General features: G+C 46.2%; 38 protein-coding genes and 1 pseudogene. 22 read left to right on the top strand and 17 right to left on the bottom strand.

The features are described from left to right. Positions 1-208: 208 nt before the first annotated feature. The 6 genes from JGK39_RS21040 to JGK39_RS21015 all read left to right on the top strand — a co-directional run bounded on the left by JGK39_RS21040 (position 209) and on the right by JGK39_RS21015 (position 4754). Positions 209-430 (top strand): DUF3285 domain-containing protein, encoded by a 222-nt coding sequence (locus tag JGK39_RS21040; RefSeq protein ID WP_293261520.1) that lies wholly within the window; start codon positions 209-211, stop codon positions 428-430. A gap of 210 nt (positions 431-640) precedes the next feature. Continuing rightward, positions 641-1165 carry an rRNA maturation RNase YbeY gene (gene ybeY / locus JGK39_RS21035; protein ID WP_293261517.1) on the top strand — a complete coding sequence of 175 codons (525 nt, stop codon included), beginning with the start codon at positions 641-643 and terminating at the stop codon, positions 1163-1165. Positions 1166-1326: 161 nt separating this feature from the next. After that, positions 1327-1836, top strand: a complete 510-nt coding sequence (locus JGK39_RS21030; protein ID WP_293261514.1) for a diacylglycerol kinase family protein — start codon at positions 1327-1329, stop codon at positions 1834-1836. Positions 1837-2017: 181 nt separating this feature from the next. Continuing rightward, positions 2018-2605, top strand: coding sequence for an aminodeoxychorismate/anthranilate synthase component II (locus JGK39_RS21025; protein WP_293261511.1), 588 nt, complete (start codon positions 2018-2020; stop codon positions 2603-2605). 552 nt (positions 2606-3157) lie between these two features. Continuing rightward, the gene (locus JGK39_RS21020) at positions 3158-3940 is read left to right on the top strand and encodes an MBL fold metallo-hydrolase (RefSeq protein ID WP_293261508.1); all 783 of its coding nucleotides are present in this window, start codon (positions 3158-3160) and stop codon (positions 3938-3940) included. Between the two features lie 169 nt (positions 3941-4109). Continuing rightward, complete coding sequence (locus JGK39_RS21015) at positions 4110-4754, top strand: fasciclin domain-containing protein (protein ID WP_293261505.1); 645 nt, start codon at positions 4110-4112, stop codon at positions 4752-4754. A 736-nt stretch (positions 4755-5490) separates the two neighbouring features. Here JGK39_RS21015 and JGK39_RS21010 read toward each other — a convergent pair. The 3 genes from JGK39_RS21010 to JGK39_RS21000 form a co-directional block, all read right to left on the bottom strand. Further along, positions 5491-8166, bottom strand: coding sequence for a CHASE4 domain-containing protein (locus JGK39_RS21010; RefSeq protein WP_293261502.1), 2676 nt, complete (start codon positions 8164-8166; stop codon positions 5491-5493). Positions 8167-8514: 348 nt separating this feature from the next. After that, positions 8515-9066 (bottom strand): hypothetical protein, encoded by a 552-nt coding sequence (locus JGK39_RS21005; RefSeq protein ID WP_293261499.1) that lies wholly within the window; start codon positions 9064-9066, stop codon positions 8515-8517. Positions 9067-9566: 500 nt separating this feature from the next. Continuing rightward, the gene (locus JGK39_RS21000; protein WP_293260774.1) at positions 9567-10571 is read right to left on the bottom strand and encodes an RNA polymerase sigma factor, RpoD/SigA family; all 1005 of its coding nucleotides are present in this window, start codon (positions 10569-10571) and stop codon (positions 9567-9569) included. A gap of 668 nt (positions 10572-11239) precedes the next feature. Between JGK39_RS21000 and JGK39_RS20995 the strand changes: the two genes are divergently transcribed. Then, positions 11240-11452, top strand: coding sequence for a hypothetical protein (locus JGK39_RS20995; protein ID WP_293260772.1), 213 nt, complete (start codon positions 11240-11242; stop codon positions 11450-11452). Between the two features lie 60 nt (positions 11453-11512). Here the strand turns inward: JGK39_RS20995 and JGK39_RS20990 are convergent, their stop codons facing one another. The 3 genes from JGK39_RS20990 to ribBA form a co-directional block, all read right to left on the bottom strand. Further along, positions 11513-13249 (bottom strand): ATP-binding protein, encoded by a 1737-nt coding sequence (locus JGK39_RS20990; RefSeq protein ID WP_293260769.1) that lies wholly within the window; start codon positions 13247-13249, stop codon positions 11513-11515. 269 nt (positions 13250-13518) lie between these two features. Next, entirely contained in the window at positions 13519-14952 is a 1434-nt protein-coding gene (locus JGK39_RS20985) for a pentapeptide repeat-containing protein (RefSeq protein WP_293260767.1), read from the bottom strand. 33 nt (positions 14953-14985) lie between these two features. After that, positions 14986-16788 carry a bifunctional 3,4-dihydroxy-2-butanone-4-phosphate synthase/GTP cyclohydrolase II gene (gene ribBA / locus JGK39_RS20980; protein ID WP_293260765.1) on the bottom strand — a complete coding sequence of 601 codons (1803 nt, stop codon included), beginning with the start codon at positions 16786-16788 and terminating at the stop codon, positions 14986-14988. A 425-nt stretch (positions 16789-17213) separates the two neighbouring features. On the opposite strand from ribBA, the gene JGK39_RS20975 reads away from it, so the two are divergent. The 4 genes from JGK39_RS20975 to JGK39_RS20960 all read left to right on the top strand — a co-directional run bounded on the left by JGK39_RS20975 (position 17214) and on the right by JGK39_RS20960 (position 20586). Further along, the gene (locus JGK39_RS20975) at positions 17214-17474 is read left to right on the top strand and encodes a type II toxin-antitoxin system ParD family antitoxin (RefSeq protein WP_293260762.1); all 261 of its coding nucleotides are present in this window, start codon (positions 17214-17216) and stop codon (positions 17472-17474) included. 332 nt (positions 17475-17806) lie between these two features. Beyond that, positions 17807-19171: a DUF4339 domain-containing protein gene (locus JGK39_RS20970; protein ID WP_293260759.1), complete on the top strand. Its 1365-nt coding sequence runs from the start codon at positions 17807-17809 to the stop codon at positions 19169-19171. Between the two features lie 160 nt (positions 19172-19331). Then, on the top strand, positions 19332-19553 hold the full coding sequence (locus tag JGK39_RS20965) for a hypothetical protein (RefSeq protein WP_293260756.1): 222 nt from the start codon (positions 19332-19334) through the stop codon (positions 19551-19553). Then, positions 19501-20586, top strand: coding sequence for a transposase (locus tag JGK39_RS20960; RefSeq protein ID WP_366048926.1), 1086 nt, complete (start codon positions 19501-19503; stop codon positions 20584-20586). The genes JGK39_RS20965 and JGK39_RS20960 overlap by 53 nt, the downstream gene beginning before the upstream one ends. 261 nt (positions 20587-20847) lie before the next feature. Here the strand turns inward: JGK39_RS20960 and JGK39_RS20955 are convergent. Then, positions 20848-21150: pseudogene (locus tag JGK39_RS20955) on the bottom strand (lipase); the annotation flags it as partial. A gap of 145 nt (positions 21151-21295) precedes the next feature. Here JGK39_RS20955 and JGK39_RS20950 point away from each other — a divergent pair. Further along, on the top strand, positions 21296-21775 hold the full coding sequence (locus JGK39_RS20950; protein ID WP_293260753.1) for an NUDIX domain-containing protein: 480 nt from the start codon (positions 21296-21298) through the stop codon (positions 21773-21775). A gap of 560 nt (positions 21776-22335) precedes the next feature. Next, on the top strand, positions 22336-23997 hold the full coding sequence (locus tag JGK39_RS20945; RefSeq protein WP_293256707.1) for a hypothetical protein: 1662 nt from the start codon (positions 22336-22338) through the stop codon (positions 23995-23997). Positions 23998-24307: 310 nt separating this feature from the next. On the opposite strand, the gene JGK39_RS20940 is transcribed toward JGK39_RS20945, so the two are convergent. The 3 genes from JGK39_RS20940 to JGK39_RS20930 form a co-directional block, all read right to left on the bottom strand. Then, a complete protein-coding gene (locus JGK39_RS20940; protein WP_293256704.1) occupies positions 24308-25045 on the bottom strand; it encodes a class I SAM-dependent methyltransferase in 738 nt (245 codons plus the stop codon). Positions 25046-25052: 7 nt separating this feature from the next. Further along, positions 25053-25250, bottom strand: coding sequence for a hypothetical protein (locus tag JGK39_RS20935; RefSeq protein ID WP_293256701.1), 198 nt, complete (start codon positions 25248-25250; stop codon positions 25053-25055). Positions 25251-25550: 300 nt separating this feature from the next. Then, a complete protein-coding gene (locus JGK39_RS20930; protein WP_293256698.1) occupies positions 25551-25775 on the bottom strand; it encodes a hypothetical protein in 225 nt (74 codons plus the stop codon). 221 nt (positions 25776-25996) lie between these two features. Between JGK39_RS20930 and JGK39_RS20925 the strand changes: the two genes are divergently transcribed. Together JGK39_RS20925 and JGK39_RS20920 are read left to right on the top strand one after the other, a co-directional pair. After that, positions 25997-28540 (top strand): mannose-1-phosphate guanyltransferase, encoded by a 2544-nt coding sequence (locus JGK39_RS20925; RefSeq protein ID WP_293256695.1) that lies wholly within the window; start codon positions 25997-25999, stop codon positions 28538-28540. Between the two features lie 254 nt (positions 28541-28794). After that, positions 28795-29346 carry a single-stranded DNA-binding protein gene (locus JGK39_RS20920; RefSeq protein ID WP_293256692.1) on the top strand — a complete coding sequence of 184 codons (552 nt, stop codon included), beginning with the start codon at positions 28795-28797 and terminating at the stop codon, positions 29344-29346. A 113-nt stretch (positions 29347-29459) separates the two neighbouring features. Here the strand turns inward: JGK39_RS20920 and lipB are convergent, their stop codons facing one another. Then, positions 29460-30215, bottom strand: coding sequence for a lipoyl(octanoyl) transferase LipB (gene lipB, locus JGK39_RS20915; RefSeq protein WP_293256689.1), 756 nt, complete (start codon positions 30213-30215; stop codon positions 29460-29462). A gap of 151 nt (positions 30216-30366) precedes the next feature. Between lipB and raiA the strand changes: the two genes are divergently transcribed. Beyond that, positions 30367-31020: a ribosome-associated translation inhibitor RaiA gene (raiA, locus tag JGK39_RS20910; protein ID WP_293183475.1), complete on the top strand. Its 654-nt coding sequence runs from the start codon at positions 30367-30369 to the stop codon at positions 31018-31020. 104 nt (positions 31021-31124) lie between these two features. On the opposite strand, the gene JGK39_RS20905 is transcribed toward raiA, so the two are convergent. The 4 genes from JGK39_RS20905 to JGK39_RS20890 all read right to left on the bottom strand — a co-directional run bounded on the left by JGK39_RS20905 (position 31125) and on the right by JGK39_RS20890 (position 38670). Then, a complete protein-coding gene (locus JGK39_RS20905) occupies positions 31125-31583 on the bottom strand; it encodes a peroxiredoxin (RefSeq protein ID WP_293216157.1) in 459 nt (152 codons plus the stop codon). Positions 31584-31689: 106 nt separating this feature from the next. Beyond that, positions 31690-35346, bottom strand: coding sequence for a helicase-related protein (locus JGK39_RS20900; protein WP_293256686.1), 3657 nt, complete (start codon positions 35344-35346; stop codon positions 31690-31692). Further along, on the bottom strand, positions 35343-38387 hold the full coding sequence (locus tag JGK39_RS20895) for a hypothetical protein (RefSeq protein WP_293256683.1): 3045 nt from the start codon (positions 38385-38387) through the stop codon (positions 35343-35345). The genes JGK39_RS20900 and JGK39_RS20895 overlap by 4 nt, the downstream gene beginning before the upstream one ends. 13 nt (positions 38388-38400) lie before the next feature. Further along, the gene (locus JGK39_RS20890) at positions 38401-38670 is read right to left on the bottom strand and encodes a YciI family protein (RefSeq protein WP_293256680.1); all 270 of its coding nucleotides are present in this window, start codon (positions 38668-38670) and stop codon (positions 38401-38403) included. Positions 38671-38834: 164 nt separating this feature from the next. Here JGK39_RS20890 and JGK39_RS20885 point away from each other — a divergent pair, with 164 nt between their 5' ends. Then, positions 38835-39404, top strand: a complete 570-nt coding sequence (locus tag JGK39_RS20885; RefSeq protein ID WP_293256677.1) for a Uma2 family endonuclease — start codon at positions 38835-38837, stop codon at positions 39402-39404. A 113-nt stretch (positions 39405-39517) separates the two neighbouring features. On the opposite strand, the gene pheT is transcribed toward JGK39_RS20885, so the two are convergent. Beyond that, complete coding sequence (gene pheT / locus JGK39_RS20880) at positions 39518-41962, bottom strand: phenylalanine--tRNA ligase subunit beta (protein WP_293256674.1); 2445 nt, start codon at positions 41960-41962, stop codon at positions 39518-39520. 537 nt (positions 41963-42499) lie between these two features. On the opposite strand from pheT, the gene JGK39_RS20875 reads away from it, so the two are divergent. From JGK39_RS20875 to JGK39_RS20860, 4 genes are all read left to right on the top strand, one after another. After that, positions 42500-44131, top strand: a complete 1632-nt coding sequence (locus JGK39_RS20875; protein ID WP_293256671.1) for a serine/threonine-protein kinase — start codon at positions 42500-42502, stop codon at positions 44129-44131. Between the two features lie 154 nt (positions 44132-44285). Continuing rightward, entirely contained in the window at positions 44286-47357 is a 3072-nt protein-coding gene (locus JGK39_RS20870; protein ID WP_293256668.1) for an MASE1 domain-containing protein, read from the top strand. A gap of 527 nt (positions 47358-47884) precedes the next feature. Then, positions 47885-49669, top strand: a complete 1785-nt coding sequence (locus JGK39_RS20865) for a PAS domain-containing sensor histidine kinase (RefSeq protein ID WP_293256664.1) — start codon at positions 47885-47887, stop codon at positions 49667-49669. Between the two features lie 218 nt (positions 49670-49887). Further along, positions 49888-50376 carry a hypothetical protein gene (locus tag JGK39_RS20860; protein ID WP_293256661.1) on the top strand — a complete coding sequence of 163 codons (489 nt, stop codon included), beginning with the start codon at positions 49888-49890 and terminating at the stop codon, positions 50374-50376. 189 nt (positions 50377-50565) lie between these two features. Here JGK39_RS20860 and JGK39_RS20855 read toward each other — a convergent pair whose 3' ends face one another. Next, positions 50566-51054 carry a WbuC family cupin fold metalloprotein gene (locus JGK39_RS20855; RefSeq protein ID WP_293256658.1) on the bottom strand — a complete coding sequence of 163 codons (489 nt, stop codon included), beginning with the start codon at positions 51052-51054 and terminating at the stop codon, positions 50566-50568. A gap of 94 nt (positions 51055-51148) precedes the next feature. On the opposite strand from JGK39_RS20855, the gene JGK39_RS20850 reads away from it, so the two are divergent. Next, complete coding sequence (locus JGK39_RS20850; protein ID WP_293256655.1) at positions 51149-52357, top strand: tetratricopeptide repeat protein; 1209 nt, start codon at positions 51149-51151, stop codon at positions 52355-52357. The last annotated feature ends 125 nt before the right edge of the window (positions 52358-52482 follow it).

The raw sequence follows: 52482 nt of genomic DNA, 5'->3' as shown, positions 1-52482 counted from the left end.
ACCCGGTTTCTGAGTTGGCTGTGGGGGCTAAGAAACCGGGTTTTTCGGGGTTTTTGCGATGTGTAGCGAGTATTTTCGCAAAAAACCCGGTTTCTGAGTATCGGTGAGTAAGTTCTCAAAAAATCCTACACAAAACGTTACATCTTTGCTAACATCGTGGCGAGTCTGTGTTCAGCAGCCCCTCTGTTAACCTTCTAAACTAACCGTTATGAGTCAACCTCCCTCCACAACTCCCGCCTCGGAAGAGTCCGCCGCCGAAACCCCGATCGCCCCGACAAACAATGCACCTCCACCGAGTTATGTCAAGCTGGCCATGCGAAATATGGTTCGCAAGCGGGCGACTTCTCTGTTTCATTTTGCTTTGACGGCGGCTGGACTTTTGGGCGTACTCGTCGGTTTGGCTTTTCTCGATCGCTATTTCAACTCTTAGAATACCGGGCGAATAGAATTCGCGTCGATACAGGCAAAACCCGGATGGTGCGCGGGTTAAATACCGGGGGTTTGATGCGATCGCAGTCTTGACCCGTTGCAATCTTCAACAGATTATTGTAATCTGCCTGCTAAAAGCACACACTCGATTAGCCCGCCCAATTTCAAATTGTAAAAAATTCAATACTTCCCTTGACAAAAGAACCCAAAAATGATAATTGAGGTGAACGTCGAAGACTGTTACGGGCTCCCCGACGCTGACAACCTCCGGGAAAATCAACCCAGCGGGGAGATTGCCGCCGAAACCTGGGAAAATTGGTTTAGCGTTTGGCTGGAAAACCAGGAAGCAGATGTGCCAGAGGCCCCCGGCTACGAAGTCAGCCTGCGTTTAACCGCCGATGCTGATATCCAAGCCCTCAACGCCCAGTACCGCCAACAAGATCGATCGACCGATGTCCTAGCTTTCGCAGCTTTAGAGGTAGACTGTCCTCAGCTAGAGGAAATCCAGTCATCGGAACCTTTATACTTGGGTGATATCGTAATTTCGATCGATACAGCGCAGCGACAAGCCCAGCAGCAAGGACATCCCCTAAAGACTGAACTAGCTTGGCTCGCATCCCACGGTTTTCTACATCTTTTGGGCTGGGATCACCCGGATGACGAGAGTTTGACTCAAATGCTCGATCGACAAGAAACACTGCTGCGCGCGATCGGACTTGAGATCCAAACACCATAACTGACCTTGATGGTGACTTAACCAATCATGTCAAGCCAAACATAACTTTCTGAAATCATACCAAAACTTTAGTAAAAACTTAGGAAAGTTAACTAGACTTAATGAAGGAAATTTTCAAAGTCTAGCTTTCGTTAATCTCTGTAACTTAAAGTTGGTTGTTTATGACACTAGATCAACCGTCAATTTCATCAAACATCCCACCGTTTGCGATCGTGCCTCCCGATTCTGCCATGCCTACAGTCCACGAGCCTAAAAAAGCCTTGAAATACAAGCGAGAGCTTTCCTGGAAAATCGCATCTAGTTTAGCTACAAGTTTTAGATACGCTTGGGGTGGGCTAACCTACGCTTTTGAAACTCAGCGCAATTTTCGCATTCACACTGTTATAGGAACTTTGGCGATCGGACTAGGACTATTTTTGCACCTCAAACCTGTAGAAATATCAGTGATCGGCGTCACAATTGGTATAGTTTTAGCAATGGAATTGTTGAATACGGCCATCGAATCAGTGGTAGACTTGACCGTCGGGCAATCTTACCACGAACTTGCCAAAATTGCCAAAGACTGCGCTGCCGGAGCCGTTTTGGTATCCGCAATGGCTGCGGCGATAGTCGCTGCTGCACTACTGCTTCCTCCGTTGTGGGTAGTTGTTCAAATTGCGATCGTCCGTTAGTAAACTTATTGGGCAAGCTAAATTTTAGGTTTTAGATGACCAATTTGAGATTTTTAGTTTTATTCCTACATATTGCAGCTATTTTAATCTCGGGCATCTATCTAAAATCTTCAAACTCTTGCATTCAGGCAGCGAGTCAATCTAAAATCTAAAATCTCAAACCTAAAATCCAACTTAACCCGTGATTATAGTCATCGATAACTACGACAGTTTTACATACAATTTGGTACAGTATCTAGGAGAACTAGGTGCTGAGTTGCCCGTAGCAAAAGAAGTCCAAGTCTACCGCAACGACCAAATTTCCTTAGCAGACCTTCGCCGGTTGCAGCCCGCAGCAGTAGTAATTTCTCCAGGCCCAGGGCGGCCGGAAGATGCAGGCATTTCTCTGAAATTGATCGAAGAATTGGGGCCGACTCTACCAATTTTAGGCGTGTGTCTCGGACATCAAAGTATCGGTCAAGTATTCGGCGGCAAAATAGTTTCCGCACCGGTATTGATGCACGGCAAAACTTCTCAGGTAGAACACGCAGGAGTCGGAGTTTTTGTAGGTGTAGAATCGCCGATGCTGGCGACTCGCTATCACAGTTTGGTAATTGAAAAAGAGAGTTGTCCAGAAGTTTTGGAAGTTACCGCTTGGGTGGAAGATGGCACGATTATGGGCGTGCGGCATCGGGAATATCCGCATATTGAAGGCGTACAGTTTCACCCGGAAAGTATTTTGACTGCTTCGGGGAAACAGTTATTGCGGAATTTTTTGGAACGGCTTTAAGTTGAAGGAAGAAGGAAATTCGGCAACGGATTCGCTCGACGGATGTAACGGATGTAACGGATGGAAGTCGAGAAATGGAAGTCGGAAGAAGACAAATGGAAGTCGAGAAATGGAAGTCGGAAAAAGACATATAGCGGATCGATCTCTCATATTCGCAGACGTTGTTGAACCCCAACCCAATACGTTTAGTGGTTGTATTAAGCTGTCAGTAATACCTCATCTTTTTGAGAAAGGCTATACACACTCAACTTGAACGCGAGCCGTATTTTACGTTTAATCAAGTGGATTTGCTTAGTTGAGTTTCTCTGGATTTGTAGAGTACGCAGTACGCACCTTACCTTAAAACTCGATCGCACATTTCGCACTTTTGGAAATTTTATGGTATGATACCATGTCCGGTCTATAGACCGCAATAATTAAGGTTCGTAGTGCGGACTTCAGTCCGCTCTCAGGCTGCGGACTGAAGTCCGCACTACGAACCTTTTTGTTATCGTAATCGACCGGACATGATATAACAACAGACGACCAACACCCGATAACCGCAACCACAAGATGAAACGGCGACAATTAATACGTTACGCACAGACGGGTTTGCTAGCAGCTTTAGCGACTGGTTTACCATCTGGATGGGAAAGCTATCAAGCTCAAACTGCTGATTCTTTGGCCGTTCAGTGGTTGGGCCACACTTGCTTCTTGTTCGCCGGTGGCGGTGCGAGGGTGCTGGTGAATCCTTTTCGCCCCCTGGGCTGTACGGCAGGCTACCGTTCTCCTAAAGTGCCCACAGATTTGATTCTGATTAGCAGCAGATTGCTCGATGAAGGGGCGGTAGACGGATTTTCGGGCAATCCCGGCCTTTTGTACGAGCCTGGGGCTTATAGGTCTAACGGGCTCAGGATTCAAGGCATTCGCACACAAAAAGACCGTGAGGGAGGAAGGCGATTTGGGGTGAATGTGGCTTGGTTGTGGCAGCAAGCCGGTGTTAAGATTTTACACTTGGGTGGAGTCGCTGGCCCGATCGGCATTGAAGAACAAATCTTAATCGGGCGGCCGGATATTTTGCTAATTCCCGTCGGCGGAGGACCGAAAGCTTACACTCCGGCGGAAGCGAAGCAAACTGTGCAACTTCTCAAACCGAAAATGGTGATTCCCACACACTTCAAAACCCAAGCCGCCGATGCTGCTGCGTGCGATTTGGTGCCGCTAGATGAATTCTTGGCCCTAATGGATGGTACATCGATACGCCGATCGAATAACGACACGATTGCGATTAAATCTGCTGACTTACCGCAAACCGGTTCGGTGATTGAGGTTTTGAGTTACAGATTTAGCGGTTAAATTTCTTTTCCCCTGAGCTTGCGCTATAGTAAGGGAGTTTTGGTCGATAGACAATCCCAGCTCATTTTATCTCTACCGACTGCCTTTGGCAAACTTACCTTTTGCGGAAATTTCGCTAACATAAGAATTCACGTTCACTGTTTTATTGTCATAAGGAAAAGCAAGCGCAATGAAAAATCAAAATTTACCTAACTGGATGAAACAACTCACAGGTTTCGCAGGAGTAATCGGCGCTAGCGCGTTAATTGGTTTCCCCGCTTGGGCTCACATCAACTCCAACACAACTGTTAGCAATGCAACTCCAACTCAACAAGTTGCAGAAAATGTGAAAATCGCTGCTTCACCAGCACCAACAGCCTCACCGAAATCAACCACTTCACCAGCACCAACAGCCGCTACTAAGGATATTGTCGCTATTGCATCTGGCGACGCTCAATTTAAGACATTGACTAAAGCCTTGACAGCCGCAGGTTTAGTTACAACTCTCCAAGGAAAAGGCCCTTTCACTGTTTTTGCACCGACAGACGCGGCATTTGCTGCCGTGCCAAAAGCAACTTTGGATGATTTGCTCAAACCAGCCAACAAAGCCAAACTTGTTAAGGTTTTAACTTACCACGTTGTTCCTGGTGCTGTTTTATCTAGCAGCCTCAAATCCGGCGATGTTAAAAGCGTTGAAGGCGCCTCGCTGAAAGTGGCAGTTGCCGCAGGCAAAGTTACTGTTAGCGGCGCTAATGTTGTGAAAGCTGATATCAAAGCTAGCAACGGCGTTATTCACGTAATTGACAAAGTTTTGATCCCCGCTGATGCGAAGTAGCACGAGCATTTTGGGTCTCTAATGATGCCAAATGCTGTTAAATGAACGCGAAGTCAGGACACGGCGCCGTGCCTTTCGGAGTGTCAACAACCCGGTCAAATTTATACCAATTTTAAAAAAGAATGCAACAGTATTCTTGTTCCCCCCCTTTGTAAGGGGGGGGCTAGGGGGGGTCGAAGAGTGTTGCACGATTTTAGAAAAATGGTATTAGCACCGGTCTTCTGTCTGATGATTAAGGCCTGATCCCCCCTAGCCCCCCCTTAAAAAAGGGGGAACCGGAAGTGATCGAAGTCCCCCTTCTTAAGGGGGATCTGCCCTCGGCGGTAAACGAGAGATTACAAAGGGTTCTAGGGTTGGCGTTGCTTAATCAGGGTATGAAAAAACTAAGTTGAAAATCCCCAAGCTTTGTCGATACTGGTTTCTATGATTGGCATATTTAGCCTTTCATACCGTCAATCAGCAACGCCCTAGGGTTAAGTTGACACCTATGGGCAGTGCCGTTGCCCTACTGGCAATTAACGGCTTGTATTCCCCATAAAATCGTGACATAAAATTCATTTGAGAGCGCTAACAATCGCCTATTGGGCTATAAGTAAATCCACTTAATTAAACGTAAAATACGGCTCGCGCTCAAGTTTAGTGTGTATGTCTTCTTCCTTCTTCCTTCTTCCTTCTTCCTTCTTCCTTCTTCCTTCTTCCTTCTTCCTTCTTCCTTCTTCCTTCTTCCTTCTACTTATTACAATTGTGCCGGCAACATGAGAGTAAAAGTTGACCCCTTGCCCAACTCGCTATTCACAGTAATTTCTCCCCCCAGCATCTGAGAATATTTCTGCGCTATTGCCAAACCCAAACCCGTACCTCCGTACTTGCGGGTAGTCGAAGCATCAGCTTGCGTAAAAGGTTGAAATAATTTTTCTAGCTGTTGGGGAGTCATCCCAATCCCCGTATCAGTACAATTAAAAATTAACTCTTCAACATCCCAACTATTCTCGTCATTTTGATTTTTTTTAACGCTGAGTGTAACAATCCCTTGCTGAGTAAACTTCGCTGCATTGCTGAGCAAATTAAATAAAATTTGAGTTAACTTAGTTTTATCGGAATGCAATTGGCCAATATTAGGATCGCATTCAACATTCAGGCGATTGTTGTTTCTAAAAAATAACGGCTCAACAGTTCTTACTACATCTTTAATTGCCTCGAATACGTCAAAAGTTTCTAATTCAAGTTCCGCGTGACCGGCTTCAATCTTCGACAAATCCAGAATATCATTAATCAATCCGAGCAAATGGTTGCCGGCACTGTGAATTCTTTCCAAATCCGACACAAAGTCTTCTTCGCCAATATCTAAAGCATCTTCTTGCAGAATTTCGCTGTAACCGATAATCGCATTCAGAGGAGTTCGCAGTTCGTGGCTCATGTTGGCCAAAAACTGACTTTTAGCCAAATTAGCTGCTTCGGCGGCTTCCTTTGCATTGTAAAGTTCTGCCTCGGCTTGCAAGCGGTCGGTTACGTCGTGAGCCATCACTAATTCAGCATTTCTGCTATCAAATATCAGGGCATAAGAAGTAATTTCAACATCAATAATTGTGCCGTTTTTTGTCTGGTGCTGCCACACACAGGCCAAATCAATACTGGCATCTACTTCGGATATATTTTCTAGCAATCTCGGCATTTTTTGGGGCGGATGAATATCCGCAACGGTCATGTTGAGAAATTCGTCGCGAGTGTAGCCGTAGTGCTCGATAGCAGCCTGATTGACGGCTATAAATTCCAGAGTTTCTAAATCGTAAACCCACATCGGATGGGGGTTATTTTTAAACAAAAGTCTGTAGCGTTCTTCCGAGGCTCGGAGTTCGGCTTCGGCTTGCTTGCGCTCGGTAATGTCGCGGACAACTGTGCAAATAATCTCGCGGCCTCCGTAGGAAATCAGGCTGGCGCTTACTTCCACGTCCACGCAGGAACCATCTCGGCGCAGGTAGAGAACTTCGCCAATTCTTAATTGTTTCTCCCTTAGCAGGAACTGGATATTTCTCTCAACTAGGTCTTTGGAATAGGCGACGATATCGTAAACAGTCAGTTGCGAAATCGCATCAAGACTGTAATCGAGCAAGTTTGTAAAGGCTGTATTGGCTTCTAAAATGCGTTTGGTTTGAGCGTCCCACAGGAAAATGCAGTCTGTAGCTTGCTCGACTACGGCTTGGTAACGGGCTTTTTCTTCGAGTTGTTCGCTGTCGGCGATCGCCAGCGCCGACAGCATTCCGTTGATAGTATGAGCAAGGTCTGCCAACTCGTCTGCGCCCCTTACCGGCAGACGCACTGAGAGGTCTTGGCTGCTGCTGACGCGGTTCACTGCTTTCGCCAAACTGCTCAACCGAGACAGCACCAAACGCTCAATCAGCAGCAGAGTGCAGCCGATAAACCCGATTCCCGCTAACCCGACAGACACCAGCAGATACATTAAGCTGGTTTGACCTTGGTGGTATATTTCTCTGGGCATATCCACCCGCAGCAGCAGCGCCGGTCGATCGTAAATATCCCGGATCAAAGCATAACCCGCCATCAAATCTTCGCTGACAGGACGCACGAAAATCGGTTTTTTTGCCGACAGTTTGTGCCGCGCTTTCAGAAAATCAGCGGGTAAATGAGGCTCATTAATACTGTGTACAATCAGCGGCAAGCGAGTAATTTTAGACAGCTTCGCAATGCCCGCAGCATCGAAATTGCGCCCGAATACCAGCGTACCTCGGATCGGGCCGGTGTTTTTTGTAGTGACAATTGGCCGGGAAGTAATCAGTATCGGCCCCGAAGGCAGAAGCAGGATACCAGCAAGGCTACTGTTGGCGTTGGGGTGCTGCAACAGCGGGTCGCCCAGAGAAATATGCTCTTTTAATGCGGATGGAACAGGCGTTAGTTTCATTTTTTCGCTGTCTAAACCCGTACCGTAAACTATTTTGCCAGAAGTATTGACAAATATGGCTAGATTAACTCTCAAATTATTCAGCCCTTCTGGAACTAAATTGGAGGCAATGAATTCTGAGTTGCGGTTTTGGATAAAAGCGTAGGTGTCATCCCAGGCAGACCAGTCGGCAAAGCGCGAGTTGAAGTCATCTGCGGTTTGCCCGAACACGCTGAGCACTCCCTTCACAACCTGTGTGGCTTCTTGTTCCTCTGCTTTGACAAGGCTGCCCAAAAGGATGCTGGAGGAGGTGGCATACAGAATGCCAGTCAGTCCAGCGATGGTAATGCCAACTATTGATAGTGTTTTGCGACGCAGTTTCATCTTGCCGTGTATGTGATGTCCGTCCAAAATTCTCAACTCAGGAGCAATTTTACTGCTGTTTCCTGAATCCTGGCTGCTAGGGCCGCGCCAGTCTGCCGGGAGGGAGTTTTGTAGGGCGTCCCGCAGCCTCACATTTTCTCGGATATTTCCAGTTTTTTGTGTGACGCACTCTACTGCTGCCTTGTTAAAAAGTATACAGGTAACATCCGGTGACTTCAGGCATGGGAAGGAGAGTTAGTTTTTTGTTAAACAAGATTTTCGCCCAAGGGGAAAATTATTTCATAAATTAGGTTGGGTTGAGGCACTCCTACCGAACAAATAGGTTTTTGTTTCGCTTTACTATACCCAAGAAACCAAGAAAATCAGTAGGTATTGGTTGTACGATTTTCACAAATCAATGCAACTCTAGGGAAACTCCAAACTCTTATGCAGTAAGTCATTCCCAATTCTTTAATCTGCAATCGAAAATCGAAAATGGTATTAGTTTCCCCATACCTGCTGTTTGTGAGCTTCCTTGCAAATACCCAAAATGCGCCGATCGTTGTCGCTGACGGCCGAAATAGGGTGATACTGTTGCAGGTTTACGGAATAGGGAGAGCGACTGCCGTCGTAAGTGTCCACTACTGTTAAATTTAACTGAGTTCGCTCCGCAGTGCCGTAAAAACAGTAAAAAGCAGACCGAGGCAGGTAAAAAGCGCCGACTACTTTACTCTGCCGCATTTCAAATACAAAATATTCTTTTTTAATTCGATCGGGCTGGCTCGACTGGCCGTAGAGGTAAATACCGTCTGCTAAACCTGTGCTAGCGGTATCTGGCGCAGCATTTGGGGGGGATTGGGAGGTGAAAATGCCGGATTTGATGTCCGATTGCTGTGCCTCGCCTAGGGGAAGTTTGATGCGGAAGTTACCGGGCGAGAGAGCAAGGGCGATCGCCTCTAAACTGCTTGCGAATACGATTAAATAAGTTAAAACCACTTGCTTGCCCCAAAATTTCAAATAGCTGCAGCGCAGCGCCTCTTGTACCAGTTTCAAAAAGCTCGTACAGAAACCGGGTATTTGGGCGGGCGCTAAATATTAACTTGAGGAGCGATCGCCCGCCCGGTTCCTAAATTCAAATCTCAGATTAGTTTTGATAAATTGCGATCGCTCCAGAAAGTGCGATCGACATCTTAAATATAGCGCTTTTCAAATCTCGTGAGGTACTTGTCAGCCTACCAATTACCCATTAATATTTGTACCTCACTGATATCATGTCCAGTTGATTACCATCACAAAAAAGGTTCGTAGTGCGGACTTCAGTCCGCTTTCTGGCTGCGGACTGAAGTCCGCACTACTAACACAAAAACGGTTAGTAGTGCGGACTTCAGTCCGCTTTCTGGCTGCGGACTGAAGTCCGCACTACGAACCTTAGTTATTGCGGTCAATCGACCGGACATGATATCACTTGAAAATTGCTATAAAAGTATCCTTCCCAAAGGCGCCTGCACAAAAAAAGAGTTGAGACTTAGGGAAAATCTCAACTCTTTTACTGACTAACTAGCCAAGTATTCTCGGACTTGAGACTGGCGCCGCCGCAGGTGGGCGAGGGCTTGATGTTCTAGCTGTCGCACCCGTTCGCGGCTGAGATTCAGCCTTTCTCCGACTTTGGCCAGAGACATTTCGGTGCCGTCTTCCAAACCGAAGCGCAGAACAATCACATCTCGTTGCTGGGGGGTAAGTTCCGATATTAAAGTATCGAGGTCTTGCCGCAGCAATTCCGAAGTAATGTAGTTGTCTGGAGATGCTGTTTCATCTTCTAAGAGTTCTTGCAGTTCGGTATCTTGGTTATCTCCTACGCGCAAGTCCAAAGAAACTGGATGTCTTGCCATCAGCAGGTATTCCCGAATTTGGGAAGGGTGCAGTTCCAAGGCGGCGGCAATTTCCGCAGGCGAGGGAGAACGGCCCAACTGCTGGGTGAGTTCCCGCTGCACTTTTTTGATTTTATTGAGTTTTTCGGTGATGTGAATTGGCAATCGAATGGTGCGGGCGTGTTGGGCGATCGCGCGAGTGATTGCTTGGCGGATCCACCAGTAGGCATAGGTAGAAAATTTGTATCCCCGCATCGGGTCAAATTTTTCGACTCCCCGTTCTAAACCGAGGGTGCCTTCTTGAATTAAATCCAAGAATTCCATATTGCGTTTCTGGTATTTTTTGGCGATCGCGACTACTAGGCGCAAATTCGCTTCAATCATCTTTTGCTTGGCGCGCCGCCCTAACTGCAAGATCCGGTTCAGTTCGGCTTCGGTCAACTCCATTTCGGCAGCCCACTCTTCATTCGTCAGATCTCGCTGCCATTCTTTAGCAAGCGCTTGTTTTGCTTCGATTAATTTCATCATTTGCTGTACCTGTTTCCCGAAAACAATCTCTTCTTCTCGGGTTAGCAGGGGTACTCGACCGATCTCGTGCAGATAGGTACGAACCGTATCCGTTGAGGAGTATGGCCGGCTGCCCATGCGATCGGCTTTCACTGTTTTGGTTTTGGGGGTTGTAGTGGACATGGGTGAGTATTGCACTCCTTGTAACAACAGATAAAAAGTTGGTGATACCCTGTCCCACTTGTAAAAGTGGGATAAAGACTGCGACAGGGGGGATGTTACCCCTCCTGTTTATCGGTGACGATCGGTAGAAGCTTGTTGTATTGGATTACTTTTATGCTTGATTTTCCAGTAATCCCCGTCGATTTTCCGTAGCTCGCTAGCTTTAACGGCTAGTTTAAGGCGAAGTGAAGCAAGAGTTTACTTTTCTCAATACTATTTCCAATTTTGAGGATCGTAAAGGGTAAAAACCTCTGTCTTAAGGTAAAGATTCTACATTTTTCCTTAAGATTTTCAATTCCCTGCTAGTTTTAACTGCAACTCAGCTTCACAATACTCATGCAAACACGCTCATGCAAACAGACTCATGCAATTCGAGGGCTTTGTTTTGCTCTCTCTTCTATCATCGCTTGAATTTTTCTCGCTGCCTAGATGCTGCGATGCGAGATAACCGAACTCGATCGCCGTATTCGCTGCAAATTACTGTTTAAAATATTTCTTGACATTTTTATTCAAATATGCTAATCAACTTCTGCTGTCAGTGAGTAAAGATATATTAAGAGCGGGATATTGGGCTATTTGAGTTAAATTTTGCCGATCGACTGAACAATATTTCACCTTATCCAAATTTTATGGAGTTAGGGATGAGGGGTGAGGGGTGTGAGGGCAAAAGCCCTTGCTTCATTCAGTTGACAGTTGTCAAGAAGGAAGAAGGAAGAAGGAAGAAGGAAGAAGGAAGAGTTGACGTGCATGACAATCTTCAATCTTCAATCCGCCAATCTTCAATCCGCCAATCCGCCAATCTAAAATCTAAAATCGCCGGGCCGCAGATGCAAGGAAGATAAACACGGATAAACGCAGATTATTTTCTGATTGGAAAGCGCAGGAAAGCAATCTTGTCTCATCTAAAATCCCAAATCCATTTTAGCAGATTCTGCCTCTGCAAATACCTCTGCGTCGGGCATTTCTTGCCAATCAATATCCCCAATTTCCCTGTAAAATTGCTCGTCATAGGGACGAGTCTGCACAACTACCGGCATCGGTACGGCGTGCCCCAAAACTAATGCTTGCTGTTTCGAGTCGAGTTTGGCCAAAACCGATCGCAAACTCTGCCCTCCCGAAACACCCGTAAAGATAGCATCGATGTCTTTATCGTCGTTTAGCAAAGCTGTAATCCGCGTGCCGACTTGCGACATCACCTCGCCGTCGATACCGGAGGGACGCTGGTCTACAATCAGCAGGGTTACGAAGTATTTTCGCATTTCGCGGGCGATGGTGCCGAAAATAGTCGATCGCACGATCGCCGGATCGAGAAAGCGGTGGGCTTCCTCAATGGTAATCACTAACGGTTGCGGCTTTTCGCACGGATTTTTACTCTGCAAAAACTTGTCAGCTTTCTTCACGTAAGCTCCGTGAATGCGGCGAGTAATCACATTTGCAGCCAACATATAGGACAGCAAATCCGAGTGCGAACCGAACTCAATTACTACATTTTTACCCGCATCCAAACACTGCAAAACCTCAGTTACATAATTTTTAGGACAGCGTTTGCGAATGTATTTTAGATCGTTCAAACGCTCTAATTTGCGCTGCAAAGCCATAATCGAAGACTTATTTCCCCGCTTTTCTTCGCAAAAATTTTGAATATCTTCGTTAGTCATGTCCAGCAACTTATTGATCCAACCCTTGCCCAACTCATTGCGTAAAATAATTGCATTTTCGATACTAGCTTCCGACAAATTCAACTCGCGCTGCACCAGCGAGATATCTTCCACTTCAATTTCCTCGAAACTCAAAAACAACTCTTGAGCGTCGCGAACTCCCCGGCGTTTTGTCGATTCTGGATCGAGAGTATAAATCTGCATTTTATCGGGAAACAACTGCCGCAAACCTTTAACAGTGCTAAATTGTTTTCCTTCCGAAACAGCTTCCCACCCGTACTCCGAGTGCATATCAAAAATTAGATTGACAGCAGCTTGCTTGCGAATAATTCCCGACAGCAGCAAGCGCGTCAGAAAAGATTTTCCGGTTCCCGACTTACCAAAAACTCCGTTGCTGCGTTCCACAAATCTGTCTAAATCCAAGCACACGGCAACGTCCATGTCAATCGGTTTGCCGATCGCAAAATTGCGGCGGTACGGGTCATCTTCCCAGCCAAAAACCGCCCTAAAATCGGTTTCTTTGGCATCAAACACCTGGGAAAAGTGGCTGGGAATCGTTTTCACCGGCAGCAATTCCATATCGGCGCCACTTTGCGGCTCAAATGAACCCAAATTTCCCAAGGCCAGCTTTTTATCGGGGACTCCGTTACCTGTGGGATTGAAGATGGCTTGAGATTTTTCTTTTTCCGCAGTCAGCATCAACATGGGCGCAAGCTCGATCGTACCGTAGGTGCTGCTACCGGCGAGGACTGCGAGGAGAAAATCGTCGTTGGGGTTGGGAGGGTTGGATAAAATCCGAGTGCTGGATGTTCCGAGGGACACGTCGGTGAGCATACAGAAAAAGTGCGATCGTACCCCCCGCACTACTAAAAATTTCCCCACCCTCATATCTTCCACCGAAACATCGGCGTGCAGCCGCACTTCTAATCCCTTGCTGAGGGAACCTTGAATAACAGAGCCTAACGGTTTGTCATTAATCATTAGTCATTAGTCATTGGTTATTAGTCAGTAGTCATTAGTCAGTAGTCATTGGTCATTAGTCATTGGTTATTAGTTATTAGTCAGTAGTCATTGGTTATTGGTCATTAGCTGATGTTATTAGTCCGCAGTCTTTATTCTACAGTTGTTAGTTGTTACCTGATGTTATTAGTCCGCAGTCTTGCTCCTACTTCGTTGTTAGCTGCTAACGGCTAATAACTGCTGACTAATGACTAATGACTGATGACTGATGACTAATGACTGATGACTAATTACCATTCCGATTCTAATGGCAGTTCAAAGAAACTCGGATTCAGCTCTACATCGGTCAAATCCGTTTCGCTCAAATAAGCATCGGTCAAAGATACCCCTTTCAAACTTGCGCCCTTCAGGTTAGCACCTTTCAGGTTAGCACCTCTGAGATTAACTCGGAATAAATGAGCATCGCTCAAGTCTACCTCAGTTAAATCGGCTCCCTCCAAATTTACTCTCATCAAATCTGCTTTTCTGAGATCGGCTTCGTTTAACTTCGCGCCGCTGAGGTCAGCTTTTGTCAAGTCTACACCTCTCAAGTCGGCGCCGCTCAAGTTAGCGAACAGCAAAGTAGCTCCGGTGAAATCTGTTTCCCTCAAATCTGCATCGCTCAAATTAGCGCCGCTGAGGTCGGCCCTTGTTAAGTCTACACCCCGGAGGTCAGAAGAACTCAAGTTTACTTGGTGCAAAATTGCGCCGCTTAGATCGGCTCCTCTCAAGTCTGTTCCCTCCAAGTTTGCACCTTTGAGGTAAGCTTTTTTTAAGCTAGCTTTACTGAGGTCTACATTTTTGAGATTGACCGAACTCAAGTTAGAAGCGCTCAAATTAGCTCCGCTTAAATCTGACCCGTTTAAGTCGGCTCCGGTTAAGTTTACCCCTTGCAGCGATACATTGGGAGCAATTAAATAAGCTCCGCCCAGACGGGGGTCAATACCTTCTGAAAACAATGTTTGGTTGCTGTAAACAGCTTTTTCTAAAATGACGCCGCTGAGACTGGCTTCCCTCAAGTCCGCTGCGCTGAGGTTGGCTCCTGCTAAGTTTGCCCGATCGAGTTTCGCTCCAAATAAAATAGCTTTATATAAGTTTGTCCGCCGCAAATCGGCTCCTTTTAAATCGGCTCCGGTCAAATCTACCATAGCCAGATTTAATCCCGGGAGCGAGGCATTGGGAGCTAACAAAATTGCTCCCATTGCAGCGGGGTCAATCTCTTCGGGAAAGATAGTCCGGTTGTTGTAGACTGTCTTCTCTAAAATAGCGCCAGTCATCTGAGAACCGCGCAAATCTGCTCCGCTGAGATTGGCTCTGGTTAAGTTGGCTTGTTGGAGATTTGCTCCAACTAAATTGGCCTTGATCAAACTTGCTTGTTTGAGGTTGGCTCCCGTGAGTTCCGCTCCTACCAAAGTAGCTTCTCGGAGGAAAGCACCTGTCAAATCGGTTCTGGTGAGGTTAGCTAAATTCAGAAACGACTCAGCTAAATCCGCACCGCTGAGATTGGCGCGGGTGAGATCTGCTTCGATCAGATCTGCATACCTGAGAATTGCGTCGCTGAGATTGGTTTCTCGGAGGTCTGTTCCCCTGAGGTTGGCTCCCCGGAGTTCCGCACCGCCGAGGTTGGTGCCTTTAAGCGGTTGTCCCCTGAGGTCGAGCCGGTGCAAAAAGTCACCAACGTTCATTTCCATGTCGATTTGCCCTTTCTATTCTTGACCCTAGCTTGACATTCCGAGGGCAGAATCGGGAATAGGGGAAAAACTATAGATTTTTTGAGGTTGAAGCTTTGTACACGCGGACGCGACTTGTCCCAGGGGGAAGCTTTCGCGATCGAGCTGGACTTGCAGGATTTTGAGCGGATCTGCGCCGGAGGAAACCATGAATTCTAATGTTTGCAAGTCGGGATCTGTGCTGATCGAGTCGAGAATTTGGACGATCGCCCTGACGTAAGGATGATTTTGGTCCGAGTACCAGTCGGGGGCGGCGAGTCCGGCTTGATCGAAGCCAAGGTGAAAGATCGTGGAGCCTTCTCCGAACAGGGCTATACCCACCGGTCGGGCTTCTTCTTTCAGCAATAAATCGTGTTTTGCCGCCAAATGCCGCAGTTTTTCGAGGTGTTCGTACCGATTTTGAATGGCAGAATCTTCCTCTTTTCCTTCTTCCCCCGAACCTCTTCCTTCTTCCCCCGAACCTCTTCCTTCTTCCTTCTTCCTTCTTCCTTCTTCCTTCTTCCTTCTTCCTTCTTCCTTCGTTTCGTTCCACTGAATCGCCACTGTGACTAAATAAGTTTGCAGCAGCATATGACCGAGTTTTTCGGCTTTGGTTGCCAGATAGATCGAGTTGTAATCTGTGGCTTCAATGAGTAAGGGGACGCGATCGGCTACTTCAATGCCGTAACCTTTCAAACCGGCAATTTTGCGCGGGTTGTTGGTAATCAACCGAATTTTTTTCACTCCCAAATCGTTAAGCATTTGTGCTCCAACGCCGTAGTTCCGCAAGTCGGCGGGAAATCCCAGCCGCTCGTTAGCTTCTACGGTATCGTATCCGATGTCTTGCAGCGAGTAAGCTTTTAGTTTATTCACCAATCCAATGCCCCGACCTTCTTGGCGCAAGTAAACTATGACGCCGCAACCGGCATTTTCGATCATTTTCAGTGCCGCTTGCAGTTGCATCCGACAGTCGCAGCGCAAGGAGCCCAAAGCATCTCCGGTCAGACATTCCGAATGCACCCGCACCATCACGGGTTTGTCTTTAAATTCTGCCGGGTCGCCCTTGACAATGGCAACGTGTTCTGAGTTGTCTTGAGTGTCGCGGTAGGCGTAAATCATAAACTCGCCGAATTCAGTGGGCAATTTGGCGACTGTTTCGCGGCGGACAAATCGATCGTGCTTCAGTCGGTAGCTAATTAAGTCAGCAATGCTGATGATTTTGAGGTTGTGGGTTTTGGCGTATTCGATTAATTCCGGCAACCTCGCCATGGAACCGTCGGGGTTTTGAATTTCGCAGATGACGCCGCTGGGATAGAGGCCGGCGAGTCTGGCGAGGTCAACGGAGGCCTCGGTGTGACCGGCGCGTTTGAGGACGCCACCGTCGATCGCCCGCAGCGGGAAAATGTGACCGGGACGGCGCAAGTCTTGAGGTTTGGTATCCGGGTGGATGGCTACTTGGATGGTGCGGGCCCTGTCTTCGGCGGAGATGCCGGTACTGACGCCGTTGACTGCATCGATGCTGACGGTAAAGGCAGTTTGGTTCTTGTCGGTGTTTTTGCTGACCATCAGGGGCAGTTCGAGGCGATCGAGCCTTTCGCCGCTTAAGGCCAGACAAATCAAACCCCGGGCGTTCACTGCCATAAAATTGATGTTGTCAGGGGTGGCGAATTGGGCGGCACAAATCACGTCGCCTTCGTTTTCGCGGTTCTCGTCATCGACTACTACCAGCATCCGACCTGCTTTCAGGTCTGCGAGGGCGCTGTCAATTGAGTCAAATTGAAAGGATTGAGTTGAGGTGTTGTTATTTGGCACTGAGGAGTTCAAGCGATAAACTGTATTGTTATCGAAATAGAATGTATTTTTGATTGTAACCTTTTGTTTCCGGCTGGGTGATTCTCCGAGCCAGATGAGTTTAACACCTTTTTTGAGCTTGTTTACTATAAATCTTGCTTTTTGTCAATCAAAAAATGACCGGAGTATTTAATGAGTTCGATCGAGATTGCGAGGCTTTTAGGGAAAGAGAAGGAAAATTATGTTGACTCTAAATCCGAATTTTTCAGATAAAAATACGATCGCGTTATGGCGCGGTTGAGTTGTTGATTTAGCAATTGTGGCGATGACGAAAGCAGCGACAAGCGATCGGATTGGCAATTCTCACCTATGATTTTCGGGCGATCGAGAGTACGCGGATGTAGCGCTATTGTTAAAATATGAATCTGTCTGAGGGAGGTGGCGTAATGAATATTACTTTAAGTCCAGAGCAATTGCAATTGATCGAGGCGCAATTGGCGCAGGGGCAGTTTAGTTCGCCTGGAGAGGTAATCACCAAAGCCCTCCAGACTCTGGCGCAAACCCAGAAGCATTATTCGGAGTGGGAGGAGGAAGTGCGTCAGTCGATTGAGGAAGCGGAGGCGGAACTATCGCGGGGTGAGGGAATTCCCTTAGAGACTGTGCCAGAACAATTGCAGGAAAAGTTTCGCAAGGCACGAGAGGTTTAGGGATGAGCCAATGCTTTGTCTCTCCAACTGCTAGCCGAGACTTGGATGCGGGCGATTATTTTGTGGCTCGCAATATCGAGGCTGGTGAGCGGTTGCTTCGGGAGTTTGAGGCAGTAAACAAGATTGCATAAATCTTGGATTGATACAAAAACCGCAGATAATGGCAGATAAACACAGATTAACGCAGATAATTTTAGATAGTTTTCGACTGAATGCAAGATGTCTAATGTTTCCCGACGAAACCTGAGCGGTGGGAAAACTCAAGACTAAAGCAATTGCCTAAGCTCAAGTGTAGTGGGACAATATTGATATCCGCTTCAATTGTCCCTCTCATGAATAACTGGCCGAAGTTCCTCCCCTTTCCTGCATCCTGGGCAAAAGGTTTTGCCTTGAGCAGTGGCTTTTGGCTGATTGTTTCGGTACTGCTGCCTGGATATTATTACTACTACAGATTTAGCACAGTCTACTGGCGCAACATCATCAGCAGTTCTGACTTTGAAGGCGCGATCGCCTTTGCTTGGTTGTGCCAAATCCCGTTATTTGCTTTCTACCATTGGGGATTAGCTAAATTTGCTGAGTGGGTGGAAAGTCGCAGCCAGAACCAACCGCCGACAGTAACAGTATCGCCTTGGCTGCACTGGAGGGAAGGGTTTATCGCATTTGCTACGCTACCTGCTGCGATCGTGATGGGAATTCCGGCGATCGCGCTTTTGATGCTGCCGCTCAGGGATTCTTCGGGCGCGATCGTTGCTTTAATTCTAGGAACTGCGATCGCATCTGCTTATTTGTATCACTTCCGCTTTGCAAAGCTGCTTAAAATTATTCTCAAATTCCTAGGGATTTTCTATGCATACTTGCTCAAGATATTGCAAATTCTGTTAGTTCCAACACTAACCGGTACGCCGTTTTTTGTGCTGACTTTTGTGACGGCCCCAATGGTGCCAAAACAGCTACTGCCGCTGACAACCTTTCTATTAGTTATTTCTGTGTTTCTGAGCGGCATAGTCGGATATGCAGCTTTGCAGTATTGGTCGGCGCATTTAGTTAATTGGGCCGCGAAGTGGTGGCCGGCCTACTCTCCTGGTTACAGTCGGATTCAAGCTCGAAAAGCGTGGAAACACAACAAAACAGCAGCCAGTCAATCTTTTGTCCGGCATACAACCAGTTGGCATTTAGCGGCGAATGATACTACCTACCTAATTTATTTCAATTTGAGTGCGCTCGTCTTTGGTGCGATCGCTTCTGCGGTATTTGGAGAGCCGTCTGAATGGTCAGAAACAGAGGAAGAGATGTTAGGATCTGCCGTGGCGCTCGTTTGGGTGGCACAGTGGCATTTCCGGGGGTGGCCGCGCGAAGTAGCAATTGCTGGCGGGGAAGCCTCAGCCAAAAAGACCTCGCGCGATCGTAATTTACCCGCTGCCGATCCGGTTGAAGTCGAACTCAACCAGCTTGCAGCCGAGTTCGGCGATGCTCGGATGAGGCCTGTCAGAAAACCCGCGCCAGCAACTAAAAAGCCTAAGTCACAGCAGGCTCAGTGGTACGTATTCCGCAGCGGTAAAGCCGAGGGGCCTTATACTAAGCGGCAGTTGCGAGATGTGCAGAAGATTACCGATCGCACCAAAGTACGCCGCGGTGAAACCGAGTGGCAGCGCGCTGGTGAAATTCCAGAATTAGCAGCGTATCTGACTGAGAAATAAGAAAGTGCGATCGGCAAAGGTTGCTATAGCCTATAAATCACTCATCTTACCGAAAATGTTGGGTTTAAAGCCCCGTCCTTCAAGGACGGCTTTTATTTAATTTTAGGACGAGCGGGTAAATTGTGTTAAACTAAAAACATCCAAGGTCGAGGATAAACAAATGCTAGTTGTTGAAGCTCAACTCAAAAACGGAACTCCCAAACAATACTCCCTTCTTGATGAAGCTATTAGAACAGCACAATTCATCAGGAACAAATGTGTTAAATATTGGATGGAAAACAAAGGGGCAACGAGAAATGATCTCCAAAAACTCTGTTCCGTTTTAGCTTCTGATAAGGCAACTCCTTGGGCAGACAAGCTTAACTCTCAAGCAAGGCAATAAGCGTGCCGATCGAGCATGGCAGGCTATATCAAGGTTTTATGCCAACTGCCGTAATACATCAGTAAAAAAGAAAGGGTTCCCTAAATTCAAAAAGCATAGCCGTTCCGTTGAATATAAAGTAACCGGCTATAAACTTTCTGACGGTCGCAGAAAGATAACTTTTAAAGATGGATTTCAAGCTGGAACATTTGACCTCTGGTGCAGTCAAAAAACACTCGTTTATTACTCAGAACAACAAATTAAGAGAGTTCGAGTAGTAAGACGGATTGATGGCTACTATTGTCAGTTTTTGATTGACTACTCGAGAGAAGAGAAACACGAATTCACTGGGTCGATTGTAGGAATCGATCTTGGATTAAAAGAGTTTTATACAGATTCTAACGGGAATACCGTAGAAAACCCTCGCTATCTTAGAAAATCCGAAAAAAGACTAAAAAAGGCACAGCGAAAGTTATCTAAACGTTTCCAGAAGGGAAAGAAACAATCTAATAACTATCACAAACAAAGAAAAAGAGTAGCCAAACTACATCTTAAAGTTTCTAGGCAGCGTAAAGACAAGGCGATAAAAAATGCTTTGGCGTTAGTCCAATCTCACGATTTGGTAGTCTATGAAGCCCTGAAGGTGTCAAATATGGTTAAAAACCATAAGCTTGCCAAAAGTATCAGTGATGCGTCTTGGTATCAATTCACAATTTGGGTAAATTATTTTGCCAAGATACATAAGATAACCTGCATCGCTGTACCACCGCATTTCACAACTATTGATTGCTCAGTTTGTGGGACAAAAGTCGAGAAAACTTTAAGTACCAGAACTCATCAATGCCAAAGATGTGGAACAGTTTTAGACAGGGATCGCAACGCAGCAATCAACATTCTTAAAAAAGGGTTGCAATACTTGGGGAAATACCTCAACGGTACTGTTGGGCAAACAGAAACCGACCCAAACGCCTTGGGAGAGTCCGACCTCTGGGTTTTTAATAGAGATATTGAAGATTTAAGCCGTCTCGTTGAGCAAGGAATCCCAACTCGGTGACGATGGGAGAATCCCCATGCCTTCAGGCTGGGGAGTATGTCAAAAGATTCGTTTTCGTACTTGAGCGAAAAACGAGTTCTTTTTCGGTAAGCTGTACGCAATAAGCAGACTCAACATTGTAAGTCAAGTGAGCGAAAAATGAGCGAAAAGTCTAATCTAATCACTGCAAGCACCTCAGTCGATTATCTGATTGGCTGTGAGCGGGTACTGGACTGTCTGAAGGATGCACACAAAGAAAGTCCTAAAGGGGTGGGACTAAAACACGTCTTTGTGAATCGTGTAAGGCTTTTCGCCTAAATAAATCCGAGAAATCCAGCCGCCTGCGGGATGACCGACGAGATTGATCTGTTGGCAGCCGTATTGCTGTAACATCTGTTTGACCGTGCGATCGAGCTGTCGCAAAATTAGCACCATCGATCGCCCGCCGAAAGTCGGCAACCAATCTGCCTTGCTCAGTGGTACTGTTACAGTTGGGAAACCGCGATCGACCAAAGATTTTTCTAATTCCCCACAGTCTGAAGCAGCAGCAAAATATCCTGGCAAAATCACGGTAGGTAATGGCATTATCAATTTTTGATTTTTGATTTTTGATTTGGCGGTCGGGGTGCTAGGATCTATTTTTCAAGTTCAAAGACGCTTGCCGAAGCATCTTTTGGATGGCTAACATCTCTCGCTCGTTAAACTTTTTGCTTGGGGAATATCTACTTCTATGGCTCGCGAGCCGATTCCAACATTGTATTTTACCCTAGTTGTCGTTCACTTAGAAGACCGTTTTCTATTGGTACAAGAGCGCAAGTACGAGCAGCAGTGGTATCTGCCAGCAGGGCGAGTGGAAAAGGGCGAGACTTTGCTCGAAGCTGCTCAGCGCAATACCATTGAGGAAGCGGGCATTTCTGTGATCGTGGAGGGAATTCTCAGGGTAGAGCATACGGTGATGCCTAGGGGCAACGTGCGCCTGAGGGTGATTTTTGTGGCTCGTCCTGAAGATAAGACGCCGCCCAAGAGCAAGCCGGACGAGCATACTTTGTGTGCTGGTTGGTATTCTCTCAAAGAGTTAGACCAGTTGTCGCTGCGGGGAGAGGAAGTTCGCGAAATGTTTCAATATATGGCAAGCGGTGCTCCAATTTACCCGATCGACTTGCTGAGCGTTGAGGGAGCTCCTTTTAAAACTTACCGCTATCGGTGGTGAGAAGAAGGAAGTTCGGCAACGGATTATGTAACGGATGTAACGGATGGAAGGAAGAAGGAAGAAGGAAGAATGCTGCAACAGATGAGTAAGCCGATGGATTGGGGATTTTGGATTTAAAGCATGGCACCGAGGGATGAATCCGGTTCTGTAACCGAATTGGAAACGCCGATCGCTTGAACTGGTCGATCGTGTTTAATAAATTTGGTTGAGTTTTGGGCCCGTGAATTGTCATCAAGGCCGATCGGGCAACTTCGAGGGCGATCGTGCTAAAATCATACCTTTGAATTCCCAACAGCCACGTTTAAAATCACTCAAAATAAAAAAAATATCAATTAATAACTATAGCCTTTCGAGATCCCATATGAGGTACGACTGGCCTGGGTGGGCATAGGCCGCCGTGGCCTCCGCGGGCATACCTCACTACGCTTGATAACCGCTATATTAACTTCCAATTCCCCATTACCATTTCCCATTCCCCATTTCCAATTCCCAATGCCCTGCGCGGGCCAATGCCCTGCGCGGGCAAATTACCAATTCCCCATTCCCCACTCCCTATGGTCATGACTGACTCATCCTCCCTAGCCAACACCCTTTCCGAACCGCTGCGCCAGCCTTTTTGGTGGGCAGCCCTAGCTTCTGTCGGAATTCACGGAGTGCTCGGAGTAAGCGCCCCGACAATCTCAAACATCATCTATGGCGGAAATTCCTCAAAAAACATCCCCGGTTCCGTCGGATTCGTACAACTAACTCCCGCACAAGCCGGCCGCCTGCCACAAACCATACCACCGCGATCGACTAACAAGCCGTTTTCGATCGCACCAGTTCCCGTTCCCACCTCCCCCAAGTTAGCTCCCCCTTTGCCCCCCCCTCCAACAGTTAACTTGCCCGCCCTGCCGCCGGGAATGCCCCCTCCTGGATTCTTTGCGCCTCTCGATCCCCCCCTCCCCCCCTTAAGTGCCCCAACAGCGCCGCAGCCACAAGCTTCAGTTCCAAATCTCAAACCCCCCTCCCTCAAAACACCCACTGTCATCCCCCAAACACCTCCCAGCGGTTTGATTTTCCCGCCATTACCCGGTAATTTCGATCGCAATATCCCCCCACCGCCACCAGGAGTCACAGGCATTCCACAGATTCCGGGTGGCACCTCCGAAGATGAGGCGGAGACCCTCAAAAGGGTTATAGCCAGTAGAGGCGGACTCCCGCTATTCCCAGACGGAGCTCCAGTCTTTACCCCGGAATTCCCCATTGGTGGAAGAAATTCCGGGCCCGATGGAGCACCGAAATTCACTCAAAAAGATCCAAATAAACGGAATCTCATCGCAGAAACTCCCGAAGAAAGAATCAGGAGGCAACAATTTGACCAAGGACAGCAGCAGCTAGAACAGCAGGGAGTTCCCGGTTCAAACTTACCCAACGATAGAGAGACACTGCTTGCTGCTGCTAATACCTATGTTGCTTTGTTTAATGACTTCAAAAGAGCTTACCCCGACTTGGAAATGACGGGGCCGACTCCTGTGAATGTCGCTTATCCCAAAGAAGCTTGCTCGCAAAAACTCGAAGGAACGGCAGTTTTCGGAGCAGTTGTCAGCCCTCAAGGCTTGCTCAAGGCGGAGCCTAAGCCGATCGTCCCCACGGGTTACGGTATTCTCGATACTGCGGCTAAAACCGCGATTATTAACCCTACTCTGACATTTCAAGGAGCCAGCACCCACAAGCTTTACCAGTTGGCTGTCGCGTTTAAATACGACGAAAAAGTTTGCAGCGGCATTCCTGTCACCCCATCCACCACCCCAACCAGGCCCACAGGCCCGCAGCCGCTAGCGCCGGCCCCGACAGCACCCAACCCGACAGGCGAGCAGTCCCCAGCCCCTGCACAAGTGAAACCGCAGTTTGAGAAGCCGCCGGCGCCCTCTAACAAACCGCAGCCAGGGGCCCAACAGTCGCCACAGCCCTCACCAAAACCCGCAACCAAGCCGTCGCCCTCACCTCAACCGAAACCAGCCGCCGAACAATCCCCTTCTCCCCAACCGAAACCAGCCCCGGCAGTGTCGCCCTCTCCAGAAGTTGCGCCTTCTGCTGCCCCGGAAGTGTCGCCTTCTCCCGAAGCTGCACCTTCTTCCGCCCCGGAAGTGTCGCCTTCTCCAGAAGTTGCGCCTTCTGCTGCCCCGGAAGTGTCGCCTTCTCCCGAAGCTGCACCTTCTCCTGCTGCTACACCCAATTGATTGTTAATGGGGTGGGAATTAGTGGTGATTGGTGATTGGTGATTAGTCAGTAGGGTGCGTCAGTTGCCATATTTGTTGGTTATTAAACCTATTTATACTTATTGGCGCACCCTACTTTTTTAACTTGTTTTTTGCCGACTGAAGTCCTCACTACAAACTTGTTTTTTGCCGACTGAAGTCCTCACTACAAACTTGTTTTTTTTTTTGCCGACTGAAGTCCTCACTACAAACTTGTTTTTTGCCGACTGAAGTCCTCACTACAAACTTGTTTTTTGCCGACTGAAGTCCTCACTACAAACCTAATTACCTCTCAATTGTATTGGAGTTTGTACATTTGGAATAAGTCGCCGTTTTGCTTTTTTACTACTTTAGCACCGGCTGCTTTAATCATTTTTTCCCAATCTTCTATTGTCTCTAAAAATACTTCGCCTGCTCGATAAGTTTCCAAAATTGCCCAATCTTCTGCTAGGGGTGCATTGGGGTTGAGGACATCAAACACAAAGTGACCGCCCGGTTTTAATACTCGCTTTACTTCTGCCATGACAATCTTCCAATAATCTATCGGAAAATAGCAGCTAAAGCCTGTGGCGATGCACAAGTCAAATTGATCCTCTTCGTAATTTAAGCGATGAGCGGGAGCCAATTCTACGCCTTTAAATAGCTTGGAATTGAGTTGAGGGCCGCGAGCGTTTAAGGCATCTCGGGCGGCGCTGCTGATTTCTTGACCGTAAAAAAGCGCTTCCCACTCCCGCCAAGGATAGATCAGAAAGCTGACTCCGCAGCCAATATCTAAACAGCGTTGATTTTTTTGGGGTTTGGCAATTTTCCAGAAGGGAGATACTGTTTTTTCTTGGAGTGTTCCGGCGACTGATTCTAGGAAAATCGGCATTGCTTCGACTTCTTCGGGTAAGGCGAATGCTTCTTCTCGATATTCGCGATCGAACCGAGATGCAACCTGCGACAGTAAAACTTGCCAGCTATCTGATTTTCCTTTGGCAAACCAAGTCTGCTCTTGACCTGCGACTGGGCGTTCGGACTTTTTAGACATTCTTTAATTACCTTCTAGAGCCTTTGAGTGCTTTTGTAAAGTTTTGACGGTAAGGCTTATTAAAAATTAACGCTGGCCACAGCAGCGATAGCTTCAGGCGATTGGCAAAACTTTTGTCGAAGTTCGTGCGATCGAAACCATTCCAAAATTTCCAAATACCGCCGCCGTAAGCGACTAGCAACACCAATCCTATTAACGGTTCCATCAAATAACTCCCTAAGCGACTGATTGGATTTTTTTGAGTCAGCGAGCCTGCATCGCTACTCTTAATCTATCATTTTTCAGCCCTCCTGGCGCACCCGATACCTGTAGCAATTCTACCTTCAGCTAGATACTTGAAAATCCCCGCTGGCCACAAACTTAAAAATATAGCAGAAGGAAGAAGGAATAAGGAAGAAGGAAGAAGGAAGAAGGAATAAGGAAGAAGGAATAAGGAAGAAGGAAGAAGGAGGAAGGGAAAAGGAAGAAGCCATATTCAGCAAGGCTTTCAGCAAGTAAGAAGGTCCTAACTGTCGGGCGCGGTTGATATAGCAGCAAGGAAATAGCTTTCAGGGTGCAAGCAAGAAGCGACTTTTGCTAAAAGTGATTCTGAGGCTTTACGCAACATTCCGTACAAATCGGAGTTCGAGCGCACAATTTCTCCACTCTCGTCCAAAAACGGATACAAGCCGCGACTTCTGTCATGGAGGGTCAAAAGTTTTTTAACCAGAGTTAAAGCTGCCAGATTCATCTGTAGAGTAAATCTCAAATCTCAAATCGACTTACCTGGCTAGTCCTGATTCGGTTGAACTTGGTTGCGGTTGAGGGACGACCTCGCTTCCCTTGGATTTTAGAGACGCGCGATAACTCAAACATAATAAACGCTGATAGTTAGTGCCCCACAAGTTACAGCAGGCAAACTTTTTCTAGCGGACAATAACGGTAGAGAGGTTTCTAAACAAGGAGGATTTTATGCGTGCAGTGCTGATGGCTGGGGGGTCGGGAACGAGGCTCAGACCCCTGACGTGCGATTTACCTAAACCGATGGTGCCGATTCTGAATCGCCCGATCGCAGAACACATTATCAATTTGCTAAAAAGGCATAATATTACGGAAATTATTGCGACGCTGCACTACCTTCCCGATGTGATGCGCGAATATTTTACTGACGGTGCCGACTTTGGCGTTCAAATGACCTACGCTGTGGAGGAAGACCAACCGCTGGGTACGGCGGGTTGTGTCAAAAATATTGCGGAATTGCTCGATCGAACTTTTCTAGTCATCAGCGGGGACAGCATCACAGATTTAGACTTGACGGAAGCTATCAAATTTCACCGCCGCAAGCAATCCAAAGCCACGTTAATTTTAACTCGCGTTCCCAACCCGATGGAATTTGGGGTGGTGATTGCGGACGATAATTACCGCATCAACCGCTTTCTGGAAAAGCCTTCTAGCAGCGAAATTTTCTCCGATACGGTCAATACCGGTACCTACATTTTAGAACCGGAAGTCTTGGACTACCTACCGGCAAATCAAGAGTGCGACTTCTCGAAAGACTTGTTTCCGCTGCTGCTGGAAAAAAACGAGCCGATGTACGGTTACATCGCGGAGGGTTACTGGTGCGATGTCGGCCAGTTGGATGTTTACCGGGAAGCTCAGTATGACGCGCTGCGGGGAAAAGTCAATCTGGATTTGAGCTATTACAACGAAGTTCGATCGGGACTTTGGGTAGGTCAAAATACTTTTATTGACGATAGCGCGATCGTCGAAGTACCCGCCATGATCGGCAACAATTGCCGAATTGGAGCCCGAGTCAAAATTAATGCGGGTTCAGTAATCGGAGATAATGTGACCGTCGGGGCTGATGCTAACATCAAACGTCCGATCGTCTGGAATGGAGCAATTATCGGCGAAGACGCTCACCTCAGGGCCTGCGTGATTTGCCGCAGTACCCGCGTAGACAGGCGCGCCCACGTCCTCGAAGGTGCTGTCGTCGGTTCTATGTCCATTGTCGGAGAAGAGGCGCAAGTCGGCCCTTCCGTGCGAGTCTGGCCGAGCAAAAATATTGAATCCGGCGCTCTGTTGAATCAAAATTTAATTTGGGGAGAACAAGCTAAACGGAATTTGTTCGGCCAGCGGGGCGTTCAAGGACTGGCCAATGTGGATATTACCCCGGAATTTGCCGTGAAATTGGGCGCGGCTTACGGTTCTACTTTGAAACCGGGGGCTTCGGTATCGGTTTCTCGGGATCAGCGCAGCATTTCGCGGATGGTTTCGAGATCTTTGATTGCGGGTTTGATGTCGGTGGGAATTAATGTGGTCAATTTGGAATCGACGGCAATTCCGATCGCGCGCACGGTTTCGTCTACGATCTCCATTGCTGGCGGCATTCACGTTCGCATTTCGCCCGATCGCTCCGACCACATTTTAATTGAATTCTTCGATATCAAAGGTATCAATATCACTAAAGCTGCGGAGAAAAAAATCGAGGGCGCTTATTTTAAGGAAGATTTACGCAGGGCTCTGATTCCCGAAATTGGAGATATGTCGTACTTTAACCAAGCACTCGACGTTTACAACCGGATGTTTGAGCGGCAGATGAATGTGGAGGCAATTCGCTACAGCAATTCTAAGGTGGTGATCGATTACGTTTACGCGGTTTCTGGAGCAATTCTGCCACAAATGCTCGCTAAGTTCGGCTGCGATGCGGTGGTGCTCAATGCCAGTCTCAAGCAGACTTCTCTGAGCAACGGGGAACGGGAATATTTGCTCGACCAACTCGGCCGGGTGGTGAAAGCACTCAGCGCTAATTTTGGCGTGCAGGTGTCTGCCAACGGCGAACAGCTTATTTTGGTAGACGAGTCGGGAATCGCGATTCGCGGGGAAATGCTGACGGCGCTGATGGTAAATTTGATGCTGACTTCCCATCCTAGAGGTACAGTAGTAGTGCCGGTGAATGCGTCTTCTGCGGTGGAGGCGATCGCCCGCCGCTATCAAAGCAAGGTAATCCGCACTAAGGCGAACCCAACTGCTTTGATGGAAGCCTCTAACAGGAACCCGAATGTGGTTTTGGGCGGCAGCGGCAATATGGGTTTTATATTCCCGCAGTTGCATCCGGGCTTTGACGGAATGTTCTGCATTGCTAAAGTGATAGAAATGATGACGATTCAGGAGCGATCGCTCGGACAGATCAAAGCCGAACTTCCCCGCGTCACCCACCGCAGCTACAGCGTCCGCTGTCCTTGGACAGTAAAAGGTTCGCTAATGCGGCATTTGGTAGAAACTCATTCGCCCGATCGTTTAGAATTAATAGATGGAGTGAAGATTTTTAACTACAGCGACGACAATTGGGTATTAGTTTTGCCCGATGCTAGCGAACCCACCGTTCATATCTTCGCCAACAGCGAGGATCGAGATTGGGTCTCTGAAACTTTGAAGGAGTACCGCGCCCTCGTCCACGATTTTGTCACTCAGGCCGAAGCTGCGGTTCGCCAAGATAAATTTGGTAACGGGTAATTGGGAATTGGGAATTGAGAATTGGGAATTGGGAATTGGGAATGGGTAATCGGGTATTATATTATGTCCGGTTATGCAACGATAATTCAGTTCTTAGTAAGGACTTTAGTCTTTATTAATTCATATATAAAGAGAGGACTAAAGTCCTCACTACAAACCCTCGCTTTCCCAATGACCTGTTTGGCCAATTCCCAACTCCCCAATGACCTGTTTGCCCAATGCCCAATTCCCAATTCCCAATTCCCAATTAAGTTATGAATAGCTGCATTTTAATGGCGGAAATAATTCAACAACCGCAACTCCGTTATACTCCAGACAATCAACTTCAAATCGCTGAAATGCTCGTGCAGTTTCCCGGCCCAAAACCTGAAGATCCGCCGGAACATTTGAAGGTGATAGGATGGGGCAATTTAGCTCAAGAAATTCACGATAAATATCGCGAGGGCGATCGCGTGATTATTGAAGGCCGACTGGGTATGAATACGATCGACAGAGATGGTATCAAAGAAAAGCGCGCTGAACTAACAGCCCAGAGAATTTACACTCTCGGCGCCGATGCGATGAGCGCTGCACCCGCAGCTAGAACCGCCCCCGAACCCGCTCAAATTCGATCCACCGCGCCCGCTAATGTGCCGAGCAATGTGGTTCCCATGAGTTCCCGAGGCCGCAGTTCTAACAGCGCTCCAGCCCCTGCTAAGGGCCCGTCTAGCTCGGATTGGAACTCGCATCAGTCTTCGGAGTCCGATCGCAAGCCTGGTTCCTCAACCGAAGCTGACAATCCCGATTACGATCCGATTCCGTTTTAATCACAGCCGTAGGGTGCGTCACTTTCGAGTTGTTCAACACTCCGCCGGAATGTTGAGAGTGACGCACCATCTATAGACTTATGGCATTCCCAAGAAGCTTTCAATTCTTGAAATTATCTGCGTCGATCTGTGTTTATCTGCCTTGCATCTGCGGTTAGTCTATCAATCAAAGATTTTGGCAACAAGTCTGATGATTCCGATCGCACAATTTCCACCCCAAAAACGCGAGCAAACTCAGCAACAACGATCGCCCTAACTCGATCGACCTCAATCCCCGGAATAAACTGCTCTAAACTACCAATCGGTCGATCGGGAATCCCGCAAGGTACAATTTGCCCAAAACCTGCCATATCCGGGCAAACATTCAAAGCAAAACCGTGCATCGTAATCCAGCGACTGACTTTAATGCCGATCGCACCCACCTTGCACCCATCCACCCAAACCCCAGTCATTCCCGGAACCCGCGAACCCTTCAGCCCGCAAACTTCCAGCACTCCCAAAAGCACTTCCTCCAACTGCCGCAAATACCAGTGCAAATCCTGCTGGTGGCGGCGCAAATTTAAAATAGGATAGCCCACCAACTGGCCAGGACAATGGTAAGTCACCTCCCCGCCCCGCTCAACTCGGTGCAACTCCGCATGAGTTTGGCTCGGGTCAAACTTCAGAAATTCCAACTTCGATCCCAGCCCCAAAGTGTAAACCGGCGGATGTTCCAGCAAAATCAGCACATCCGGCAAATCGGGATTGTCCCGGCGTTCTTGCACGAGTTTTTGCTGGATTTCCCAAGCTTGGGAGTAGGGTACTTGTCCCCAATCGAGGAGCAAGCACGGTTCGGGGATCGCAGGTTGATGAATGAGAGGGGAAATCATGAAAAAAATCAACAGTGTTTTTACGGAATATTTACGCAGTTAAAATCAAGAATTGTCAACATATGAAAAAAGATTTGGAAGATAAGTGTTTTCTAGAATACATAGTGCTATTGTATAAACTATACCCACGTTACAGAAGGGAGGGAGCTCTATGAAGCTTGTTATCCAGGGTAAAAATATAGAAATCACCGATGCCATTCGCGAGTACGTCAATCAAAAAGTTGAAAAGGCAGTTAGCCATTTTCAAACTTTGACGACGGAAGTGGATATCCATCTATCGGTGGCTCGTAACCCCAGGATCAATCCTAAGCAGACTGCTGAGGTGACTATCTATGCTAACGGCAGCGTGATTCGGGCTGAGGAAAGCACGGAAAGCCTGTATGCTAGCATCGATTTGGTCGCAGACAAGATAGCTCGTCAACTGCGGAAATTTAAGGAAAAACGCCACGACAACAAGACCCAGAGTAGTGCCAAAACGGTTACGGCAGTTGAAGAACATCCTGTAGTAGCAGATTTGATTGGCGATCGAACTCCCGAACTTCCACCCGAAGTAGTACGGACAAAGTATTTTGCCATGCCTCCAATGACTGTGCAAGAAGCTTTAGAACAATTGCAGATTATCGACCACGATTTCTATATGTTTCAGAATGCAGAAACAGGCGAAATTAATGTGCTTTACGAACGCAAGAGTCAAAGCGGCTATGGAGTTATCCAGCCTCGCAATGCTAACGGCCACGGTAATAGTAAGAATGGCAAAACCGCCCACAACGTAGCACATGAAAAATCAGGTGCTGCGAAAGGTTAGATAATTGCTAATAGCAAAGAGAGGACTAAATTCCTCTCTTTGTCTTACTCTTCCTCTGTGTTCTCTGCGCTCTCTGCGGTTAAATCAATCCGATCCAATCATATCTAACTTTTAATACTTTCCAAAGTTTTGAGAGATTCCGAAACGTGCGCCTTAAAATCCAACATCGAGTCAAAAATATGCTTGACAACACCTTGTTTGTCAATGACGTAAGTGACTCTACCGGGCATAATCCACATGGTAGCTGGAACCCCGTACAATTGCCGCACTTTATTGCCAGTATCGCTCAACAATGTGAAAGGTAATTGATATTTGGTGGCGAATTTTTGGTGAGACTGCTGCGAATCATCGCTAATCCCAATTACTTCTGCACCTGCGTCTTTGAAAACTTCATAACTATCACGAAAAGCGCAAGCTTCCGCAGTACATCCGGGCGTGTCATCTTTGGGGTAAAAGTAGACGATGACATTTTTTTTGCCTTTAAAATCCTTGAGACTGACTGATGAGCCAGTTTGAGATAATAAGCTAAAATCCGGTGCGATGTCTCCTACTTTGACAGTCATATTTATTTAAGTGAGTGTTTTGTTTATTGATTATTATACGGTAGTTACGGGAAGAGGATTTTGAACCGCAGATGAGGGCGGATGAGCGGAGATGAACGCAGATGGGTTAATTGGCATCTTTTGATAAAATCAAGTTGAGCACGTTTAACTCGTTGGAGCTCAACAGGTACTTATCTGTGAACATCTTGGCTCGACTTTGTTCTAAACTGTAGCTTCTAAATACGATAAATGGGAAATCTTGATATTTGTGTCCGATCGGCATTACACTATCTACAGGATACATTGCTCTCATATAAGCCGACAAAATCTCCCGAAACTGCCTGTCTTCCGGTTCTTCCAGGCTGCTGTCAGCAAAATACTCCTGCATTTCCTCCCCGCTAACGAAAGCAAACAGCGGTATGGCATAATAGCGATCGAACTGTTGGCTGAGTTGTTCAAAATACTGAGTTTTCTCCACATCGCCGTTGAGAAATTGCAAAAGCTCGATCGCACCTCCTGTTATAGCCGATCGTACATTCTCCGGGTACGACTTGCTATCCCTAATTAGACGCATTTTTTGCAGCAACCCATTATCTCTACATTTCTGAATTTGTTCGCGTAGTCGCATCTGGTATTTTTCCAGCAAATTTTGATTAGCTAGAGGCACTACTAACAAACTACCACAAATATGACCAATCTCTAGATGATCGTAACTCAGCAAACCATCCAGCGGATTGCACTTCTCCAAAAACTTCTTGTTAAAATCATCCCGCATTTCCAGATAGGAATCGCCCTTCTGACGAGAGTTATCAGAATTCGTCAAAACAAACTCCCCACGAGCCAAAAGCTCTTCTAGACTCGTATAAACCTCCTTTAACAGCTTATCTCCTCGGTAGCTTTCGCTCTTTAGCGTTTTAATCAAAGAAGCCATCTTGTTACTAAAAGTATCTCCCACTGCTGAAACCGACTTACCGCCGATGGGAATCATCACAAACTTTTCCCTACCTAAATAACCATATCCCAAAATTCGCGTCATTACCGCAGTCTTCAGAATTAGCAGTAAATTCAACAAACTCAACTTACTTTCTTGTAGGGAAAGTTCCGCATCATCAGCGTAATAAACTGCTGTATCAGACACGTAAAAAACCAACTCCTTGTCTTCACCGTCAAGGGTTTTACCCTGTTTATCTTCGCCGCGCCCCCGATAAATTACCTGTATTACTTCCATCAGATTTTTCTCAATCTGGAAGTGAGCAATATCTACTAAAATGTGCTTCGTTTTCGGGAAAGATAACCCGCGACTTCCAGATGCAGTCATAAAGATTACTTTAGCTGTATCTTTGCACTCTTGTATTTTTTGTTTCTCCTCTTCCGAGATATTCGCATGAATTTCTAGATAATCTTCAAACTGATTAAATTCTCGTTCTTTTTGAATCTTCTCAATCAATTCTGCCAATCTTTGCTTGTTTTGAATATAGACGATAATTTGTTCGACACCAGGTTGCGCCAATCGCTGATTGATATCCTGAATTATTTCAGACTGTACCCGTTTTACTAAATCATAATTCTCTTTTAAAGACGCATCTTCATTGTATTTAACAGTTTCTACAAATACCTTATAAGTTATTTCTAAACTGCGGGCTGGATAAGAATTGGCATTAATTACCGTTGCGGCTAGCCGTTTGAATTCAAAAGGAGTAACTTGTAAAGGTTCAATTACATCCGAATTTCTAGCTAACTTTTTAAAATAGATTTTATCTGGTTCTGGGGATGTATTTTCAAGGTGTTGTTTAATCACATCTGGGTCAACAATCGAAGCATCTGCTACAATAATTTTAGTATTAAAACCGTGTTGTGGATTATGCAACTCATGATTTTTAACCATCTTGGCAATTCCGGCCAAAAACTCAACGCCACCGTCATCTCCCGTAATTTCATCTATCATAATGAAAATATGTTTGATGCGGCTGGATATTTCTTGCATCTTAGACGTAATGACTCGTTTATCTCGTTTGTTGTAAGTATCTTGAAATATCTGTTCTAAATAATCAAGGGTACTTTGTCTATTTTCTTTCATCCTTAAAGATTGGATAGAAACGGTGGCGACAATATTATTAGAAGTTTTACAATTAATCAGGCTATAAATCCCATTGCAAATACTATTTAGCACTCCCATAGTTTTGAGGCTAGCTGGTTCAATTACGGTTTCATTCTTTCTGGCGATTTCTCGCTGGTGGTATTCTTTTACCTTATTTTCTGGATTGTCTTTGAGGAAATTAACCGTTTTTTGTGCGAAATTTTCATCGTGGCTATTCGAGTTATACTTGACTGTGCGCTTTCCCGAATAGCTGGCGATAATATCGGAATTTGTGTTAATACAGAATAACCGATTATCGCACAGCAAACCAGTATTTTTATCTTTGAATTTCTCGATGATATCTAAGTTTACTTGCTTGCGGGGACTGACATATAAGAATAGGAATCCGTCGTCGATATGTGTTTTCAGAAAATTTGCGATCGCAGTTGTTTTCCCAATTCCCGGATTCCCAGTCAAAAAGATATAAGTTTCATCAGATTGAAGCGCTTTCACAATCAATTGGGCGTGAGCATTTCTCAAATGCAAACCGCGATCAATTTGCAATTCGTCTGCCAGTTTATCTGATATAATATCAATGGAATTAACAAAATTGTCTATCCGTTCAGTATGACATACAGGTTGAGTAAGACTTTTCTCAATTGCTAAAAGAGAATCGACAAACTTTCGGCCTTCTTTGAAACTGCGAGCCGCGTTGAGTTCGATTACACCTAAAACTTCGGTGCGAGAATCACTAATTTCTTTGTTGGTAATTTCCTTTTGATAAATTTCGGCGCAAGTTGCTAAGAGCTTGAGTTTGTCCTGGCCTAGGGAAATTGTGCTAATATTGCGATCGCCATAACCCACCACATTAAACAAAACCTCAGCATCTTTTCCAAGGATACCTGTTTGTTGCAGAAACCCATAGAAACTGTGAGCATAGCTACCAGCCTGAATCAACTTAGTGCTTTCCTTATCCTTATACTTAAAAGCTGTGAAATAGCCTTTCAAATCCTCCGAGAAATCAACACCCAAAGTGCTAGTATCCATCCGCAGATTAGAAAACACACTTTTCGAGCGTAAATAGCTAATTTCTCTGAGCAAATACTTCCGAATCACCTCAATTTCATTGATATCCTCCGGTTTGGGAGCTAGCGTCGGAGAAAACACCGACAAATCGACGCAGAGAATTCTAAAATCATTCTCATACCGTAACAGCATCAGCGTATCAGCCTGCAAAAACTCGCCTTTTTTCGAGTAACGGCGGATGTACGAGTTAATCCGATCATCTAATAAACTAATTCTGGCAGTTGTCAACTGAGATAATAGCTGTTTAAATACTTTTTTTTCATCCTTATTGTAGGTTCTAATACTATTCTCATTACTAAAATTGCACTGACAATATACAATCTCCAACCGCCCCAAAGTCCAGCCTGTAGATTTGATGTACTCCCGGAAAAAGTTCAACCCACCAAGAAAGCCTTTTTGGACAAAAAACAAACTCCATTTCTCAGCGATTTCAGCATCTAAACTAGCCAGCAACTTAGCTTCTCCGATCATTTCCGCCATCATCTTTGGCAATTTGAGTTGCTGCAAATCCAGACGATAGGAATCTCCGAAATTATGAGCTAGCTTTTCCTTTTGGATATATGCCAGAATCCCGATATTGAATCCAACCTCAAACAGCCGTCCAAAATCTTCACTAATCATGATTGCGTACCTCCATCACCGACATTCAAGACTTCTCTTACCTTATTCAAAAAAGCCAGCGAGTTAAATTCTGCATTCCCACCCGCATGATTAAATATAGATAAAGCACCAACAGAATCATCGCCAATAATCCGCTCATAGGGATCTAGTTTCAAACTAATATTTTGGCGCGCTTCATACCTAGAAAAGTGGAAGATGGTAAGATAATGCAGCAAAGTATCTTTGATTTCACCACCATAAATCAAATCTTGGTGAAGGTCTTGGTCATCCAGAATCCCATCATATATATGCAATAGTGTTGAGTAGGAAATCACGCCGTTGTAAAAGTTTTTTTCTCCCGGCTGCTTGACTTTAATCCCGTTAAACAAGTTGAAAAATATCACAGCTTGCTGATTGCCTTTTGCAGACAATCTTTCAAGCTCCATTGCATCTTGAATGTAAAAAGATTTGCCTCGATCACCTAGGAAACTGCGGACAAAGTATTTATCAAAAAACATCGGATAAATTTTGATATCGCGGCGCTCTCCCTTCAAAGTTCGGAGCAATTTTCTTGACATCAAAGACATTTCTTCATCTTCCTCAGTCTTGGTAATATGCAGCGTACTCATGTAAGGTGCTTGCGAGATATATGCGAAATTCCGATATCCTTGCTGATCGAGCTGACTCATGACATCTTCAAGAATTACAGGTTCAGTATAAAGGCGGCTGACACTGTAATTCTCGGAAAAGGTTTTCAGCATTTCGACTTGAATTGTGCTATCATCTAGCTGATTGATTCCGACAACTTCTCCGATTAAGCTGGCTTGTCTTTGGAAGCGGTTTTGATTACCTCTTTTCGCATCGCTATCCCGACTGGAGACGACAATAATTGCTAACTTATCCAACTCTGGAGATAGCTGCACATTGTCGAAGCGAAACTTTTTAGGAAGGATGGAATACATGGAACTCAAACCGTTACGGACATGGAAACCATCAACTCTTTCTCTAATCCGAAATCCTTGAGAAGTTGAGCGGTGTTTTTCGCTCAAAATGTGAGATAATGTTTTGGAAAGTTTAGCCATAAATTCTTCAGATGGTGAGGGATGTTTATGGTAGCCTTCGTGAAGTCTCGCCATCGGAATAAATAAGTTTTCCGCCTTATTTTCTAGTAATATTCTCATGCAGATATAAGACAGCAGTAACATGGTAAACTTATAGACAAAAGCTGCCGCAGGTTGTAAACCTTTCTCGCCACTGTCTAGTCGTCTGTCGTTGTAGGGAAACAAGACTAATTTGGTATTAAAATGGTTTTTGTAGATGTCTCTAGAACGCTGGGCTTTAGGTGCAGAAAGTATCGGCAAAACATCGACACCTTCTATATTATACTCCATGCTGAAAGTTTGGCGTTCATCTGTGGGGAAATAACGCACATCTTCGATGGTAATATTAACTGGTAATTGACAGATTGCTGTTTCGCTGACAGTCGGCGGTTCGATGGCAATATAATGGAGTGTTTGCTTATAATTTCGCTCCATAATCTCATTGAAAAATTTACCATTCGTCAAAATATTGTCAATGTTTTCTAACAGACCCATTTTGAGGGTTACGTGTCTTGTTTCTGTTCGACTTGGTAAAATTGTCTGCCGTTCCAGAAAGCCTTTCAGCATTTTCTTGAGATGGCTGATTTTGTGCTTAATATTAAACTGCTTAAACCCTTTGATCAAGTTACGAAACAGCTCTCTTTTCGCCTCGTCGTCAGAACCTTTTAGGATTGGTAATACTCTTTGTTCAAAAATTGCGATCGGGTGATGATTGAGCTCAGCTTCAGCGTCGTAGTTTTGTGCTAGTGGATCGTGGCGAGAAGCAAACACAAAATAGTAGAGCAGTGCTATTCTTAAGACCTTACGGGCGAAGGTTTCGGTAATGGAATCTATAGAATCTTCCCCAATTGCTGCTTGGTGTTCTTCACTATCTGGATTTAGTAAATTTAGATAATATTCAAATGCTTCTTTTCCGCCGCGTGCTTGAACCGAGTTGTTAAATTTGATTTTGAAACCAAAAATAAATTTACGTTCGCTTTGAGGAGTATCGGTGCTTTCTCCCAAGCAACCTGCTACAATTGGGATAATTGGCAGTGCATCTAAAACTTCCGCTCTAGCAAAAATTTCTCTGTAATTAAATCGGAATCCTGCATAATTTACTTCGTATTCGCCATCAGCTTTACTGCTATCGTTGATATATTTTTCTAGCAATCTGAGCCGGCGAATCAAGTCTTCTAAATAGATGATGCCTACAGTATCTGTGCTGCTAGCGCGGATGTGTTCTAGCAGATACTCCAGATAAGTAATTTTTGCTTCTTTGTTAATTTTTCCGAGGGTTTCTTTGTCTACCAGTCGGATCAATTTGTAAAAATCTGAGTCGGGATTTTTAACCATCTCATCCAGACGATGGCTAAGTTCTTGCCTATCGTCGCTAGTATCGGCATTTTCCCTAATGTAGTTTTCCAAACCCTCTTTTAGCTGTCGTTCAAAAACATCAGTATTTCGCACCGCAATCGTCAATTTATGCAGCTTTAAAGTGGCGTGGCTACCAGAATCGAGAGGTTGCAAAGTTAGCTTTTCTTTTTCTAAAGAAGGGTGGCGTTTGCCAAAATCGTATTTAAAGCCTAACTCTTGACCATTTCCCCGAAAAGATGGGGAACTTAAAGGAGTAATTAAGCTAGTGACAAACTTTTCTATAGAAGCATTTTGTGGTAACTTATATTTTAATTGTTGTCGCAAACACTCTTTTATCTGCTTGATTCTGTTGCCAAAATGCTCCTCAACTTCCTGCGGAAAGTTCACAGTAGCACAATCTGCTTGACGTTCAAAGGAACCCAAGGGTTTCCGCACTTCTATTTTGGCAACGTCAGCAGCAATGGTATCAATATCGATAATTAGACGACGGGAATCGCCTGACACGCTAAAGGGATTGTTTCCCTGCAAAACTTCTAAAATTTTGTCCAGCAAATCACCATAGTCTACTGGAACTAAGTCGCTGTCGTCCAATCTTAAGATGTTCACCCTATGCACCCCTTCAAAAAGCTTGAATCCACTCTTTTATTTCGTATTCAGTCCAAATCCCATTTACCCAATAAGGATCGGCTTCAACTAATTCTCGCACAGCAGCCTCGTTTTCGGCTTCGTAAATTGCAAAAACTTTTGTTAAATCTGTCGTTGGCCCGATCGTACTTAATACACCCGATTCCTTCTGCTTAGCCAATCCGGCTAAATGAGCGTCTCGAAATGGAGCACGTTTTTCGAGGACATCTTCGCAGTAACTTCCCCACATTACATATTTGGTCACGGTTTTGAGCCTTGGATGAATTTATTTGAAATTTATTGTACAATAAGTGTAGCAGGATTTGATAATTTTTTTTAGGATAAGATTGATTGACTACAGAGGGTGCTGAGGGCGCTGAGGAAGAGAGGGGAGAAAGAGAGACGTTTGTTAAATAGGAGGAGATAACTATGACTTTACTAGACCTTCGGCTGCTAACGGTTCAAGAATATGACCGGATGACGGAAATTGGTATTTTTGATGAGGATGAACGGGTAGAATTACTAGCAGGACAGATAGTAAAGATGGCAGCAAAGGGAACAGCACACGGTGCGGCGGTAAAACGAACAGAGAAGCTACTGGAAAACCGTTTGGGAGAGAGGGTTTTGGTGCGACTGCAAGACCCTGTTCGGCTCGATAATTACTCGGAACCTGAACCGGATATTTCTGTAGTTATACCAGATCCACTTTACTATGAAGACCACCATCCAACGCCATCGGAAATTTATCTGATTGTGGAAGTTGCGGATACTACGCTGAGAACGGATTGCGGGATTAAAGCGAAAATTTATGCTGAGTCGGGGATTGCTGATTATTGGGTTTTGGATGTGAATAATCGGCAACTTCATGTTTTTCGAGAACCGAGTCAGGATGGTTATCAAAGTCGGGTGATTCTGGCGGATGATGCGAGTATTTCTCTTTTGCGGTTTCCTGATCGTTCTTTTTTTGTGCGGGAGATGTTGCGGCCTTTAAATTATTGATTTTATGTGTGGATTTTTGCGGACTAAAGTCCGCACTACGAACCTTTGATATAGGTTCGTAGTGAGGACTTTAGTCCTTCTTGAATGCGGACTGAAGTCCGCACTACGAAGGGTTAGCTTCTGAGGCTGACTCCGAATTTTTCTACTAGGATGTCCCGGACTTTTTGTTGGGCTGGTTCGACATCGGTTTCGCTTAATGTTCGATCGCCCGATCGATAAACCAACCGAAATGCTAAACTACGTTGTCCCGCCGGCACGTTTTCCCCGCGATACTCGTCGAAGAGCTCCACCGAATCCAGCAAACTACCCGCCGCCTGCTTCATCGCGCCCTGCATCTCAACCACCGCAACTTCAACCGGCGCGAAAAATGCGATGTCTCTGTCAGAAGCCGGGAAACTCGAATAACCTGCGAATTTGCGAGTCGATTTGTTCGATCGACCTAACTCATCCAACAACACGGCTAAATCTAATTGAAACACATAAACCTGTTCCGGCAAACCCTTTTCCTGCTGCAATTGCGGGTGTAGCTGTCCGAAAACTCCCAACCGTTTCCCGTTCAAGGATAGCGCGGCTGTGCGGCCCGGATGCAAGCGCCCATTAGACGAATCGTTTGCATATTCCACAGCCAAACCCAACTGCTGAAATACGCTTTCCAAGACACCTTTGGCCTCAAACCAAGTCAAAGGTCGATCGCGCCCGGATTGCTGCCATTTCCACGCAGTCGGGTCGCCGCCAATAATCCCCGCCACGGCATCTGATTCTTTCTTGGCATCCCCTTCTTTCCAAAAAATGCGTCCGACCTCAAAACCGTTAAGCGCGCCGTTCCCTTGCTCCAAATTGTACCCGAAAGCATCAATCAAACCCGACAGCATTTCCGTCCGCAAAGCCGAATACTCAACAAACAGCGGATTCGCCAGCACAACTTGATTGTCTCCCTCGGTTTTCACCAAAGAATAGTGCATCAACTCTGTCAAACCTGCCGCCCGAAAAGCCGATCGCACGTTCCGTATTTGCGCGTATTCTGGAGATAAATAACCGGGTTCTGTTTCGCTGGGTAAAGTATCGCAGAAATTGTCGTAACCGTGGAGTCTGGCGACTTCTTCAATTAAATCGATTTCCCTTTCTAAATCGCGGTAGCGGTAAGCAGGAACAGTTATCGCAAAAACTCGTTCTTTTTCCGTCGCAGTCACTTCGCAGCCCAAAGCTGTGAGGATATTTTTTACTTCCTCCGGTTCCAGATAGGTTGAACCGCCGGTTGCTCCTCTTTTTAACTGTCCTAACACCAAGTTTATGCGATCGAGACGCAATTCGAGCGATCGCGAAAAACTTAAATCTTCCCCCGAATTCGCCGTTTTCTGCACCGTCGCAGTCCCGCCAGCCAACTCCAAAATTAGGGCAATAGCGCGATCGCACGCCGTCGTCAATGCCGCCTGATTCACCCCCCGTTCGTAGCGGATCGATGCCTCGCTCCGCAGGCCTTGAGCGCGCGCAGAACGGCGAATCGTTGCTTGGTCGAAAATCGCAGCTTCCAAGACTAAATTTACGGTTCCTTCGTGAACTTCCGTGTCTTCGCCGCCCATTACCCCAGCTAAGGCTACGGGTTTGTCGCTAGCAGTAATTAACAGATTTTGCGATTGCAGATTGCGGTTTTGTCCGTCCAAGGTTTTGAAGGATTCCCCTGGTTTGGCAAAGCGCACGCCGATACTGATGTCAGAAGTGCCGGTGAAAGATTGCAGGCGATCGCGATCGAAAGCGTGCAGCGGTTGTCCCCACTCCAGTAAAATGTAATTAGTGACATCAACCACATTACTAATCGGCCGCACACCCGCCGCCTGCAACCGCTGCTGCAACCAAGCTGGAGACGGCGCAATTTTTACTCCTGAAATTTCCGTGCCGATGTAAATTGGGCAGCCTTGCAGTTCCGATATTTCTACTGCCAAATTCGGACTTTCTTTGCCATCAATCGCCACACCATCAGCTTCAGGAATTCTCAAAGTTGCGCCAGTCAGTGCGGCCACTTCCCGCGCTACGCCCACCATGCTCAAAGCGTCAGCACGGTTAGCAGTTGCTGTCAAGTCTAGAATCACGTCATCTAAACCTAAAAGCGGGCGAATATCCCTGCCCAATTCGGGATTTTCTAGCTCAAATATATGAATTCCTGCTGATTCTTTAGACAAGCCCAATTCGGCGAGAGAGCAAATCATTCCTTCCGAAGGAACACCCCGCAATTTAGCTGGTTTAATTTTCAGATCGATCGTCGATAAAAAAGTACCGACAACGGCGACTGGTACATAAATATCCGCCCTCGCATTGGGTGCGCCGCAAACAATATTTAAGGCTTCTGGTTTGCCGACATCGACTTGACAAACTCTCAATTTGTCAGCGTTGGGATGCTGTTCGCAGGCGACTATTTTGCCCAATACTACCCCGTCGGCCCATGCACGCCGGTCTTCGATTTCTTCGACTTCAAATCCTGCCAGTGTCAGGGTTTCGGCTAATTCTTCTGGGGAACTCGTCACATCCACCAATTCTCGCAGCCAGTTTAGAGAAATACGCATAATGAGAGTCAGTAGTTAGTTGTTCGCGATCGGTAGTTATTCGTCATTAGTCTACGCCGGCGGGCTTCGACTGTGCAGTCCGAGAATTTATTCGGGAAAACTTTTCATACCATACTAATTAAAATTTGTCAAGACGATTGCGGTAGATATCAGCAAAAACGAGCGATCGCCCTTTCGGTCGATGGCTGCTGTGGGATGAGTAACATTCTCAATCAGAGAATGAGGTATGCTAGAGACATCTAACAGCGCAAAAAGCACCTAAGTTTAGAAAGACTTTACACAAAAAAGGACAACTTTAGCAAGTCTTTAAACTATCTTCAAGGATAATCTACCGCAAAAACTCACAGCAACGAGATAATTAAAATAGGGAAAAGATATCGGCCTAAAAGACTTAGGTGCAATTCCAATTCGCACGCCGCAGCACGGCCCGCCGGCAACTGATAGAGCTGTATTTCTAGCAGATGCGGTTTAAGGGAATTTGTGCCCTCGAGCGATCGCCAGAGCAAAATCAGAAAAATATAGGCAAACTCAATCAACATGAGCTACTGCGTAAATCCGGGCTGTCCACATCCTCAAAACCCTCCTGACTCTATTCTCCAGTGTCAGACCTGTGGTGCGCGGTTATTGCTGCGCGCTCGCTACCAAGTCATTGAACCGTTAGGACAAGGAGGTTTTGGAGCTACATTTCTGGCAAAAGACATCTCTTTGCCAGGTCAACCGAGTTGCGTAGTCAAGCAACTCCGACCCAGTAGTTCGTCGCCGCGAGTTTTAGAAATGGCGCGGGAATTATTCAAGCGAGAAGCGAAAACCCTCGGCCAACTCGGCGACCACCCGCAAGTGCCGAGGCTGTTAGATTATTTTGAAACCGAACAGCAATTTTACTTAGTTCAAGAGTATGTTAAAGGCTCGACTTTGAAACAAGAAGTCAAACAATCAGGGCGTTTCAATGAATCAGATGTTAAAAATTTTCTATTAGAAATTCTCTCGGTAGTGCAATACGTCCACAGCCAAGGAGTAATTCACAGAGACATTAAACCCGCAAATATTATTCGCCGCGCTCAAGACAATCACTTGGTTCTGATTGATTTCGGAGCAGTCAAAGACCAAGTTAGCCAAACACTATTATTAGACCCCGCCGACCAAAGCGCCAACACGAAATTTTCAGTTGGTACGTTTAGTTTTGCTCCCCCCGAACAAATGGCGCTGCGGCCGATATTTGCCAGCGACATCTACGCCTTGGGCATGACTTGTTTGTATTTGCTGACAGCAAAGTCTCCCAAAGATTTAGATTTTGATGCGGTAACTGGCGAAATTGTTTGGCAGCCCCACGTTCAGGTGAGCCCAAATTTTGCGCGGATTCTTGAGAAAATGCTCAAGCCCATGGTCGGCCATCGCTTTCAATCGACAGGAGATGTCGTAAAAGCTCTGAATGGCGAATTTGAAGACGCAGATCTTTGCAACGGCTTGACAACTCAATTCAACGCAGGTGGGCGCACGGTTGAAGAACCAACGATATTTAATAGTGATGCTACTTCGTTGCCTTCGCCCCAGATGAAAAACGATCGAGATTTGCGTGCCAAGCAAAGCATCCGCACTAGAACTTCCTTCAGTCAATCGGGAAATACAGGGATGCAGCCGAGAGTTTCCCGGACTTTGGCTGAGTCTGGCAGAACTTTCGGAACTGCGGCCTTGTCCAATGGCAATTTAGCAGGACAAAAGGTAACGAAAGCGGTTGTAAAGTGGGAAAGTAACAGCTTGCGAGCGGCATATTTTAAAGGTAAACGCGATTTTGCTGACTGCGAACTGTCGGGTTTGCAATTGCCAAAAGCGCAGTTGGCGGGGGGAAATTTTTATCAGGCTAGGTTGGTGAAGGCAAATTTGCAAGCAGCGGATTTGTCGGGGGCGAATTTGGGCCACGCGAGGTTAATTAAGGCGAATTTGCGATCGGCAAATTTGACTGAAGCTTATTGCAGCACTGCTAATTTTGAAGGTGCGGATTTTCGAGGTGCTGATTTGACGGGCGCTTATTTGAGCAAGGCGAATTTGCGGGGCGCGAATTTGTGCGGCGCCAATCTAACTGACGCTACAGTTACTGAGGAACAACTCGCAAGTGCCAAGACAAATTGGCTGACTACTAAGCCCGATGGTAAGCGGGGTTTTGGATTTTAAGAAGTCATTAGTCATTAGTCATTGGTCATTGGGCAATTCTCCCCCAATCTCCCCCTCTGCCCTTCCCCCAGTCAGGTGATTCCTCTGGAGGAAGCTCGATCGCCCAAAGTCACCTAAATTAAAAAGTAGCAATGGAGGATTCGATCGCACAAAAATGAAACTGCTCAACCGCCGGACTCGACCTTTTCTGCACGCCACCATCCTGGCCCTGGCCTACTTTGTCACCGGAAAACTCGCAGCCTCCGTACTGGGATTGGTGAAAGCCGAAGCCTCCCCCCTGTGGCCGCCCGCCGGCATCGCGCTGGCGGCAGTGCTGCTACAAGGGCGACGGATGTGGCCGGGAATTGCCCTCGGTTCGGTACTGTTAAACTCTACCTTCGCCGCGGGTATACCCTCCGCCGTGATTGTGACATCCGCTTTTAGCGTCACCCTGCAAGCACTGGCTGGGGAGGCTGTGCTCGCGCGGATCGGATTTTGTACTAAGCTCGATCGACTGCGAGATGTTCTGGGTTTGGTGGCGGGCGCTGTCATCGGGTCTACTTTGCTCGGTTCTGCACTCGGCAACTTGGGTACGTGCTTTTTTGGTTGGGCTCAGTGGAGCAATTTCTCTCGCAACTGGTGGACTACGTGGCTCGGAGACGGCATGGGAATTTTAATTGTCACGCCAGTGTTGCTGACTTTACACCACGCTATTAAAAGTTTTAAATCTCCCCTAAATCCTCCGATTATTACTGATTTTTTATCATTTTTTAACTGGCTAAAATTCCAATTGCCCGTTGCTAATTATGAATCATCAATTGCTAACTATCAATTCTTAACTACACATTATTTAACTCTATCAAACACAAACAAAAATAGATATAAGATTATATTTTTAATTTCTAATTATTTAGAAGCACTCATTTTATTCATTCTTCTATTGAGCGTGAGTTGGCTAGTTTTTTGTTGTAAAACAAAGGGGGCGAGTGCTCTTTATCCGCTGGAATATTTGCCTTTTCCTCTCATAGTTTGGGCCGCCCTGCGGTTTCAACAGCGGGGAGCAATTTTTGCTTATTCGATCGTCTCTTACATCGCGATTTTGGGAGCTGTGCAGGGAGGCGGCCCGTTTCTGCTTAAAAGCGAAAATTTGCAACAGGCGGTTTTATTTTTACAAGCTTTTACTGCTACGATCGCCATTGTCGCCCTGATGTTGGCTGCTGCTGTCGCTGAACGCCAGCAAGCCCTGGTGGAAGTCCACCGCACGGCGGCTCTGTTGCGCGACGCTCACGCTAGTTTAGCTAACGCTCAGCGCATCGCTCAATTGGGGAATTGGGATTTAAATTGTGCCGCCGCCGCCACAACTACAAACTGTGCAGAATCCGCAGCACATCATATATCCAATATCGAATTGCGGTGGTCGGATGAACTTTATCGCCTCTTGGGTTTGGCTCCGGGAACTGTTAAACCAACACCATCCGTTTTTTTGCAGGCGGTACATCCAGATGATAGAGAATTGGTGGCGCGATCGCAATGTCAAGCGATATTTGAACGCAAACCCTATTGCATTAACTACCGAATTTTACTCGCCGACGGCTCCGAGCGCACTGTCTGCGAACAGTCGGCAATTAATTCTAACGTCATCGCCGCCACAGTCCAAGATGTTACCGATCGCCACCGCACAGAAGCGGCTTTGCGGGCATCCTCCCATCGCGATCGGCTCCTCTCAGAAATGGCCCTGCGAATTCGTCACTCCCTCGATCTCGAAGCAATTCTCAACACCACTGTTGCTGAAGTTCGGCAATTTTTCAAGGCTGACCGAGTTTTCATCGGTATTATGGACGGAGGCGGGGCAAATTTGGCTAGCCCGCTGCGCGGTAAAGTTGTTGCTGAGTCTGTCGCAGTGGAATGTCCTTCTCTTATAGGATGGGTGCTCGCTGACGAAAGTTTTATCGAAAAGCAGAAAGCTTTTTATGCTAACAACCTCGTCCGAGTAGTCTCCGATACTGCTACGGTGCAAGTCAGCAACATCATTGCCAAATTGTACAGCGACTATCAAATTCGGGCGACCTTAACTGTGCCGATCTTCCTCGGGGAAGAATTGTTCGGGATCTTGGCCGTCAACCAGTGTTCTGGGCCCCGCCAGTGGCAAGAATTTGAAATTGATTTGTTAGAAAAACTGGCTACCCAAGTCGCGATCGCCCTCTCTTCAGCCCAACTTTTGCAGCAAGTAAAAGATCTCAATGCCAACTTGGAATCTCAAGTGGAGGAACGCACCCGCCAATTGCAGCAAAAAATGCACGAACTGCAAGAAAGCAACCGCCTCAAAGATTTATTTTTGCACGCAGTTTCTCACAATCTCCGCACTCCAGTTATGGGAATGTTAATCCTGCTGAAAAATTTGCTCAACAAATCGGCCTGTGAGTCCCTACAGGATGTTCCGGTTTCGCGATCGATTTTGCAGCGCATAGTTCAGGCCAGCGAACACCAGTTGACTATGGTTAATTCCCTCCTCGACGCTCACGCTAGCGAGGTCAAAGGTATTGCTCTCAATACCGAACCGCTGCACTTGCCATCTTTGATTTCAGCAATTGTTGCAGATTTAGAACCGATGCTGGCCAAAAATCAAGCAACTTTGATTCAGGAAATCCCGGCTAATTTGCCGCTCGTAAATGCTGACAGCAAACACTTGCAGCGGGTGCTAGAAAATCTCCTAACCAATGCTATCAAGCACAATCATCCGGGAGTAAATATAACTTTTAAAGCCGAGGTAATAGAAGTAGAAAAAGCCCTAATTTTTGAAGGAAATTCACAGGTTTTTGCTTCCCCAAATACTGCCGTAGCCCGCTGTATCCCCAACCTCCCGAATGCTGCGGGCGATCGCGCGGGGATGTTCGACACCCCGAAAAATCAAGAAACCCGGGCCAAATTTCACCTCGACGGCAGTTGCCAACTGCCCCGCTATCAGGGTCAAATTGGCAATACAGGCGGCAAATTGCCCAAAGTCACCGTAAAAATGGTTCGCTGCACTGTAACAGACAATGGAGTGGGAATCAGTGCCAGACAGCGGGAAGCTCTGTTTGAACTTTACGTTCAAGACCCCCATAGCCGACAATTAACAGGGCTGGGTTTGGGGCTTTACCTCTCCAAGCAAATTATCAAAGCTCACGGCGGCTTCATCGGCGTCGAAAGCACTCCCGGAGGCGGCTCAACTTTCTGGTTTTCGCTACCAACTGTCAGTCGATTTTAGATTTTAGATTTTAGATTTACTTGACAGATGAATGTGGTACCAATTTTTTATGAGGCTGCACATATCTCGATCCCCTCTAACCCCCCTTGATAAGGGGGGGACAAGATTCTTCTCAAAGTCCCCCTTCTTAAGGGGGATTTAGGGGGATCGAGATATGTGTAACTTCACATTAAATTGGTATGGGAGGTTTAACTCTTAGTCTAAAATTTTGATTTCTCCACGACAACAGTCGGGCGCTTGTATCCGTTTGATATGATGTCCGATCGATTACCATAACAAAAACGGTTCGTAGTGTGGACTTTAGTCCGCTCTTTTTGCGGACTAAAGTCCACACTACGAACCTATTTTATCGCGGTCAATCGACTGGACATCATAGGAGGGCTGATTTAACTCAGACAATCGCTATTAACCCAATTATTAAATCTTCAATTCTTCAATTATTCAGTCTTCAATTCTTCAATCCAAAATCCAAAATCCAAAATCCAAAATCCAAAATCTAAAATCCAAAATCTAAAATCTAAAATCCTATGTTCTATCCTGGCCATAAAAAATCAGTTCAGGCGTTAACGGTTTACGAGGTGTGGCGCGATCGCTTCCTGGGCGATCGGCTGAGCCCTGCTGTCCGAATTGCCATCTTTTTTGCCTTCACAATAATTGTCTATCTTCTGGGCGAAGCAATCTTCGCTCCCCGGGAATTTAAAATTGTTTATTTGTACACTAGCGCTGCTGTACAATTTGGCTTGCTGACTTGTTTAATGTTGCAAAAAACCTCGATCGGTAAGCGCTATCCCGGTTTACTATTTTTGGGTTTTTCGTGGTCGTTAACAGTCGTCGTACAGATTGGGTTGGCCGCCGCAAAAGTCGGAGACTTACCGATTTTAACCTGGAGTTTAGCGTTTCTCACCCAAGCTACGCTGATGCCCGTCCGCTGGCGCCTGCACCTGATTTCTCAACTCGGTGTTTTGTTTTGCCACGTCGGCATAAATTTAATTTTAAATCTAAGTTTGGCTAAATATACTGCTTTTAGGCTGAGCGGGTTTTACTTGTATTTATTTTGGTTTTGTTTGATCTGCGATTTATCAGTTTATTGGTACGAATGCTTGCAGCGGAAAGAGTTTACTACCAGGCGCGAGTTGGAATCTGCTTACCAGCAGTTGGAAGTGGCGGAGGCGAAGTACCGCAGCATTTTTGAGAATGCTGGCGAGGGAATTTTTCAAAGCACTCCCGAGGGGCGCTATATTACTGCAAATCCAGCTTTGGCGCGGATTTACGGCTACGATTCCCCGGAAGCAGTGACGGCAAAGTTTACTGATATTGAGCGACAGTTGTACGTAGATCCGACACGCAGAAATCAGTTTTTGCGATCGATCGAGCAAAGCAACACAGTCTCGGATTTTGAGTCGCAAATTTATCGCTCAGACGGCAGTATTGTCTGGATTTCAGAGAAAGCGCGGGCGGTACGGGATAGCAGCGGCTCCGTGCTTTATTATGAGGGTTTAATTGAGGATATCACGCAGCGCAAACAGGCCCAAGAATCGCAGCGGTTGTTTATTCACGCTCTTTCTCACGACTTGCGAAATCCGGTAGCGGGAATGTTAATGGTGCTGAAAAGTTGGCAGACAAAAAAGGGGGAATCCATCGCCATTCCCCGTTCTGTTTTGGAGCGGATGATTCAAGGTAGCGAGCAGCAATTGCGGTTGATAAATTCGCTATTGGAAGTTCACGCCGGGGAATTGCGCGGTTTGGTTCTGCACTGCAATGGGGTAGATTTGAGAGCGCTAGTCAAAGCGGCGGCGGCAGATTTGGAGCCTTTAATCAATGAGGCTCAAGCTACTTTTACAAATTTAGTACCAGATGATTTGCCCGCAGTGAATGCTGACTATACTCAGTTGTGGCGCGTTTTTTCTAATTTAATTTCCAATGCTTTGAAACACAATTTTTCCGGACTAAAATTAAAAATTTCAGCTCGAGTAATTACTGCGGAAAATATTATAAATTCCATCACAGGCAAACAAAATATAAAAAAAATCCCAATTACCAATTCCCAATTACCAATTACCAATTACCCAAATAGTATGATTTACTGTAGCGTTGAAGATGACGGAGTGGGAATATTGCCGGAACAGTGCGAACATCTGTTTGACCTTTATGTTAGGGGCAATCAATCCCGACACTCCGTCGGTTTGGGTTTGGGTCTATATCTTTGCCGGCAAATTATTGGCGCTCACGGCGGGGAAATTGGGGTAATTAGCAGTCCGGGTGCTGGGGCAATTTTTTGGTTTACTTTGCCCTTGGCTGAAAATTCTCGGTGAGTTTTTTGTATGCTTAACTACATTTTATCAGGTTTTCCCGCCACAGGTGGCGCCAGACCGGGTGAAGCAAAATTAATCTCTAGAAGTATTGATATTAATTTTAAATAGTGCTAGAATCACTAAAATATTTTCTAGGTTTTTTTCCTAGCTTCAGATTTTCTTGAGAAACAGCACTTAATCTAGAGAATATTTAAAACTAGATAACAGACCTGCAATTTATGTTTGTTGAGAACAGCTCAGAAAATACAGGTAAAGACGATGCAGCTAAGTACGACTCAGCCAAATATAACGAGCGGTCGTTCTCAACTTTAATCCGGGCTATCCGTCTTTCTCAAGGTTACTTTTCTTTCGTTTTAGTCCACTGCAACTCCCTGGCCTTGCGGCAGCAAATAGTCGATCGCCTCCAAGCAACTTGTGTCCCGAAACCGCAGCAACTGTTTGTGCCAAAATCGGCGACAACTCTCTACACGACAATCTCCGCAGAAGTAGACGGCGAAAAGCCTCCAGCTTTAATGATCCTCGGTTTGGAGTCAGTGGAGTCGATCGATCGATTGCTGACTTCCACCAACCTAGTATGCAGCGAATTCAGCAAAAAATTTGCCTTTCCCGTGGTTTTTTGGGTGACAGATGAACTTCTCAGAAAAATCATTCGCACCGCCCCAGACTTATACAATCGGATGACAACAATTAGATTCATCAGTCAGTAGTCAGTGGTCATGGGGCATGGGGCATGGGGCATAGGGCATGGGCCCGCGCAGGTCCTTGGTCAACTGCGACCGAGAATTAGCACATTCTTAATTGCTGAAACGCTTAATCTTCTTCCTTCTTCCTTCTTCCTTCTTACTTCTTCCTTCTTCCTTCTTCCTTCTTCCTTCTTCCTTCTTCCTTCTTCCTTCTTATATAAATTCCGCTTCCCAAATCCCGACTAATTCCTGCGCCGCCTCAGTACCCTCAGCCGGAAAATCCGGCAAAAAGTCTTTATCCGCCGCCACCTCATAGGGCCCTTCCTTGAACTCCAAAATCGCGGTATCCGCAGCCAAAGCAACCAGCGTGTGAATAGTTCCCTCTGGAAGTTCCACAGCGCGGGTGGGCCCGATAGCGCTAACTCGGAACGATCGCAAAATTTGACCGTCTTCGTTCAAAATCAGAATACCCACTTCTCCTTGAATCACCACAAAAAACTCAAAACCGTTAACCTCGGGCGGGCGCAGGTGCCGGTGAGGGCGCACGTAAGTACCCATTTGCAGCACGTTGACAAACCGCTGCACCTTTTCTGACAAATCGTGGAAATTGTAGTTTTGTCGCCTGCGGGGATTGCTGCGAGAGGAAGCTGCAACTTCGTCTAGCAATTCTTGAGTCAAACACTTAATCGGAGAAAGCTGCACAACAGATATCCTGTATTTAATAGTTTTTGAACAAATCGGCTAGGCTGAGATCATCTTTACCAGCATTTCTTGGCATATGAAAATCGCAAATCAGGTGCTTATCACTAAGGCAATGCGTTTGTCAAGTATTTTTAGAACAAGTATTAGCCCGATCGCCCTTTTGACTATTCTACTCTGCGGCAGTGCCGTTTGTGCATCCCAAGCGAGGGCTGCTACCGTGTTAATTCAGCAGGAATTGCCCCAGCAGCAACTAAAAGACGAAATTCGCGATCGAGTTCAAGAAGAAGTTGACATTGCTTTTGGGCGCACGGCCCTGCTGCTGAATGGGTTGGTAATTGCCTTAACTTTGTTTCCGACAGCAGCCGGAGTCGCTGTTTGGTTTTTGTTAAACAAATTGTCCAAGCAGACAACAATTGCTCGCCAAGAAATCGAAAGTCTCCACTACGATACCATCTCTCAATTAAAACTATTAATTTCGGATGCTGAAAGTATCTTAGGTGAAATTCAATACCAAAATCACCCAGCCGATGTAGAAACAGATTTGTTATTACCGGATGCCCAAATTCAAGAATTTGCTCCGGTCAACTACGGCAATTATCAACAGTTATTGACGGCGGCCGACTATGCCAAACAGGGAGATGCTTGTTTCTTTGAAAACCGCTACGAAGATGCGATCGCAGCTTACAATCAAGCCCTGCAAATTCAGCCGGATTTAGCGGATACTTGGAACAATCGAGGAGTTGTGCTGACTCGAATGCAGCGGTATCCAGAGGCGATCGCATCCTACGAACAGGCTACCACACTTCGCCCGACCTATCCAGATGCTTGGAACAACCGAGGTGTGGTATTGTTGGAGTTGGAGAAGTACCCGGAGGCGATCGGCTGTTACGAACAAGCCATCCAAGCCAAACCAGATTATGCCGACGCTTGGAACAACCGAGGCGTTGCTTTTTCCAAAATGCAGGAGTACGAACAAGCAGTAATTTCGTACAATCAAGCTCTACAAGTCAAAAATGATTATACTGACGCTTGGAACAATCGAGGCGTGGCACTGTCCAAATTGCAAAAGTACGAAGCGGCGATCGAGTCCTACGACAATGCTGCTAAAATTCGACCTGACTTTTACAGAATATGGTACAATAAAGCCCGATGTTATGCGCTTCAAGGTAAAATTGATTTAGCAATTGAAAATTTAAAGCGCGCCCTGAATCTCAATCCTAATTTGTGCAAAGAGTTGGCAAAAAATGAAGCTGATTTAGAGAATATTCGCGAACACGATGCCTTTAAGCAGTTGATAGGTTAATCCATGAGAAATGGGGGCGGGTATTTAGAAACCGGGTTTCTACGAATATTTTCAGTGAAGTACGAAAAATAAGGGAAGAAACCCGGTTTCTGAGATTAGCGTACACCCAGACTTTGTAAGTAGCG

The organism is Microcoleus sp. PH2017_12_PCY_D_A, from assembly GCF_020738565.1.
In the GTDB taxonomy this organism is placed as follows: Bacteria; Cyanobacteriota; Cyanobacteriia; order Cyanobacteriales; family Microcoleaceae; genus Microcoleus.
Note: the sequence above shows the minus strand (reverse complement) of the source record. Positions and strands in the feature narration are given on the sequence as shown.

Excerpts from the sequence above, each read along its gene's own strand:
- JGK39_RS21040 (WP_293261520.1), top strand. The coding sequence starts at position 209 with ATGAGTCAACCTCCCTCCACAACTCCCGCCTCGGAAGAGTCCGCCGCC.
- ybeY (WP_293261517.1), top strand. The coding sequence starts at position 641 with ATGATAATTGAGGTGAACGTCGAAGACTGTTACGGGCTCCCCGACGCT.
- JGK39_RS21030 (WP_293261514.1), top strand. The coding sequence starts at position 1,327 with ATGACACTAGATCAACCGTCAATTTCATCAAACATCCCACCGTTTGCG.
- JGK39_RS21020 (WP_293261508.1), top strand. The coding sequence starts at position 3,158 with ATGAAACGGCGACAATTAATACGTTACGCACAGACGGGTTTGCTAGCA.
- JGK39_RS21015 (WP_293261505.1), top strand. The coding sequence starts at position 4,110 with ATGAAAAATCAAAATTTACCTAACTGGATGAAACAACTCACAGGTTTC.
- JGK39_RS21000 (WP_293260774.1), bottom strand. The coding sequence starts at position 10,571 with ATGTCCACTACAACCCCCAAAACCAAAACAGTGAAAGCCGATCGCATG.
- JGK39_RS20995 (WP_293260772.1), top strand. The coding sequence starts at position 11,240 with ATGGAGTTAGGGATGAGGGGTGAGGGGTGTGAGGGCAAAAGCCCTTGC.
- JGK39_RS20990 (WP_293260769.1), bottom strand. The coding sequence starts at position 13,249 with ATGATTAATGACAAACCGTTAGGCTCTGTTATTCAAGGTTCCCTCAGC.
- JGK39_RS20985 (WP_293260767.1), bottom strand. The coding sequence starts at position 14,952 with ATGAACGTTGGTGACTTTTTGCACCGGCTCGACCTCAGGGGACAACCG.
- JGK39_RS20975 (WP_293260762.1), top strand. The coding sequence starts at position 17,214 with ATGAATATTACTTTAAGTCCAGAGCAATTGCAATTGATCGAGGCGCAA.
- JGK39_RS20970 (WP_293260759.1), top strand. The coding sequence starts at position 17,807 with ATGAATAACTGGCCGAAGTTCCTCCCCTTTCCTGCATCCTGGGCAAAA.
- JGK39_RS20965 (WP_293260756.1), top strand. The coding sequence starts at position 19,332 with ATGCTAGTTGTTGAAGCTCAACTCAAAAACGGAACTCCCAAACAATAC.
- JGK39_RS20950 (WP_293260753.1), top strand. The coding sequence starts at position 21,296 with ATGGCTCGCGAGCCGATTCCAACATTGTATTTTACCCTAGTTGTCGTT.
- JGK39_RS20945 (WP_293256707.1), top strand. The coding sequence starts at position 22,336 with ATGACTGACTCATCCTCCCTAGCCAACACCCTTTCCGAACCGCTGCGC.
- JGK39_RS20940 (WP_293256704.1), bottom strand. The coding sequence starts at position 25,045 with ATGTCTAAAAAGTCCGAACGCCCAGTCGCAGGTCAAGAGCAGACTTGG.
- JGK39_RS20935 (WP_293256701.1), bottom strand. The coding sequence starts at position 25,250 with ATGGAACCGTTAATAGGATTGGTGTTGCTAGTCGCTTACGGCGGCGGT.
- JGK39_RS20930 (WP_293256698.1), bottom strand. The coding sequence starts at position 25,775 with ATGAATCTGGCAGCTTTAACTCTGGTTAAAAAACTTTTGACCCTCCAT.
- JGK39_RS20925 (WP_293256695.1), top strand. The coding sequence starts at position 25,997 with ATGCGTGCAGTGCTGATGGCTGGGGGGTCGGGAACGAGGCTCAGACCC.
- JGK39_RS20920 (WP_293256692.1), top strand. The coding sequence starts at position 28,795 with ATGAATAGCTGCATTTTAATGGCGGAAATAATTCAACAACCGCAACTC.
- lipB (WP_293256689.1), bottom strand. The coding sequence starts at position 30,215 with ATGATTTCCCCTCTCATTCATCAACCTGCGATCCCCGAACCGTGCTTG.
- raiA (WP_293183475.1), top strand. The coding sequence starts at position 30,367 with ATGAAGCTTGTTATCCAGGGTAAAAATATAGAAATCACCGATGCCATT.
- JGK39_RS20905 (WP_293216157.1), bottom strand. The coding sequence starts at position 31,583 with ATGACTGTCAAAGTAGGAGACATCGCACCGGATTTTAGCTTATTATCT.
- JGK39_RS20900 (WP_293256686.1), bottom strand. The coding sequence starts at position 35,346 with ATGATTAGTGAAGATTTTGGACGGCTGTTTGAGGTTGGATTCAATATC.
- JGK39_RS20885 (WP_293256677.1), top strand. The coding sequence starts at position 38,835 with ATGACTTTACTAGACCTTCGGCTGCTAACGGTTCAAGAATATGACCGG.
- pheT (WP_293256674.1), bottom strand. The coding sequence starts at position 41,962 with ATGCGTATTTCTCTAAACTGGCTGCGAGAATTGGTGGATGTGACGAGT.
- JGK39_RS20875 (WP_293256671.1), top strand. The coding sequence starts at position 42,500 with ATGAGCTACTGCGTAAATCCGGGCTGTCCACATCCTCAAAACCCTCCT.
- JGK39_RS20870 (WP_293256668.1), top strand. The coding sequence starts at position 44,286 with ATGAAACTGCTCAACCGCCGGACTCGACCTTTTCTGCACGCCACCATC.
- JGK39_RS20865 (WP_293256664.1), top strand. The coding sequence starts at position 47,885 with ATGTTCTATCCTGGCCATAAAAAATCAGTTCAGGCGTTAACGGTTTAC.
- JGK39_RS20860 (WP_293256661.1), top strand. The coding sequence starts at position 49,888 with ATGTTTGTTGAGAACAGCTCAGAAAATACAGGTAAAGACGATGCAGCT.